This is a genomic window from Chryseobacterium piperi (assembly GCF_002285635.2).
Taxonomy (GTDB): Bacteria; Bacteroidota; Bacteroidia; order Flavobacteriales; family Weeksellaceae; genus Chryseobacterium; species Chryseobacterium piperi.
On sequence record NZ_CP023049.2, the window covers coordinates 4,094,669 to 4,152,339 of the forward strand.

46 protein-coding genes, 1 tRNA gene and 1 pseudogene (2 of these 48 running past the window's edge) are annotated in these 57,671 nt (G+C 35.5%); 20 read left to right on the forward strand and 28 right to left on the reverse strand.

Annotation, left to right across the window (positions count from 1 at the left end; all coding sequences use genetic code 11):
- Together CJF12_RS17875 and CJF12_RS17885 are read left to right on the forward strand one after the other, a co-directional pair.
- On the forward strand, nucleotides 1–855 hold the 3' portion of the coding sequence (locus CJF12_RS17875; protein WP_034687280.1) for an NUMOD4 domain-containing protein. 351 nt of this gene lie to the left of the window's left edge; 855 of the gene's 1,206 nt are visible here — the last part of the coding sequence; its start codon lies off the left edge, out of view; its stop codon occupies nucleotides 853–855.
- 781 nt (nucleotides 856–1,636) lie between these two features.
- On the forward strand, nucleotides 1,637–2,206 hold the full coding sequence (locus CJF12_RS17885; protein WP_034687285.1) for a GNAT family N-acetyltransferase: 570 nt from the start codon (nucleotides 1,637–1,639) through the stop codon (nucleotides 2,204–2,206).
- Between the two features lie 135 nt (nucleotides 2,207–2,341).
- Here CJF12_RS17885 and istB (CJF12_RS17890) read toward each other — a convergent pair whose 3' ends face one another.
- On the reverse strand, nucleotides 2,342–3,085 hold the full coding sequence (gene istB / locus CJF12_RS17890) for an IS21-like element helper ATPase IstB (protein ID WP_095591070.1): 744 nt from the start codon (nucleotides 3,083–3,085) through the stop codon (nucleotides 2,342–2,344).
- A gap of 41 nt (nucleotides 3,086–3,126) precedes the next feature.
- Complete coding sequence (istA, locus tag CJF12_RS17895) at nucleotides 3,127–4,785, reverse strand: IS21 family transposase (protein ID WP_228423513.1); 1,659 nt, start codon at nucleotides 4,783–4,785, stop codon at nucleotides 3,127–3,129.
- Between the two features lie 148 nt (nucleotides 4,786–4,933).
- On the opposite strand from istA (CJF12_RS17895), the gene istA (CJF12_RS17900) reads away from it, so the two are divergent.
- From istA (CJF12_RS17900) to CJF12_RS17910, 3 genes and pseudogenes are all read left to right on the forward strand, one after another.
- Nucleotides 4,934–6,493 (forward strand): IS21 family transposase, encoded by a 1,560-nt coding sequence (gene istA / locus CJF12_RS17900; RefSeq protein WP_034686118.1) that lies wholly within the window; start codon nucleotides 4,934–4,936, stop codon nucleotides 6,491–6,493.
- 59 nt (nucleotides 6,494–6,552) lie between these two features.
- Nucleotides 6,553–7,296 (forward strand): IS21-like element helper ATPase IstB, encoded by a 744-nt coding sequence (gene istB, locus CJF12_RS17905; RefSeq protein WP_034686117.1) that lies wholly within the window; start codon nucleotides 6,553–6,555, stop codon nucleotides 7,294–7,296.
- A 102-nt stretch (nucleotides 7,297–7,398) separates the two neighbouring features.
- Nucleotides 7,399–7,623: pseudogene (locus CJF12_RS17910) on the forward strand (site-specific integrase); the annotation flags it as partial.
- A 90-nt stretch (nucleotides 7,624–7,713) separates the two neighbouring features.
- On the opposite strand, the gene CJF12_RS17915 reads toward CJF12_RS17910, so the two are convergent.
- The 7 genes from CJF12_RS17915 to thrA all read right to left on the reverse strand — a co-directional run bounded on the left by CJF12_RS17915 (nucleotide 7,714) and on the right by thrA (nucleotide 14,854).
- Nucleotides 7,714–7,784: transfer RNA gene (locus CJF12_RS17915), tRNA-Cys, on the reverse strand.
- A gap of 50 nt (nucleotides 7,785–7,834) precedes the next feature.
- The gene (locus CJF12_RS17920; protein WP_084675671.1) at nucleotides 7,835–8,350 is read right to left on the reverse strand and encodes an RDD family protein; all 516 of its coding nucleotides are present in this window, start codon (nucleotides 8,348–8,350) and stop codon (nucleotides 7,835–7,837) included.
- A 27-nt stretch (nucleotides 8,351–8,377) separates the two neighbouring features.
- Nucleotides 8,378–9,748, reverse strand: coding sequence for a DUF4403 family protein (locus tag CJF12_RS17925; protein WP_034686114.1), 1,371 nt, complete (start codon nucleotides 9,746–9,748; stop codon nucleotides 8,378–8,380).
- A 25-nt stretch (nucleotides 9,749–9,773) separates the two neighbouring features.
- A complete protein-coding gene (folB, locus tag CJF12_RS17930) occupies nucleotides 9,774–10,142 on the reverse strand; it encodes a dihydroneopterin aldolase (RefSeq protein ID WP_034686113.1) in 369 nt (122 codons plus the stop codon).
- Complete coding sequence (thrC, locus tag CJF12_RS17935; RefSeq protein WP_034686112.1) at nucleotides 10,139–11,452, reverse strand: threonine synthase; 1,314 nt, start codon at nucleotides 11,450–11,452, stop codon at nucleotides 10,139–10,141. The genes folB and thrC overlap by 4 nt, the downstream gene beginning before the upstream one ends.
- A gap of 25 nt (nucleotides 11,453–11,477) precedes the next feature.
- Complete coding sequence (locus CJF12_RS17940) at nucleotides 11,478–12,398, reverse strand: homoserine kinase (protein ID WP_034686111.1); 921 nt, start codon at nucleotides 12,396–12,398, stop codon at nucleotides 11,478–11,480.
- An 11-nt stretch (nucleotides 12,399–12,409) separates the two neighbouring features.
- Nucleotides 12,410–14,854, reverse strand: coding sequence for a bifunctional aspartate kinase/homoserine dehydrogenase I (thrA, locus tag CJF12_RS17945; RefSeq protein WP_034686123.1), 2,445 nt, complete (start codon nucleotides 14,852–14,854; stop codon nucleotides 12,410–12,412).
- 381 nt (nucleotides 14,855–15,235) lie between these two features.
- Here thrA and CJF12_RS17955 point away from each other — a divergent pair, with 381 nt between their 5' ends.
- Both CJF12_RS17955 and CJF12_RS19990 read left to right on the forward strand, forming a co-directional pair.
- Nucleotides 15,236–15,421, forward strand: coding sequence for a bacteriocin-like protein (locus CJF12_RS17955; RefSeq protein WP_034686110.1), 186 nt, complete (start codon nucleotides 15,236–15,238; stop codon nucleotides 15,419–15,421).
- Nucleotides 15,422–15,435: 14 nt separating this feature from the next.
- Entirely contained in the window at nucleotides 15,436–15,609 is a 174-nt protein-coding gene (locus CJF12_RS19990) for a hypothetical protein (RefSeq protein ID WP_157759872.1), read from the forward strand.
- A 36-nt stretch (nucleotides 15,610–15,645) separates the two neighbouring features.
- On the opposite strand, the gene nadA is transcribed toward CJF12_RS19990, so the two are convergent.
- From nadA to CJF12_RS17970, 3 genes are all read right to left on the reverse strand, one after another.
- Nucleotides 15,646–16,665 carry a quinolinate synthase NadA gene (nadA, locus tag CJF12_RS17960; RefSeq protein ID WP_034686109.1) on the reverse strand — a complete coding sequence of 340 codons (1,020 nt, stop codon included), beginning with the start codon at nucleotides 16,663–16,665 and terminating at the stop codon, nucleotides 15,646–15,648.
- A gap of 119 nt (nucleotides 16,666–16,784) precedes the next feature.
- Nucleotides 16,785–17,348: a guanylate kinase gene (gmk, locus tag CJF12_RS17965; RefSeq protein WP_034686108.1), complete on the reverse strand. Its 564-nt coding sequence runs from the start codon at nucleotides 17,346–17,348 to the stop codon at nucleotides 16,785–16,787.
- A 94-nt stretch (nucleotides 17,349–17,442) separates the two neighbouring features.
- The gene (locus tag CJF12_RS17970; protein WP_034686107.1) at nucleotides 17,443–18,300 is read right to left on the reverse strand and encodes a YicC family protein; all 858 of its coding nucleotides are present in this window, start codon (nucleotides 18,298–18,300) and stop codon (nucleotides 17,443–17,445) included.
- A gap of 92 nt (nucleotides 18,301–18,392) precedes the next feature.
- On the opposite strand from CJF12_RS17970, the gene miaA reads away from it, so the two are divergent.
- Nucleotides 18,393–19,313 carry a tRNA (adenosine(37)-N6)-dimethylallyltransferase MiaA gene (miaA, locus tag CJF12_RS17975; RefSeq protein ID WP_034686105.1) on the forward strand — a complete coding sequence of 307 codons (921 nt, stop codon included), beginning with the start codon at nucleotides 18,393–18,395 and terminating at the stop codon, nucleotides 19,311–19,313.
- 93 nt (nucleotides 19,314–19,406) lie between these two features.
- Here miaA and CJF12_RS17980 read toward each other — a convergent pair whose 3' ends face one another.
- The 4 genes from CJF12_RS17980 to CJF12_RS17995 all read right to left on the reverse strand — a co-directional run bounded on the left by CJF12_RS17980 (nucleotide 19,407) and on the right by CJF12_RS17995 (nucleotide 26,156).
- Nucleotides 19,407–20,819, reverse strand: coding sequence for an efflux transporter outer membrane subunit (locus tag CJF12_RS17980; protein WP_034686104.1), 1,413 nt, complete (start codon nucleotides 20,817–20,819; stop codon nucleotides 19,407–19,409).
- A 24-nt stretch (nucleotides 20,820–20,843) separates the two neighbouring features.
- Nucleotides 20,844–24,026 (reverse strand): efflux RND transporter permease subunit, encoded by a 3,183-nt coding sequence (locus tag CJF12_RS17985; RefSeq protein WP_034686101.1) that lies wholly within the window; start codon nucleotides 24,024–24,026, stop codon nucleotides 20,844–20,846.
- A 38-nt stretch (nucleotides 24,027–24,064) separates the two neighbouring features.
- Nucleotides 24,065–25,225 (reverse strand): efflux RND transporter periplasmic adaptor subunit, encoded by a 1,161-nt coding sequence (locus CJF12_RS17990; RefSeq protein ID WP_034686100.1) that lies wholly within the window; start codon nucleotides 25,223–25,225, stop codon nucleotides 24,065–24,067.
- A 334-nt stretch (nucleotides 25,226–25,559) separates the two neighbouring features.
- The gene (locus CJF12_RS17995) at nucleotides 25,560–26,156 is read right to left on the reverse strand and encodes a TetR/AcrR family transcriptional regulator (protein WP_034686099.1); all 597 of its coding nucleotides are present in this window, start codon (nucleotides 26,154–26,156) and stop codon (nucleotides 25,560–25,562) included.
- 179 nt (nucleotides 26,157–26,335) lie between these two features.
- Between CJF12_RS17995 and CJF12_RS18000 the strand changes: the two genes are divergently transcribed.
- On the forward strand, nucleotides 26,336–26,890 hold the full coding sequence (locus tag CJF12_RS18000) for a thioredoxin family protein (protein WP_034686096.1): 555 nt from the start codon (nucleotides 26,336–26,338) through the stop codon (nucleotides 26,888–26,890).
- A 93-nt stretch (nucleotides 26,891–26,983) separates the two neighbouring features.
- On the opposite strand, the gene CJF12_RS18005 is transcribed toward CJF12_RS18000, so the two are convergent.
- On the reverse strand, nucleotides 26,984–27,883 hold the full coding sequence (locus tag CJF12_RS18005) for an AraC family transcriptional regulator (protein ID WP_034686095.1): 900 nt from the start codon (nucleotides 27,881–27,883) through the stop codon (nucleotides 26,984–26,986).
- A gap of 222 nt (nucleotides 27,884–28,105) precedes the next feature.
- Between CJF12_RS18005 and CJF12_RS18010 the strand changes: the two genes are divergently transcribed.
- The 3 genes from CJF12_RS18010 to CJF12_RS18020 are packed head-to-tail and all read left to right on the forward strand — an operon-like array spanning nucleotide 28,106 to nucleotide 33,275.
- Complete coding sequence (locus tag CJF12_RS18010; RefSeq protein WP_034686094.1) at nucleotides 28,106–29,335, forward strand: MFS transporter; 1,230 nt, start codon at nucleotides 28,106–28,108, stop codon at nucleotides 29,333–29,335.
- Nucleotides 29,336–30,814, forward strand: coding sequence for a trehalase family glycosidase (locus CJF12_RS18015; protein ID WP_034686093.1), 1,479 nt, complete (start codon nucleotides 29,336–29,338; stop codon nucleotides 30,812–30,814).
- Between the two features lie 16 nt (nucleotides 30,815–30,830).
- Entirely contained in the window at nucleotides 30,831–33,275 is a 2,445-nt protein-coding gene (locus tag CJF12_RS18020; protein ID WP_034686122.1) for a TonB-dependent receptor, read from the forward strand.
- Nucleotides 33,276–33,415: 140 nt separating this feature from the next.
- Here CJF12_RS18020 and CJF12_RS18025 read toward each other — a convergent pair whose 3' ends face one another.
- Nucleotides 33,416–34,054 carry an MBL fold metallo-hydrolase gene (locus tag CJF12_RS18025; protein WP_034686091.1) on the reverse strand — a complete coding sequence of 213 codons (639 nt, stop codon included), beginning with the start codon at nucleotides 34,052–34,054 and terminating at the stop codon, nucleotides 33,416–33,418.
- Nucleotides 34,055–34,125: 71 nt separating this feature from the next.
- Here CJF12_RS18025 and CJF12_RS18030 point away from each other — a divergent pair, with 71 nt between their 5' ends.
- The 3 genes from CJF12_RS18030 to CJF12_RS18040 all read left to right on the forward strand — a co-directional run bounded on the left by CJF12_RS18030 (nucleotide 34,126) and on the right by CJF12_RS18040 (nucleotide 40,032).
- Complete coding sequence (locus CJF12_RS18030; RefSeq protein WP_034686089.1) at nucleotides 34,126–35,337, forward strand: type IX secretion system plug protein; 1,212 nt, start codon at nucleotides 34,126–34,128, stop codon at nucleotides 35,335–35,337.
- 239 nt (nucleotides 35,338–35,576) lie between these two features.
- Nucleotides 35,577–37,526 (forward strand): M4 family metallopeptidase, encoded by a 1,950-nt coding sequence (locus CJF12_RS18035; protein ID WP_051887344.1) that lies wholly within the window; start codon nucleotides 35,577–35,579, stop codon nucleotides 37,524–37,526.
- A 547-nt stretch (nucleotides 37,527–38,073) separates the two neighbouring features.
- Nucleotides 38,074–40,032 carry a M4 family metallopeptidase gene (locus CJF12_RS18040; RefSeq protein ID WP_051887343.1) on the forward strand — a complete coding sequence of 653 codons (1,959 nt, stop codon included), beginning with the start codon at nucleotides 38,074–38,076 and terminating at the stop codon, nucleotides 40,030–40,032.
- Nucleotides 40,033–40,197: 165 nt separating this feature from the next.
- Here CJF12_RS18040 and hemH read toward each other — a convergent pair whose 3' ends face one another.
- Together hemH and CJF12_RS18050 are read right to left on the reverse strand one after the other, a co-directional pair.
- Entirely contained in the window at nucleotides 40,198–41,232 is a 1,035-nt protein-coding gene (gene hemH / locus CJF12_RS18045; RefSeq protein WP_034686086.1) for a ferrochelatase, read from the reverse strand.
- Between the two features lie 116 nt (nucleotides 41,233–41,348).
- Nucleotides 41,349–42,227 carry a NifU family protein gene (locus CJF12_RS18050; RefSeq protein WP_034686083.1) on the reverse strand — a complete coding sequence of 293 codons (879 nt, stop codon included), beginning with the start codon at nucleotides 42,225–42,227 and terminating at the stop codon, nucleotides 41,349–41,351.
- Nucleotides 42,228–42,380: 153 nt separating this feature from the next.
- Here CJF12_RS18050 and CJF12_RS18055 point away from each other — a divergent pair, with 153 nt between their 5' ends.
- Nucleotides 42,381–42,896 (forward strand): gamma carbonic anhydrase family protein, encoded by a 516-nt coding sequence (locus tag CJF12_RS18055; protein WP_034686082.1) that lies wholly within the window; start codon nucleotides 42,381–42,383, stop codon nucleotides 42,894–42,896.
- A 90-nt stretch (nucleotides 42,897–42,986) separates the two neighbouring features.
- Here the strand turns inward: CJF12_RS18055 and CJF12_RS18060 are convergent, their stop codons facing one another.
- A complete protein-coding gene (locus CJF12_RS18060; RefSeq protein WP_034686081.1) occupies nucleotides 42,987–43,433 on the reverse strand; it encodes a hypothetical protein in 447 nt (148 codons plus the stop codon).
- 81 nt (nucleotides 43,434–43,514) lie between these two features.
- Between CJF12_RS18060 and CJF12_RS18065 the strand changes: the two genes are divergently transcribed.
- Nucleotides 43,515–45,641 (forward strand): helix-turn-helix domain-containing protein, encoded by a 2,127-nt coding sequence (locus tag CJF12_RS18065; RefSeq protein ID WP_034686080.1) that lies wholly within the window; start codon nucleotides 43,515–43,517, stop codon nucleotides 45,639–45,641.
- A 39-nt stretch (nucleotides 45,642–45,680) separates the two neighbouring features.
- On the opposite strand, the gene CJF12_RS18070 is transcribed toward CJF12_RS18065, so the two are convergent.
- Nucleotides 45,681–46,520 carry a M12 family metallopeptidase gene (locus CJF12_RS18070; RefSeq protein ID WP_051887342.1) on the reverse strand — a complete coding sequence of 280 codons (840 nt, stop codon included), beginning with the start codon at nucleotides 46,518–46,520 and terminating at the stop codon, nucleotides 45,681–45,683.
- 295 nt (nucleotides 46,521–46,815) lie between these two features.
- Here CJF12_RS18070 and CJF12_RS18075 point away from each other — a divergent pair, with 295 nt between their 5' ends.
- Both CJF12_RS18075 and ribB read left to right on the forward strand, forming a co-directional pair.
- Nucleotides 46,816–47,820, forward strand: coding sequence for an LLM class flavin-dependent oxidoreductase (locus CJF12_RS18075; protein WP_034686079.1), 1,005 nt, complete (start codon nucleotides 46,816–46,818; stop codon nucleotides 47,818–47,820).
- 68 nt (nucleotides 47,821–47,888) lie between these two features.
- Nucleotides 47,889–49,010, forward strand: a complete 1,122-nt coding sequence (gene ribB / locus CJF12_RS18080; protein ID WP_034686077.1) for a 3,4-dihydroxy-2-butanone-4-phosphate synthase — start codon at nucleotides 47,889–47,891, stop codon at nucleotides 49,008–49,010.
- Between the two features lie 22 nt (nucleotides 49,011–49,032).
- On the opposite strand, the gene fmt is transcribed toward ribB, so the two are convergent.
- The 6 genes from fmt to folK form a co-directional block, all read right to left on the reverse strand.
- On the reverse strand, nucleotides 49,033–49,980 hold the full coding sequence (gene fmt / locus CJF12_RS18085) for a methionyl-tRNA formyltransferase (RefSeq protein ID WP_034686075.1): 948 nt from the start codon (nucleotides 49,978–49,980) through the stop codon (nucleotides 49,033–49,035).
- 127 nt (nucleotides 49,981–50,107) lie between these two features.
- Nucleotides 50,108–52,009: a RecQ family ATP-dependent DNA helicase gene (locus CJF12_RS18090; protein ID WP_034686073.1), complete on the reverse strand. Its 1,902-nt coding sequence runs from the start codon at nucleotides 52,007–52,009 to the stop codon at nucleotides 50,108–50,110.
- A 78-nt stretch (nucleotides 52,010–52,087) separates the two neighbouring features.
- Nucleotides 52,088–53,539 (reverse strand): OmpA family protein, encoded by a 1,452-nt coding sequence (locus CJF12_RS18095; RefSeq protein WP_095591203.1) that lies wholly within the window; start codon nucleotides 53,537–53,539, stop codon nucleotides 52,088–52,090.
- Between the two features lie 207 nt (nucleotides 53,540–53,746).
- A complete protein-coding gene (locus CJF12_RS18100; protein ID WP_095591204.1) occupies nucleotides 53,747–55,303 on the reverse strand; it encodes an OmpA family protein in 1,557 nt (518 codons plus the stop codon).
- Between the two features lie 78 nt (nucleotides 55,304–55,381).
- On the reverse strand, nucleotides 55,382–56,491 hold the full coding sequence (locus CJF12_RS18105) for a flagellar motor protein MotB (protein WP_034683814.1): 1,110 nt from the start codon (nucleotides 56,489–56,491) through the stop codon (nucleotides 55,382–55,384).
- Between the two features lie 17 nt (nucleotides 56,492–56,508).
- Nucleotides 56,509–56,928 (reverse strand): 2-amino-4-hydroxy-6-hydroxymethyldihydropteridine diphosphokinase, encoded by a 420-nt coding sequence (gene folK, locus CJF12_RS18110; protein ID WP_034683951.1) that lies wholly within the window; start codon nucleotides 56,926–56,928, stop codon nucleotides 56,509–56,511.
- A gap of 19 nt (nucleotides 56,929–56,947) precedes the next feature.
- On the opposite strand from folK, the gene sppA reads away from it, so the two are divergent.
- Nucleotides 56,948–57,671: the start of a signal peptide peptidase SppA gene (gene sppA, locus CJF12_RS18115; RefSeq protein ID WP_034683815.1), read on the forward strand. Its footprint extends 1,031 nt past the window's final position; only the first 724 of its 1,755 coding nucleotides appear in the window; it begins with the start codon at nucleotides 56,948–56,950; the stop codon falls past the right edge of the window.

A 57,671-nucleotide genomic window follows, 5' to 3' on the forward strand; every position in this document is an offset into this window, starting at 1 on the left:
GATCGTTCTTTTGTGATTTCATATAAAGATAATAACGTATTTAATAAACATAGTACTAATTTAAAGAAAATTTCAGTCAAAGAGAAACGCCTTAATACCTTTCGTAAGAATCGGGCAAAAAACGTACATGTCGATTACATGAAGCCAGTGAGTCAATATACTATAGGAGGAGATTTTATTGCTAGTTTTGAAAGTATATATGCTGCAGAGGAAAAATTGGGTATTGCTTGTGAAAGCATTATGGATGTTATAAATAAAAACATCTTAACCTCAGGGACATTTCGGTGGTTTTTGCAAGATAATCCTCCTAAAAAAGAGGAGTTTTATATGGTAAAAACTCCAGATACCTTAAATGGGGTACTTAATAAGTATCTGTGGGAGAAGCTTGGTAAACCCTTAATAGACAAAGACAACCCTCCTTCATGTTTTAATTTGTCAATTAAAGATCTTCCCGGAGAGCACTGGGTGTCAATTCCGATTCCCGGTTTTGAATCTCGATTTGTTTTATCTAATAAAGGTAGGGTGAAAAGATTAAGTGGTTGGATTTCAAAAGGAAAGGTTATGTTTTTACAGGAAAAAATTTTATCCCAAAAATTGATCATTAATAGTGAAAAAACGTACTCTCTATCCTGTACATTAAGTAATGAAGGGAAATATGTTCAGGTTGTAATGAGTAAGTTACTCTATTGTTGTTTTGTAGAAAAGTTTGATTTATCAGACAGAAATTTGATGGTCGTCAATGAAAGTAATCCTCAATGGGATATCGATATTTCAAAACTCTCACTATATACGGCTAATTATGTACTGAAGGGAAAATATAGAAATTCTAATAGCCTGGGTAAGGAGAATAATTAATTTAAAGAAATTCCCAGGACGCTTTCCTATTTGGCATACATGAGTATCGACAATTAACCTATCAATCCTCAACTTTTTGTTGGAGATTCAATTTTTAATAAAAATATGTCAATTAAAAATCTCAAAAAACGATAGAATGACTAAAAACAACATTTTTGCAATCAAATTCTGGAGTATATTCATTTTGATATACGCAATTATAACAAAATATACTTTTAATAATTTTGGAAAAGAGATGGCAGTTTATACTATATTAGGAATTGGAGCGATAATTTTTATACTCTTAATTTTTCTTACTCTTCTCCGAATTATTATGTTATTTCTTGATAAAAACCAGAATACTAAAGGGAGTAAATTTCTAATAAGGGTAGAGGAATCTTTTGAAATACTGACTTTTAGAAAATGAGAGAAACAGTAAATTTCAACAACTAATCTCAAAAAACGACAATATGGCAAAACAAAAATATATGCTTCAATTCAGATCTGATAGTTTAGATTATAGCATTATAAATTTCGCATGCCCTATTATGTCAAAGCACACCATATAAATACTGGGTAAATCTTCAAACTGACTGCCTCATAGAAATATATGGGTGATTTTCCTTCAATATTAAGAAAAGGAATAGGTTGAGGAAAATCTAAATAATTCAATTTTCACATGATAATATCAATTATTTTTCATACAACTATGGGTGTTGTTATATAAAAAATTAATTTAATAAAGTATCCTAAGATATTGTACATAATTATCAAAGATTGTTAAATTAGTGACTTTATTATTATGATTTGCGCGAAAAAAATACAAGAAAAAAAAATTATTGAAATTTTAGTAGATAGTTTTGAGAAGATCTATATTGATAACTCAATCAACTTTATAGTTGGATTTGATAAAGATCGTAAAAAGAAATTACAAGGATTATTTAAGTTCCAGTTTAGAATGGCTTTGATGTTCGGGAATGTCTTTATTAATGAAGATAATGATTCTGTTATACTTTTTTTACACTCAAAAAAATTTACTTTCAAAAGATTACTTTTAGAAATTGACCTAGCCTTAAACGTTATTGGCTTAACTAACATTTTTAAAGTGTTAAAAAGAGAAAGGGTATTAAAAAGTAATCATAACAGTACCAATTACATCCATCTTTGGTTGATGGGAACTAAGCCGTCTTCACAAGGTAAAGGTAAAGGAGGAAGACTGATTAGGGAGACTTTAGATTTTTATTCTGGGCATACCATAATTTTAGAAACTACAGCTCCTGAAAATGTTAAGTTTTATCAAAAAGTGGGCTTCCAGATTTTTGAAGAAAATAATGCTCTTAACTATCCACTTTATTTTATGAGACATGTTTAACACTGAGATTATTCGTACAACTTTTATATTGTAAATTCCAGTGATATTGACCACCTAATTCCTGATTAAATTGACCACTAAGAATGAAGTCAAAAAAGGTGTCTAAAAGATGGTTTAAAAATATAAAATAAATCTTTACTCTGAGCTGATTTTCTGATCAGCTTTTTTTCTTCTCATCGATTCTCCTTTAAGGTCTATTCTCAGGGAGTTGTGAACCATTCTGTCAAGTATTGCATCGGCTATTGTTTGTTCCGCAATGACTTCATGCCAGGCACTTACAGGCAGTTGCGAAGCAATAATAGTGGAACGTTTTCCGTGTCTGTCTTCTATAATCTCCATAAAATCCTGACGTTTAAGATTATCCAGGGATTGTAATCCAAAATCATCAAGGATAATAAGATCCTGCTTTTCTATTCGGTCTATCTCTTTAAGGTAAGATCCGTCTGCCTTAGCCATCTTAAGCTTTGAGAAGAGTTTGTTGATGCTGAAGTACATGACTTTATATCCCATTGTACAGGCTTTGTATCCAATGGTAGTTGCGATAAAACTTTTTCCAACTCCTGTACTGCCGGTAATAAGAATATTCTGTTTCTGTGATATAAAATCGCAGGAAGATAATCTTCCAATAGTATTCTTATCAATATTTCTGGAAGAAGAGGCCGTAATCTCTTCCATAAATGTCCTGTATCTGAACTTAGCTGTGGTAATCAATCTTTCTACCTTTCTGCTTTCCCTGTCGTCATACTCGGATTCAATCAAGTAGGCTATAAGTTCATCATTGGTATAGGAGATACTTCCTGTTTCCATTGTTGTGGAAAACGCCCTGTGCATCCCGTGGAGCTTTAAATGTTTCATTTTTTCTAATGTTGCCTGATTCATAGGTTTTGTATTAATGATTTAATTGTTAATGATTGTAGATGTTACTGATAGTATTTTCCGCCCCTTATGTTTTTGTGTTTAGGCAGTTTCTTTTCTTCAAAAAATGCATCGTCATCGGTTAGATTATCCAGCCCTCTTTCCAGAATACTTTTAATCATGGCAAGGCTGTATTTTTCATATCCCAACGCTCTTTTACAGGCATTGTCAAGTCTTATGTTGCCGATCTTTTTTGATAATGAAAGGATTCCCAGGCAGGTTTTATAGGACTGCTCAGGATGCTGTTTCTTTTCCAGGATTTTGATGATGTACTGCTCACAATATTCCCCGACAGACCTTCCCCAAGAGATAAACCGGGAGGGATTCCATTCAGTCATAAACTGATAAGATGAAGGCATATGTTCTTTTACAGTCGTATACTGATATTTAGCCAGGATTCTGTTATGGAATGCTATTCTGCGCTGGTCATAGTAAATCTCGACTGTATTTTTACTAAAAATAATGTTTACTTTTTTACCAATATAGCTGAACGGAACACTGTAATAATGCTGGTCTTTACTTAAATATACATGGCTGGTCTTATGAACGGTAGCACGTGCAGAATGCTTGAGCTGGTACATCATAGCTGGTAGTGGGGATAATGCATGTCTTTCAACCTCACGGAAAACATCAGCCCTGGAATACTTCTTTCTTTTCATGGGAGCTTCATTATATCCTTCCAGCAGGTTTTCTATAGCTTTGTTCAATGCTTCCAGGCTAAAGAAGTGATCTTTACGCAATGGAGCAAAAATGCGGGTATACACAATGCGTACCGCATTTTCAACCAAAGCCTTATCCTTGGGATGATAGGTACGCGTAGGAAGTATTGTAGTGCTATAGTGGGAAGCAAAATCCAGAAGAGAATCAGTGATGACAGGTTCGTACTTATGGCTCTTTTTTACGGCTGTACGCAGGTTATCGGTAACAATAGCTGCGGGAACTCCTCCATAATAATGCAGGGTTTTGGTAAGACTTCCAAGAAAATCTTCTTTCCCCTGGGTTCTTGTAGCTTCTACGAAGGTCATGCCACTGGCTCCAAGTATGGATACGAAGACCTCAACTTCCTGTTGTTCTCCTGTTTCTTTATTAATAATGTGAAGTTTTTTTCCTGTATAATCCACAAAAAGTTTATCCCCAGCCTTATGTTCAATATGCATGGAAGGGTTCACCTTTTTACACCATTCCCGGTAATGATGGCAAAAGCGGGAATATTGGTAGCCTGAAGGGTATTTATCTATGTATTCTTCCCATAGCAGATAACGGGTGACCCCAACACGTTTTAGTTCTTTGGATATGTAAGGAAACAACGATTCAAGTTGTTTTTTAATATTGTCCTTATCCCTTATATCGGTTGGCGGAGTCTCGAATAAATCATCTAAATCTTCATCACTCAGCTCTATCAGCTCGTCATATGTAAGCTGGTGTTCATGGAACAGGCTGATATACTTTTTAGCAGTATTGCGTGAGATACCCAGTTGTTTGCTTATCCGCAATTTACTTACCCCCTGGGTGTATAATCGTAATAATTGTTTAATGTTCAACATGTCTATTCTTTTGTTAGCCATTTGGTATTTTTTGGCTAAGTTATTCAAGACACGTTTTCTGACTTTTTTTTGGTGGTCAATTTGCTCAGGAATACCATGGTCAATTTGCTCAGGAATCAACTGATCATTTTCACAGGATTGAGATGGTCAATTTTGAAGGATTCTACACCATTCTATTCCTCCCAAATTGAGCAGCTGATTCCTGAGCAAACTGACCACCTGAAAATGCCAGAAACCGTGTCTTAATAACTTAGCCAGAAAAATACCAATGGCTAATAAAAAAATAGACATGTTGAACATCAAACAATTATTACGATTATATACCCAGGGAGTGAGTAAATTGCAATTGAGCAAGCAATTGGGTATATCACGCAATACAGCAAAGAAATACATTAGTTTATTCCATGAACATCAGCTTACTTACGAAGAACTTTTGGAGTTGAGCGATGAGGATTTAGACGATTTATTTGATGCTCCACCTACAGAGATAAGGGATAAAGACAATCTGCAAAAGCAACTTGAATCCTTGTTTCCTTACATTTCCAAGGAGCTCAAACGTGTAGGAGTAACCCGATACATTTTATGGGAGGAGTATATAGAGAAGTATCCCTCAGGTTATCAATACTCCCGTTTCTGCCATTATTACCAAGCATGGTGCAAAAAGGTAAATCCATCGATGCACATAGAACATAAAGCAGGCGATAAGCTGTTTGTGGATTATACAGGCAAAAAACTCCGTATCATAGATTCTTCTACAGGAGAGGAACACGAGGTTGAAGTTTTTGTAGGTATTCTGGGAGCCAGCGGCATGACTTTCGTTGAAGCTACAAAAACACAGGGGAAAGACGATTTTTTATCAAGCCTGACCAAAGCACTTCATTATTATGAAGGTGTTCCTGCTGCCATAGTAACGGATAATCTGCGTACAGCAGTAAAAAAGAGCCATAAATATGAGCCTGTGATAACAGATTCTTTGTTGGATTTTGCTTCTCATTACAGCACGACAATACTTCCTACCAGAGCTTATCATCCCAAAGACAAAGCCTTGGTGGAAAATGCTGTACGCATTGTTTATACCCGCATATTTGCGCCCTTACGTAAAGAGCACTTCTTTAGCCTGGAGGCTCTGAATAAAGCCATTGAAAATCTACTGGAAGGTTATAATGAAACACCTATGAAAAGGAAAAAATACTCTAGAGCAGATGTTTTTCGTGAGGTGGAAAAACCTGCACTATCTCCGCTTCCTTTGGTGATGTATCAGTTAAAGTATACTTCCCGTGCCACTGTCCATAAAACCAGCCATGTGTATTTAAGCAGGGACAAGCATTATTACAGTGTTCCCTTCAGCTACATCGGAAAAAAAGTAAACATCATTTACAGCAAAAACAGTGTGGAGATTTACTTTGACCAGCGCAGAATAGCTTTTCATAATAGAATCCATGCTAAATATCAGTACACAACAGTCAAGGAACACATGCCTTCTTCCTACCAGTTCATGACCGAGTGGAACCCTTCCAGATTTATCTCATGGGGAACATCCATAGGAGAATATTGTGAAAAGTACATTATTAAAATACTGGAGAAAAAGCAACATCCCGAGCAGTCCTATAAAACCTGTTTAGGCATATTGTCCCTATCAAAAAAGATTGGAAGCATAAGATTGGATAATGCCTGTAAAAGGGCTTTGGGATATGAAAAATACAGTCTTGCCATGATTAAAAGCATCCTGGAAAGAGGACTGGATAATCTTCAGGATGATGATGATTTTTTTGAAGAAAAGAAACTTCCCAAACATAAAAATATAAGAGGAGGAAAATACTATGAATAACCATTTATAGTCGGAAAAGCAAAATATAATAACAAATAATAATTTTAAATAATACACCTATGAATCAGGCTACTTTAGAAAAAATGAAAGATTTAAGGCTCCACGGAATGCACAGAGCTTTTAACACTACGATGGAAGCAGAAAGCATCTCCTACACCAATGACGAGCTTATCGCTTATTTAATCGAGGCTGAATATGATGACAGGGAAAGCAGAAAAGTTGAAAGATTAATTACCTCTGCCAAGTTCAGATACAGGGCTTTTATGGAAGAAATTACTGCCAGTACTTCCAGAAATATTGACAAGAATACCATCGGAAGATTATCCTCTTGTGATTTTATCTCCCAAAAACAGAATATCCTTATTACAGGAAGTACGGGAGTAGGAAAAAGTTTTATTGCTACAGCTATTGGCTACAAAGCCTGTACAATGGGATATAAAGTAATGTACTTCAGTATTAATAAACTGTTTTCCAGACTGAAAATGGCAAAAGCTGACGGTTCTTATCTCAAAGAAATTGACCGTATAGAAAAACAGGATCTCATTATCCTTGATGATTTTGGATTGCAATCGCTGGATAATCTTAAAAGGCAGGATTTTATGGAAATCATTGAAGACAGACACGGAAAGCGTTCTACGATCATTGCTTCTCAATTACCTGTAAGTGCATGGCATGAAGTAATTGCGGAACAGACAATTGCGGATGCCATACTGGATAGAATGGTTCACAACTCCCTGAGAGTAGACCTTAAAGGGGAATCTTTGAGAAGAAAAAAAGCTGATAATAAAATCGGTGCAGACTAAATAATAATTTTATATTTTTAACCCATCTTATAGATACCGTTTTTGACTTCATTCTTAGTGGTCAATTTTATCAGGAATTAGGTGGTCAGTTTATCCGGAATATACAATCGAGGTAATCAACGAATTGATGAAGTCTTTCCAAAGTATACTTTATTAGGAACTCATGCAGGTCGAAGAACATTCATTTGTAATGCATTATCTTTAGGTATTCCGGCACATGTGGTGATGAAGTGGACTGGCCATAGTGATTATAAGGCAATGAAACCTTATATTGACATTGCTGATGAAATCAAAGCTAGTGCTATGGATAAATTTAATGATCTCTAGTTGTATTTATAAAAATAAAAACAGGAACTTTTTTAATGTCCCTGTTTTAGTCCCTTATAATTGTAAGTCATTGATTTACAATACTGTTTGAGGTACCTAGCGGATTCGAACCGCTGTAGATGGTGTTGCAGACCACTGCCTAGCCACTCGGCCAAAGTACCATTTTTGAGGTGTGCAAATATAAAAATTTTTCTGACTTAAACAAAGTTTTTTATATAATTTCTTTTGTGCCCAAGCTGTTTATATCGCTTTTTAACTGTAATTCAGCTTCATAATTTTTCTTTACAATAACTCTGGTTTGGCTCCATGTATCATGCAGTCCGCTTTTATCTGCTAAAAATGATAATTGGTCAACAAATGGAATCCCTCTGATGATGTTTCTCAGGAGGTAATTGGTTATTGTAGGGGGGGTACCGTCAATCATAATAACTTTGGTTCCGGTAATCCATTTTCCTAAGCTTCTTCCCTTGCTTATAGTTTCGGTAAGGAACATGACCAGAAGATAGGCGGTAAGGGTAACCAGTCTGTCCAGTAAAGGGTGCATATTCTCCATTTCATAGCCTATTTCTTCTACCGAATTACCGGTAACAAGCGCATAAACAACACCGAGTGCCCCGAATGCAATAAGAATAAAGATGTAGCTGAATACAAGATCAATCAGGTAATTGGCCAGCCTCAGACCTTGTGAGGCTCTGTGTCTGTCCACTATTTGCAAATAATTTCTCATGGTTTTTAGTTTTTAGTTTCTTTTTATTTATATCCCATTGACCATTAGTTTTAAGGATGCATTGGTATCAATTACTGCCGTAATTCCCGAGCTGCCTAAAAGTATCTGACCGGGTCTCAGATTAAAAACCCTGCCATTCATTTTCAAACCTTTGTAATATTCTTTATTGAATGCATCTTCAATACTTTTTCTGGAAGTATCTACCAATTCCTGAGTTGGGATACCGTACTCTTCTTCTATCATTTTTACAATTTTTCCCTGGAAAAGCAGACTTGCTGTTTTCTGAAGAATATTCATTGTTTTCAGTTTGAATTTGGTATCAGACAATACAATCTTTTTCTTGATATCATCATATACGGGGATTCCTGAAATCAGGGCCGTTCCTTTGATATATCCTTCTGTCTGAGCTTCAATCATAATTCTGTTGGCAACGGCGTATACTCTGATGTCGGTGATTTTTACTTTCGAGTCTCTTACTTCGTACTCCTTTCCTAAAAACATTTTCCTGGCAATTGCTGAGGCCTCAGTAAAAGGAATATTTGCTGTAGTCTGAAGTGAAAACTGGTCTCCTAAGACCGGAGTGAAATTAAAACTTCCAGCGGTAGTGACTGGTAATGAAGCTGCGGGCTTACTTCCTGTAAAGGTTTCCGAATAAATGTCCATCCCGATATTGGTGTTGATCTGGTTGGCATAAAACTTTAATGGAGTGATGTTGACATTCACAGGGGTTATTTTTAGCCAGGTGTTGTATTCTTCAGAAATATTAAAAGGCTGTGAGAAAACATTCCAGGCCATTACGGCATATTGCTGAAAGTTTAATTGGGTAGCCATTTGCTGATCGATTGTTTTACAGAATTTTTCCTGCTGTTCTTTCAGGCTTTTTTCAACCAGAGCAGTAATGGGAATCTGTATTTTTCCATAATCTAAAACGGGTTTTGTTACCCATTTAAAGCCCATTGGCTGGGTATTGGTAATCATGGTCCAGTTATTCTTAAAGTTGACCGCCGTATTAAAATACATGACTGTTTCAAAGGTTGTATTCTGGTAGGTATAAACGCCCAGTGTACCTATTCCTTTTTCTGCCCATATTTTTAAAGGAACTTCAATGAGCAGGTTTTGATTGGTTCCCCCGACAAGTCTGATAGGACGGGTTTTCCAAACTTTTACCTTAAACTGATCATTATTGTTATCCGTATAAGAATCATCCTGATAAATCATGTCTTTTACAGAAGTATTTATCATATTGCTGATTTCCGATAATGGGATAGTCACCGGCATGGTAATGCTGGATTTTATCTTCGGAAAATTATAATCAGCCAGTTGGTTGTTAACAGTGGTTTGCCCAAAAATATTAATACATACAAGTAAAAATAACAGGCTGGTGAATTTCAAGTTCATAGTTTTCGAAATTGAAAATAATATTTTAGTTATTGGGTTTAAAACTTTTTTCCAGCTCAATGCTGGCACCTTTCATTTCTCCCTGCATAGGGGGCGATGTTTTGGTAATTTTTAATTTAATATAAGAAATTTCAGGAAAACTTTCATAAATCTTTGAAATGATTCTTCCCGCAACATGCTCCAGAAGTTGAGATTTAATTTTCATTTCCTTGTGGATAATGTCGTTAATATCTGCATAACTAATGGTGTCATTTAAATCATCAGATTCAGCAACTTTCCATAAGTCAATATGGAGTTCTGCATTTAAAAGATAGTAAGTACCAATGATGTTTTCTTCAGGTAAAACACCATGGTACGCATATATTTTTAGATCTTCCAAAAAGATTTTACTCATACATCTTGATTTTTATTAAGCAAAAATCGTTTTAATTCTTCAAAATTTGGATTAATTTCTACTGTTTTTTTCTCTTTACCCATTAAATCATTCAATTTTTCTGGAATTTTGATGGCTTCAGGAACTACTTTTTCTATTGATTCCGGGAATTTTACAGGATGTGCTGTTTCAAGGATGAAGCCTTTTTTATGTGGATTTTCTTTCAGATAATTTTCAAGAGAAGTATACGCAACAGCTCCATGCGGTTCAAGAACATACTGGTATTTTTCGTAAACAGTTGCAATAGTCTTTAAAGTTTCTTCATCATCTACCGTGGCTCCTGAAATTTTATTTTTGAGATCCTCAAACTGATGATGAAAGAGTTCTAAGATTCTTACAAAATTACTAGGATTTCCTACATCCATTGCATTGGAGAGAGTAGCGATCGTTTTTTTAGGGGCTAAAATCTGTGTTTCTAAATAATGAGGCACAACATTATTAAGGTTACAGGCCGCTATAAAATGATCTACCGGCAGACCTCTGAAGTAAGCGAGTATGCCGGCACAGATATTTCCGAAGTTTCCGCTGGGAACACAAATAACCGGATTCTCTTTTTCCAATTGCTGCCATTGTTTTAAAGCCAGAAGGTAATAAATCTGCTGAGGTAGCCATCTGGCAACATTAATGGAATTAGCAGAAGTAAGAAATAGACTGGCATTAATTTCTTCATCTGAAAAAGCTTGTTTTACCAGGTTTTGGCAATCGTCAAAGCTTCCGGAAATTTCTAATGCCGTAATATTTTCTCCTAATGCTGTTAACTGCTTTTCCTGAACAGCACTCACCCTGTTTTTGGGATATAGAATAACCACCTCAATTCCCTGAATTTTATAAAAACCATGAGCAACTGCACCTCCGGTATCTCCTGAAGTAGCTACTAACACAGTTACTTTTTTGTGTTCGTCTTTTAAAAAGTAAGATAGGCAGCGGCTCATGAATCTTGCTCCAATATCTTTGAAAGCAAGGGTAGGGCCGTGAAATAATTCGAGTACGTAAATACGATCGTTAATCTTTTTGAGAGGAATTTCAAATGAGATGGTTTCTGATGCAATTTTTCTAAGTTCTTCCTCGGGAATCTCATCTGAAACAAAATCTTTCATACACCGGAAAGCAATTTCTTCATTTGAAAACATATTTAGATTTTCTATAAAATCTTTTTCAAACTGAGGAATTTTTTCGGGGAAAAACAGGCCTTTTTCTTTACCCTGCCCTTTAATCGAAGCGGTTTTAAAACTAACCCGCTCTTTTGAATCTTTTAAATTATAATAGTTCATTGGTATTTTATTTATTAGTGGGTTACTATTCTATAACAGTAATCCCTGAAGGATTGATGTCAGAAACATAGACAAAGCTGGCTACATTGATTTCATCGTACACTGAGCTCATCATACGAGCAATATGTTCGGCAGTTTCCTTCCTTTCGGTGATCATGAAAATAGAAGGTCCGGATCCTGAGATACCACCTCCCAATGCTCCTAATTCCAAGCTTTTTGTTTTGATTTCGTGAAACTTTGGAATAAGAATACTTCGAACAGGCTCTATGATAACATCATTCAGGCTTCTTCCAATTAAGCTGAGGTCATTCTTTTCAATACCGGCAATCAGTCCTGCAATATTTCCCCATTGTGTTATAGCATCTTTAAGGCGAATATCTTTTTTAAGAATTTGCCTCGCATCTGACGTTTTTACTTCAACCTGAGGATGCACGGCTGCAATAAACAAATCCGGAGTATTCAAAGGTATAATGTCAATGGGATCTGAAGATTTCACCAAGGTAATCCCGCCGTAAATACAGGGCGCAATATTATCAGCATGTCGAACCCCGGAAGCTAATTCTTCTCCGAACATGGCAAAATGAACAACTTCTTCTTTGGATAGAATATTTCCTAATAAGATATTAGCAGCATAAGCTGCTCCGGCAGCACTTGCCGCACTGGAACCAAGACCGCTTCCGGGTTTTATATTTTTGTGAATAATAACCTCAAATCCATTCTTCAGATTCAGGTGCTCCTGCATTTTTAATAATACGACTCCTGCTACATTCTTTGAAGCCTCTTCAGGCAGGCCAAAGTGATCTGTATGCTTTATAATGATGTCAGGTGTTTCCAATAGTCTCAACTCCATCTCATCATAAGGGTTATTAATAGCCATTCCTAAAATATCAAAACCGCACACCAGATTGGCGACCGTTGCAGGAACTTTAATTTTTATATTTTTCATATTTATATTTTTTAAACGGAACGTACAATATCAGCGAAGACCCCACTTGCAGTTACTTCAGCACCTGCTCCGGCTCCTTTTACAACGAGAGGCTGCTCAGAGTATCTTAAAGTTTTGAAAATAACAATATTGTCTTTGCCATATAGATGGTACAAATCCTCATCAGGAGCAATATGCTGCAGACCTACTTTGGCCTTCCCATTTTCGAATTCGGCTACATATTTTAAGATTTTACCTTCCTTTTGTGCTTCATTCAATAAATCTTTGAAGTGGTCTTCATATTTTGTAAGCATTTTGTAAAAATTGTCTACATCTCCCTGCATACATTCTTCAGGAAGAAAGCTGATGTTTTCAATTTGTTCAAATTGCAGTGGGTATCCGGATTCTCGTGCCAGAATAAGGATTTTACGGGCTACATCTGTGCCAGCAAGATCCAGTCTAGGGTCCGGCTCGGTATAACCTTCTTTCTGGGCTTGTGCAACGACTTCAGAAAATAATTGATTCCCGTCATAATGATTGAAAACAAAATTGAGGGTACCACTGAGTACAGCTTGAATAGAGGTAATGGTATCTCCACTTCTTATCAGGTCGTTAATAGTTCCGATAATAGGTAATCCAGCACCGACATTTGTCTCAAAGAAAAACTTACAGTTATGGTTTTTGGCAAGTTGCTTTAATTTTTTATAACTCTCAAAATCAGAGGCTGCCGCAATTTTATTACATGCTACAATATTGATGCTTTTCTTTAACAGGTCTTCGTAGATAAGGGGTATTTCTGCGCTGGCGGTCAAATCAATAAACACTGAATTCCGGAGATTCCTTGCTGTAATTTCTTTACCTAATTGCTCAGGCGATGCCTCTTCTCCATTTTCGAGAAGGTGTGTATAATCTTTTTCTGAAATGCCTTTATCTGAAAATACCATCTTACGACTGTTGGATAATCCTGCAATTCTAAGATTAATAGACAGGTTTTCTCTCAGATATTCATTTTGAGCATAAATTTGCTGAATCAGTTTTTTCCCTACATTTCCTGTTCCGCATATAAAAAGATGTACTTGTTTTACTTCGGACTCAAAGAACTCTTCATGCAGAATATTCACTGCTTTTTTAGTGTCTTTTTCTGAAATGACAATGCTGATATTTTTTTCGGAAGAGCCCTGAGCTATTGCCCGGATATTAATACCGTTGTTTCCTAAGCAGCCGAACATTTTAGCACTTACTCCGCTTCTGCTCTTCATATTTTCCCCGACAATTGCTACGATGGAAAGCCCGTTTTCTACTTTTACAGGTTCTATTCTTTTCAGTTTCAGGTCATCTTCGAAAGCCTGGTTAATGGCATTTTCTGCATGGTACAATTCTTTCTCATTAATGGCAATAGTAATAGAATGCTCGGATGAACTCTGGGTAATGAGAATAACATTGATTTTTTCATGGCTTAAGCATTGAAAAAGTTTTGCTGAAATACCGGGAACCCCAACCATCCCACTGCCCTCTAAAGTGAGGAGGGCGATGTGGCTCATATTAGAAATACCTACAGCGACCTGTTCCTGATCAGAAGATTTTAAATTTTGTGTTACCAAAGTTCCGGGAGCTTCGTCCTCAAAAGTATTTTTGATCCAGAGGTCAATATTTTTGATCATGACAGGTTGAATAGTAGGAGGGTAGAGTACTTTTGCTCCGAAATGCGAAAGCTCCATCGCTTCCTGATAAGATATTTCAGGAATAGCTTTAGCATGGGATACGAGTCTTGGATCAGCGGTCATCATTCCGCTCACATCTGTCCATATCTGGATTTCCTCAGCGTCGACTGCTGAGGCGATAATAGATGCGGTATAATCTGAACCTCCTCTTCCTAAAGTAGTTGTATTGCCATTTTTATCACTGGCAATAAAGCCGGGAGCTATGATGATCTGACTTTTGTTTTTGTCAATATAATGTTTGATATTTTTTTCTGTAATTTCAAAATCTACTTTAGCATAGGTATAGTGGCTGTCTGTTCTGATGTGACTACAAGAGTCCATCCAGATAGCATCCAGGTTTTTGGATTCCAGTCGGGCAGCAATAATGTTTGAGGATAAAAACTCTCCGTAAGAAGTAATTTTATCTTTAATTCTTGGCGTGAATTCACCCAAAATAAAAATACCATTACAAATATCTTCAATGTCATTGAAGTGCTTTTTCACGAAGCTGAGCCAGGCGCTCTGTCCTGAAATAGGGATCAATTCTTTTACTGCTTCCAGATGTTTTTCTTCCAGGTTTTTAATCAGGTTTAGATAATGCTCATCATTATTGGCCGCTAATTCTGCTGCTTTAATTAAAGTATCTGTAACGCTATGAAATGCAGAGACTACGACGATAATTTGATGATCTGAAGATTGTTTTTTTATGATATTTTCTACTTGCAGGATACTTTGAGCATTTGCTACAGAAGTTCCTCCGAATTTTAAGACTTTCATCATTTATTTTTTTAGGTTTATGAATAATTGATTGAGTTACTCTTTAGAAAAAAGAGTACAGGTACCTGAAATAATATGTGAAAATCTACCCCGCTATGGGGTTGTAGTTGTAGAAATAGATGAAATCACAGAAGATGCTACCGGAATAGAAAACCCCGATAAAATATCTTTAAATATGTTCTGTATTAATTGCATCTTGAAGCAACAAATGTAGAAGTTATTTTGGAAAATAAAGTCATTTTTTGAATTTTAACACAATTTTTTTGAATTATAAATTAAAAATAACACCTTGAAATGCTTTATTGATAGTCATTGAAACAAGATTATACCCTTTCAAATTTTATGTTATATTTATGAATCAAACTAAAAAAATTAAATACTATGAAAAATTTAAAAAGATTAGACCGGGAAAATTTAAAATCGATTAACGGAGGAGCCACCTGTTTTGAAAACTGTCCTCCGGTTCCATACGGGCCAGGCTTTCCAAGATCGTGTGCTGCATTTGAGGCATTACCACAATGTTGTAAATCTAAAGTATTGGTAAGTATAGATTGCTTTCCTCAATAACTAAAATAAAAACCATGAAAAAATTATCAAGATCAAAACTGAAAGAAATTAAAGGAGCTATGAGCTGCGTAGGGTGTCCGGTTAATAATAGTTATGGAAATACACCAGAATATTCCAATACCTGCGAACAATATTATCTGTTATCGGAGAATTGTAAAAGATGTGTTGATGTAGCTTTCGATTGTTAATAAGTAAAAAAGCACTGTGAAAACAGTGCTTTTTATTTATTTTATACTTTTAGAAAGATCGAGCATAGCTTCAATCGGCTTCAAGGCCTTTAACCGAAGTTCTTCTTCGATAAGAATTTCCGGAAGCTCATATTTCATACACAGATACAATTTCTCCATCGTGTTACGCTTCATATAGAAACATTCGGAACAATTACAGCTTTCATCAAAAACCAAAGCTGGGATCAGTTCCTTGTGAGGAGCACGCTTTCTCATTTCATGAAGAATTCCCTCTTCTGTTGCAATAATGAATTTCTGACAGTCATCTTTTTCTACATAATTCAAAAGGGCAGAAGTAGATCCGATGAAATGGGCTAGTTTTAAAACCGCTTCTTCACTTTCAGGGTGAGCAATAAGTTTGGCATCCGGGTTATCCGCCAGTTGCTGTGCAATTCTTTCCATTGAAAATGCTTCATGAACGATACAACTTCCATCCCATAAAATCATATCACGACCTGTTTTCTTAGAAAGATATCTTCCCAGATTTTTATCTGGAGCGAAGATAATAGGTCTGTCTTTGGGTAATGCTTCGATCACCGTTTCTGCATTAGAACTTGTTACAATGATATCACTTTCTGCTTTTGTTTCAGCATTACAGTTGATATACGTTGCAATTAATGCATTCGGGTGCTCTTCCCGCATTTTTCTTAATCCTTCACCGCTGCAGCCATCTGCTAAAGAGCATCCTGCCATGGTGTCGGGAAGAACTACTTTTTTAGTTGGGTTTAGAATTTTTGCTGCTTCTGCCATAAAATGGACACCACAGAAAACAATCATATCGGCATTGGTGTCTTTTGCCTGCCTTGCCAGCTGCAAAGAATCTCCAAGGAAATCAGCTATATCCTGAATTTCTCCCGGTTGGTAATAATGTGCTAAGATAACAGCGTTTTTTTCTTCTTTAAGTTTGAGAATAGCTTTCACTAATTCTTCTCCTTGAGGAATCGCTATATCTTTTATATCTAAAAACCCCCTCACAGGGATTGCAGATTTAGCTCTTTCTAATGTTTCGGTACTCATATCAACCTCAATGTTTTAGAATTAGAAATTAGAAGTTAGAAATTAGAAATCGGAATTTGAAAGAGAGAACTTCTAAAATAGTTCTAAACTTCTGTTATCCGGCTTCCATCATCCAGCCTTTAACTCCCAATAAAATTTTTTATTAAACTTTCTATTTCTTTTTTTGCTTTATCTAAGTCGGTATTGATCACAATTTTGTCAAAATCGTGTGCATAGGACATTTCTTCTTCTGCCTTTTCTACACGGGTTTTTATCGTTTCCGGATCATCCGTATTTCTTGAGATCAATCTTCGTTCCAATTCTTCAATGGAAGGTGGTTCAATGAAAATAGACAGGGCTTTTTCTCCAAAATATTTTTTCAAAGAAATTCCTCCTTTTACATCAACATCAAAAATAACCACTTTCCCCTGATTCCAGATCTTTTCTACTTCTGATTTTAAAGTACCGTAATATTTATCAGTATATACCTCTTCATATTCTACAAAAGCCTCTTCAGCTATTTTCTGTCTGAATTCATCCGGTGTTAAAAAATGATAATCTACAGCATGCATTTCACTTCCCCTCGGCTGTCTTGTGGTACAGGAGATCGAAAATTTAAGTTCTGAAAATACTTCTAAAGAATGTTTTACTAATGTGGTTTTTCCGCTCCCCGATGGTGCTGAAAATATGATAACTTTTTCCATGGTTGATGGGTTTCGAGTTTCGGGTTTCGGGGTTTGGGTTTTGTCATTTGATTATATTCAAGACCTTGCCCCGCATCCCGGACCACGTAACTATCTATAATACATTTAACGTTTGCTCCTTAATCTTCTCCAAATCATCCTTCATCATTACTACAAGCTTCTGAATTTCAGCATGATTAGCTTTTGATCCCAATGTGTTGATTTCTCTTCCGATTTCCTGAGAAATAAAGCCTAGCTTTTTCCCGTTAAAATCTTCATTATCCATTACTTCTTTGTAGTATTTTAAATGCTGAGCAAGCCTTACCTTTTCTTCGGAAATATCCAGTTTTTCTGTAAAATAGGCCATTTCCTGATAGAAACGGGTTTCATCTACATTTTCGAATTCCTTTAAAGATTTTTGATAACGTTCTTTCACACTGTTGATTCTTACCTCTTCAAAAGGGATGACCTCAGATAAATACTGGTCTATATTCTGAATGTTTTTTTCCAGTTCCTGGTGTAACGTTTTTCCTTCAGCTTTTCTGAATTCTTCAAAACGGTCAACAGAAGTATTAACAATTTTGGCAAGGTTCTCCCATTCTCCCTCTGTCAGTTCGTCGGGTCTGGATGTAATGGCGTCAGGCAGCCTTACTGCCATTTTAAGGTATTCAAAATCAGGTCCGTCAGATGCAATATTACGTAGCTCATTGATATAAGAATCAATAAGGTTTCTGTTAATTTTTACATCATTGGTTTCTTCAAGATTTTCCACTGAAACGTAACAGTCTACTTTTCCACGGATAATTCTGTCGTTAAGAATTTTTCTGATTTCAAATTCTTTTTCCTTATAGCGTAACGGTATTTTGATATTTAAATCAAAGCTCTTGCTGTTCAGTGACTTAATATCTACGCTTATTTTTTTTCCTTCAAAAACATCTTCGGCTCTACCGAAGCCAGTCATTGATAAAATCATAGTTTTTTATTGTCTTACAAAGATAAACATTTAAATTAGCACGGTGAAATCTGTAAAGATTACATCTGACTGATAAAAATGGAAATGAACCGATGAAAAACTTAATTTCTGTAGTAGGACCCACTGGAATTGGAAAAACAAGATTGGCAATTGATTTGGCTAACCATTTCAAGACGGAAATTATTTCCTGTGATTCCCGTCAGTTTTTTAAGGAAATGAAAATAGGTACAGCTTCACCCTCAGAAGAAGAGCTGGCTGAAGCACCTCATCATTTTATCGGGAACCTTTCGGTTAAAGACTATTATTCTATAGGGCAGTACGAAGAAGATGCTTTAAAAAAACTTCATGAACTTTTTGAGAAATATGATACCGTTATCCTTGTGGGTGGGAGTATGATGTATGAAAAAGCGGTACTTGAAGGTCTTAATGATCTTCCGGAAGCGAATGAAGAAAACCAGAGAAAATTACAGGAGATGATGGATTCTGAGGGTATTGAAAAACTTCAGGAGATTTTAAGAGAACTGGATCCTGAATATTATTCAGTGGTAGATTTTCATAATCACAGGAGACTGTTAAGAGCAATTGATGTGATCTGGCAGACTCAAAAAAAATATTCTGAATTGATTGCAGTGTCACAGGATTCTAGAGACTTCAATGTCATCAGGATAGGAATTGAAGCACCAAGGGAGGAATTGTATGATAGAATCAACAGAAGAGTAGATATCATGGTGGAAAAAGGTCTGTTGGAAGAAGCAAAAGAGCTTGAGCCGTTTAAACATCTTACCGCCCTGAATACGGTAGGTTATGCCGAATTATTTAAATATTTTGATGGAATCTGGGATCTTGATTTTGCTATCAGTGAAATTAAAAAGAACAGCAGGCGATACGCCAAACGACAACTGACCTGGTATCGGAAAGCTGATGATATTCATTATCTACAGTTAGGTTATTCTCAACATGATTTTGATCATCTGATTGAATGGATTAGCGGGGAGTTTCAGAGTAAACTTTAGCCATTGAGCTATTATTAAGTTTTTTATCCTCCTTATGTTCTCACAAAAAAATGCGGCCCAAGTGGACCGCATTCAACAATATAATTTAATTTACTACTTCCAGCCGCCGCCGAGCGCTCTATAGAGATCGACGATGCTGCTTAACCTCTGTCTTTTTACGGAAGCAAGGTTCAATTCTGCCTGAAGAGAATTACCTTGAGCAGTAATGACCTCTAGGTAATTGACCATACCTCCTTTGTATAACATTTGGGCACTCTTGATGCCGCCTTTCAATGTATTAGCTTGCTTAGTCGCTTTTTCTTCCTGAGCTTTTAAACTTTCATTAGAAACTAAAGCATCGGAAACTTCTCCCATTGCATTTAAAACCGACTGGCGGAATGCCAATACATTTTTCTCTCTTTGAATTTTAGCAACATTTAAATCAGTTTTAAGCTGTCTCTTCTTAAAAAGAGGTTGTGTAATTCCTCCTAAAACGGATCCGAATAAGGAAGCCGGAATCTGGAACCAGTTGTCAAATCTGAAAGAGTTAAGCCCACCGTTTGCAGTGATTTTCAGAGAAGGATACATATTAGCTTGTGCAATACCAACCAAAGCGTTGGATTCCAATAAAACTAGTTCTTGCTGGCGTACATCAGGACGACGGCTTACCATTTTAGCCGGAAGTCCTACTGAAAGCTCTTGAGGTAATGAAGTATCAGACATTTCTATTGTTCTGCTTACTTTATTAGGTGCTTCACCTACAAGGATGCTTAATGCATTTTCCTGGATGGCAATATTTTGTTCCAACTGAGAAATCAAAAGTTCTGTTGATTCCTTCTGTGCCGTTGCTTGCTGAACACCCAAAGAAGTTGCATCACCACTTTGCCACATTTTTTCAGTAATAGATACTGTATTGGTGGTTAATTCTAAGTTAGATTTAGCAATAGTCAATTGCTTATCCAACATGAGTAGATTGTAATATCCCTGAGCGATGGCAGCAACCACTTGAGTTTGAATTGCTTTGGTTCCTTCGTACGTTTGCAGATATTGCATTCTGGCAACGTCTTTCTGATTTTTTATTTTCCCCCAGATATCGGCTTCCCAGGAAAGATTAAAAGCAGCATTATAGTCTTCCAGATAGCTGTTGAATCCAAATATCTTAAGACTTTGGCCTGTGAAACTGTTTTCAGAAGGCCTTGTAATCTGTCCTGCAACCGACAAATCAACTTCCGGGTATTGAAGGAACTTTGCCTGCTTTAGCTTTTCATTAGACGACTCCACTTGCTTTAAAGCAATTTGAAGGTCATAGTTATGGTTAATTCCTTTTTCAATCAACCCTTGTAAAGTGGTATCTTTGAAAAATTCTTTCCATTCAAGGTTTGCAACACTTGCTGTATCAGCAGTTGCCGTGAACCTGAATTCTTCCGGAAGTTGTAGATCCGGTTCCGTGTAAGCCACTTTTGACTTACACGAAACTGCGACCACAGCTAATATTAATGTTAGAAAAATATTCTTTATTATTTTCATTGTTTTTCTTTTAGATAGACTTTTTTAATGGCTTGCCGCTAAAGCCTGTTCTTGATCTTGTTTTTGAAGTCTTTTTTTCTTTCTGCTTGGCATTTTTTCATGCAGATATTGGAAAATCACATACATTACTGGAATGATAAAAATCCCAAATACTACTCCGGTGAACATCCCACCTACTGTACTGTAACCAATAGAGTGATTTCCTTTTGCAGCAGCTCCTTTTACCCAAAGTAGTGGAAGCATACCAATGATGAACGCAAATGAGGTCATCAAAATCGGTCTCAAACGTAATCTTGAAGCCTGAAGAGCTGATTCAATCAATGTTCTTCCTGCTTTTCTCCTCTGAACGGCAAATTCGACAATAAGAATGGCATTTTTTGCCAATAGCCCGACAAGCATGATCAGCCCGACCTGTACGTAAATATTATTGTCAATCCCTGCTAAGCCTGTGAAGGCAAATACTCCGAATATCCCTGTTGGAATAGTAAGAATAACTGCGAACGGAAGAATATAACTTTCATATTGTGCCGCTAATAAGAAATAAACGAATATGATACTTAGAAGAAAAATAAAGACGGTTTGATCTCCTGTTTTAATTTCTTCACGGGTAATTCCGGTCCATTCATAATTATATCCACGAGGAAGTGATTGCTTGGCTACTTCTTCAACCGCTTTAATGGCATCTCCTGTACTATATCCGGCTTTTGGGGTTCCGTTGATCGTTACCGCATTAAATAAGTTGTTTCGGGTTACGGTTTCAGGTCCGAATGTTCTTTTTAAAGTAACCAGTTCTTTTGCATGAACCATTCCTCCCTGATTATTTTTAACATAAATCCCATCAAGAGAGTTAATATCTTTACGGAAAGGGACTTCTGCCTGCGCCATTACCCTGTAATATTTTCCGAATCTGTTAAAGTCTGTCACGAAATTACTTCCAAAGTAAATTTGCATAGTCTGCATGAGTTCTTTAACGGAAACTCCTAACTGATTAGCTTTGTCTGCATCTACCTCGATCGTATACTGAGGGTTGTCTCCGGCAAAAGTGGTGAAGGCAAACTCAATTTCCTTACGTTTCATTAATTCACCAAGAAATGCCTGAGTTGTAGCTCCTAATTGTTCAAAAGAACCATTGGTTCTATCCTGCAACATGAATTCAAAACCACTCACGTTACCAAATCCCTGTACAGTCGGGAAGTTAAAGAAGAAGGTACTCGCATCTTTTACTGAAGCTACTTTTTCGGTTAATGCTGCTGCAAGTTCATCAGGATCTTTAATTGCTCCACGTTCATCATAATCTTTTAATTGCAGGAATCCAGCTGAATAAGGGGAAGCATTGGCATTACTGATGAAGTTTAATCCATCTGTTGTCCATAAGCTCTTGTTTGAAGTTTCTTTACCCAGAATTTTATCAATTTGCTCTGTTGCATTTTTAGTTCTTTCTAATGAACTTCCAGGAGGAGTGTTTACAGCATACATAATGAAACCTTGATCTTCAGTGGGAATAAACCCAGATGGTGCTGTTTTGATTAAAAAGATACTTGCCGCAATTAATAGGGCTAAACCTCCTACTGCGATCCACTTCTTTTTAATTAAAAACTTAATACTATAGATGTATTTTCTCGTCATATTATCGAAAGCAGTATTAAAAGCATTGAAGAATCTAGCTCCAAATCCTGTTTTCTTACCGTGCTCTCCATGTTCTCCCTGAGGATCGTTCAACAAAAGAGCACATAAAGCAGGGCTCAATGTCAATGCATTTACAGCCGAAATTAAAATAGCAATAACCAATGTAAAGGCAAACTGTCTGTAGAAAACTCCTGCAGGACCTTGCATAAATCCTACCGGAATAAATACAGCAGACATAACCAAAGTAATGGAAATAATGGCTCCCGAAATTTCACTCATTGAGGTTATGGTAGCTTTCTCTACCGGCATTCCTGTACGCTCCATCTTGGAGTGGACGGCTTCTACGACGACAATGGCGTCATCTACCACAATACCAATGGCGAGAACCAAGGCAAATAAAGTAAGCATATTGATGCTCATTCCAAATAACTGTAGGAAGAAAAAGGTACCGATAATGGCCACAGGAACTGCAATTGCCGGGATCAGTGTAGATCTGAAATCCTGAAGGAAAATATATACTACAATGAATACCAGGATAAATGCCACAACCAAAGTTTCCACTACCTGATCAATGGATGCATCCAAAAAGTCTTTGGAATTATATACAGTAATCGGTTTAATTCCTTTAGGAAGCGTAGTTGAGTATTCTTCGATCTGTTTTTCAATCTCAGTTAAAATTTCATTGGCATTAGAACCAGCCGATTGTAAAATAGCGAAACCTGCTACAGGTTTTCCTCCATCTAATCTATTGGTTCCTGTATACGTATAAGAACCGAATTCTACTCTGGCAACATCTTTTAACCTCAGGAATGATCCGTCATTATTGGCTTTGATGGGAATATTCTCATAATCAAGATCTTTATCGAGCTTTCCTTTGTATTTAAGGATATACTCATACGTTTCTTTACTTCCTTGCCCAAGACGTCCCGGAGCAGCCTCTAAATTCTGATCCTGAATAGCCTTCATTACTTCCTGCGGTGAAAGATTATTATCTGCTAATCGATCCGGCTTTAACCAGATACGCATAGAATAATCTTTTGATCCGAAAATTTGGGCTTCAGCAACCCCAGGGATACGCTGTAGCTGTGGGATTATATTAATTTTAAGGTAGTTTTGTAAGAAAAGTTCATCATATTGTTTAGGATCTTCACTATACAACCCTGTGAACATAATCATACTGTTCTGTACTTTCTGCGTCGAGATTCCGGCTTGAATAACTTCCTGCGGAAGTTGGCTCATTGCTTTGGATACACGGTTTTGAACGTTAACAGCTGCATTACTGGCATCTGAACCTTGTTTAAAATAGACCGTCAGCGTCATTGCTCCATCATTACTGGAGTTAGATGTCATATATGTCATATTTTCAACCCCGTTCACAGCTTCTTCAATAGGAACTGCAACAGAACGTGCAACCACTTCTGCATTGGCTCCCGGATAATTAGCCGTAACCTGAACAGTTGGTGGCGCAATATCTGGAAATAGGGTGATCGGAAGTTGGAAAACCGAAAGTATTCCCAATAATAAGAGTATTATGGAGATGACCGTGGAGAGCACTGGTCTTTCTATAAATTGTTTTAACATAAGAAGTTTATTTTTTAGTCTTCTGTATTCACAGAGATTTATTGCAATGGTTTTACTTTAAATAAGCTGTCAGAAGAAATGGCCTTCGGTTGTATTGTTACACCATCTTTTAAAGTACCCAGACCAGCGTATACGATTTTATCACCTGCAGCCAGGCCTTCTGAAATAAAGTAATAGCTTTCTGTTTTTCCGGAAATGGTGATTGGTTTGCTTGTTACTTTTTTATCTTTTCCAAGGACGTATACATACGTTTTATCCTGAACTTCAAAAGTAGATTCCTGCGGAATGGTGACCACATTGGTAAGCAGTTGAGGTACACGGACTCTTCCGGTATTTCCTGTTCTTAGCGTTCCGTGAACGTTAGGGAATATAGCTCTTACGGTAATCGATCCTGTGCTTCTGTCAAATTGTCCATCAATGATGCTCATTTTTCCTCTCTCAGGATAAATACTACCATCAGCAAGTACTAATTCTACCATGGGCATATTTCTCAATTTCTCTTCTAGCGTAGCTCCGGGATATTTATTTTGAAAAGCAATAAACTCCATTTCACTTAAGGAGAAATAGGCATATATTTCACTGATATCAGATAGTACAGTCAAAGGATTAGCATCTGTTCTTGAAATTGAGCTTCCTCTTTTATAAGGGATTCTACCAATATAACCACTTACTGGTGCTGTAACTGTGGTGAACCCTACATTAATTTTTGCATTTCCAACCGATGCTTTCGCTTGTGCTGCTGCTGCCACTGCAGCTGCATAGTTGGCTTTTGCCGTTTTCATCTGTACGTCAGAAACTACTTTAGCATCTACTAGTGGTTGTAGACGATCTACTTCTACTTTGGCTTTTTGAATATTAGCGTTGGCTGCTTGTAAATTTGCCTGCGCCATATTCACTTGTTCGCCATAAGCTCTTGAATCAATTTTAAATAATGGCTGCCCTGCTCTTACGTAAGCGCCCTCTTCCACATATATTTTATCTAAGTAACCATCTACTTGTGGTCTTATTTCTACATTGTTTTTTCCTTCCAATGAAGTTGGAAGCTCCTGATATGTTGTAGCGGGAGATGAAGTTACCGTGTAAACCGGTAATGCTGGAGCAGCAGGGGCCTGATTGCTTTCTGCGGCCTTACTGCAATTCTGTAAAAGGATAATACTTGATATAAGTACAATGATCCTAGTTTTTCCAGGTATTTTCATTAAAATTTATTTTTTTTAGTTAAGTGTTTTAGGTTGAATTATTGAACTATTGTTGTTATTTTTCCTAACGATGTTAATATTTGAGTTAAAAAAAATTAAAGAATTATTAATAGATTAAACGATTGTGTTCATGATTGTAATTTTTAATGTTGTTTTATATATAAAAGTGAGGTATGCTATGTTATTATTTCTAACAGTGTTAATGTTTTTGTGAAAAAAAAACAATTTTTTGTATTGCTTAGTTTAAATTTTAATATGTTTTTATAATATATGCAACTACTTAATAGGTGGTGTTATTTTTCCTAACGGTGTTAATATTTGGTTCAAAAAAAATTCATAAAGATTTAATGAAAGCCGAAACTGTTTCATCCAAAGTAGTTTTGTTCATGGTTTCAGGAATATCAGATTTACGCATCATCATAATAGATATTAAACCATGTACTGCAGAAAATAAAGCATTGGACATATGGCAGGCATTATCGAGATCAGAACCATTCTTTTTCATGATATCATAAGTACAATAATAAAGCATATCCGGGAAAGAAGAAAACTCTTCTTTCATCTGTCCTTTACCGGAGCATTGCATTCCCAGACCAAACATAAGCTGGTAATACTCTTTGTTCTTAAAAGCAAAATTCCAATAAGCATCTACAATAGCCATTATCTGTTCTTCTGAACTCTCGTGCTTCCTCTGAGCCTTTACAAGTTCTTTATGTAAAAGATTGAACCCATCAACAGAAATCTCAAATAAAATGGCTTCTTTATTTTCAAAATAATCATAAACAACAGGGGCACTGTATTCAATAGCATCTGCTATTTTTCGCATGGAAAGTGATCCCCAGCCGTCGGTTTTAGCCAAAGTAAAAGCCGCCTGCAAAATATTTGCTCGGATCGATGCCTTTTCTCTTTGACGACGTTCATGTAATCCCATAATTAAAAATGATATTTTATTTAGTTAGTATTTTTCCTAACAGTGTTTGCAAAAATACAACCTTTAGGTAATCGCTTCCAAATATTTTTTCAAATTTAACATTTAACGGAACTTTATATAAGCCGAATTGGGAAATCATAAAAGAAACTTTATCTTTGCAGATAAAGAAAATAAAGGATATGAATACTCCCTCAAATATGCTGGCATTAGGAACAAGAGCTCCGTTTTTTGAACTTCCTAATCCTTCAAAAAGTAATGAAATCCAGTCATTAGATGACTTGAAAGGAGAAAAAGGTACATTGGTCATCTTTATGTGTAACCATTGCCCATTTGTTCTTCATGTAATTGATAAAATTAATGAGCTGTATGAAGACTATAATGAAAGAGGAATAGAATTCATTGCCATTAGTGCTAATGATGTTGAAAAATATCCGGCAGATTCTCCGGAGAAAATGATCGAATTTCAGATTGAAAGAAATTTTGACTTTCCTTATTTATATGATGAAAGCCAGGCTATCGCTAAAGCTTATGATGCAGCATGTACGCCAGACTTTTATTTCTTCGATGAAAAAATGGATCTTGTGTATAGAGGACAGATGGATGATTCCAGACCTGGAAACCATAAAGATGTGACCGGAGAAGATTTGATCATTGCTTTTGAAAACCTTTTATTAGGAGAACCTCAGGAAGAAATTCAAAGACCAAGTATGGGCTGTAATATTAAATGGAAATAATAGATACTATTATATATAATAATCTAAATCTGCTCATCAATGGGCAGATTTTTTTATTTTAGTTCTCTCGCAGATAAAGAAGATATACAATCTTTAAAATGATTTCTGAATTACTTTTATACTTGTGTCTACACTCTCAATTTTATCATGTGTAGAGTTTTTAATAAATTCTGAAGGTGTTTTCCCTGTATATTTTTTAAACATTCTATTGAAATAGGTAACATTATTAAACCCACAACTATAGGAGCATTCGGAGATGCTTTTATCCTGAACCATTAATAAACAGGCTTTATTAATCCGGTACCGATTGACAAATTCGGTGAATGTAATTTGCGTTGCTTTTTTGAAAAAATTACAAAATGCAGGTAAAGTAAGGTTGGCCAGTTTAGCAACGTCTTCAATATTGATATCTTTATAATAATGATGCTCCACATACGTGAAGATATTTTCCAGACGGGTTTTGTTTTTTGAAATAATAGTATGGGGCATTATTTCCTTGTTTAGTAAGTCGTAATCTTTTCGGGTAGAAAGTTCAAAAAGGACTTCTAAGAGCAATAGGTATCTTTTGTAGCCTTCGGAATCCAGCATTTCTTTAAGTTTAGGAAGGAGGGCTTTTTTTGTCGCCATGCTGAAATGAATTCCATACTTAGAAATTTCCAGTAAGTTTTTAATAGACCTTGCTTCCAGTTCCTCTGGAGGAAACTGTAAAATTTCTTCCCGGAACTGGAGGACTATTTCTTCATGAGGATCTATTGAATTCAATCCAAACCCTGAATGAGGAATATTGGATCCAATCAATACCAGATCACCATTTGAATAATTGCTTTTATGATATCCCACATGCCTGGTTCCGCTCCCGGAAACAATGCATACCAGTTCTATTTCAGGATGATAATGATATTCCCATTTAAACTCAGAAATGGGAGAGGTATTGTGTAAGGTACGAAAAGAACTCTTCTCATCAGGGATGACTCTTTCAAAACTGACTTTCATTAAATTAATGGTATTTGAGCTATAAAAATAATAATTATATTAATATAGTTCAAATATTGATTTACTGTGTTAAATTAATGTTAAGTCAAATGCTTCTATCTTAGTCGCCGGGAAAACATTTAATGAAGCATTTTTGTAATTTACCATAGTAGATTATATCATCATAAAAGGCTTCTGTATGATTCTAAAAAGCTGATGTGATCAGTATATTAAAATAAGAGAATGAAAAACTTCAATATAAAGGCAATTCTATTTTTAAACTATTTCGTGTTTGCAATTCTATTGAATTCTGTAGGGACGGTTATCTTACAGGTTCAGCAGAATTTTGGAATTTCGAAATCATCAGCAAGTGTTTTGGAGGGTTTTAAAGATCTACCTATAGCAATTTGCTCTTTTATATTGGCGTCTTTTCTACCGAAAATAGGAATTAAAAACTCAATGCTGATTGCTCTTTTTCTGGTAAGTTGTATGTGTTTTGTGATGCCTTTTTCAAATGACTTCTGGTTTTTTAAGCTACTATTTGCTATTGTAGGTGTTTCGTTCGCATTAATCAAAATATCTGTATTTACTTCTATCGGACTGGTGACGAGTACTGATAAAGAACATTCCAGCTTTATGGGGTTTTTAGAAGGATTTTTTATGATTGGTGTTTTAGCGGGAAATGTACTTTTCAGCCTATTTATAGATGACCACAATCCTAAGTCCACTTACTGGCTGAATGTATATTGGGTATTGGGTGCCTTATCAGCATTATCATTTCTTTTTCTCTTCTTTTCTAAATTGAATGAAAACGAAGCTAAAAGTGAAGCAACTGATCTGGTAGGGGATATTAGAAACAGTATTAGTCTTTTTAGCTATAAAAAGGTGTTGTTCTTTTTATTGTGTGCATTTCTTTTTGTTTTGGTAGAGCAGAGCTTTCAAACCTGGACACCTACTTTCTATAAAGAAATTCTCAAAGTACCTACATCGATGAGTATTCAGGCGGGAGCTGTTTTGGCAGGTGCATTTGCATTGGGGCGGTTTTTGTCAGGATTTTTCTCTAAAAAATTTAGCTGGATCTATGTAGTTTCCTTTTGTGTAATTGGTTTTGCTATAAGCTTATTATTGGTATTGCCTCTTACGCATAATACGCAGATCGGTGAAGGAACAAGCTGGCTTAATGCGCCGCTTGTGGTTTACCTGTTTCCATTAATGGGTGGTTTACTGGCTCCGATTTATCCAAGTATCAATTCTGTTATTCTGGCTTCAATACCTAAATATTTGCATAGTGCAATGTCAGGGCTTATTGTAGTTTTCTCTGCCATCGGAGGAACGATTGGATCTGTTATTACAGGTTTTGTATTTCAGGAATTTAGCGGGCAAAGGGCTTTCTATCTTTCATTGATCCCTCTTGCATTGCTTATTATATCAGCTATTATCATGAATAAATTAAAAATAAACCCTAAAAAATAAATGAATACTCAGCTTTATATTAAGGATATTCAGACTCTTTTTGATGATGTTCAGAGATCTCAGATTTTTGAAGATCAAAAAATGATGACGGATGCAGTCCCTTTATTTTCTGTTTCAGAAATTAATAAGAAATATGAAAATGAAAAAGGATCGGGAGGTTTTGATCTGAAAACTTTTGTACTTGATCATTTTGATTTTTTAGGAGCTAAGATTTCTATTCAAAGAGAAGATCATTTACCTATACGTCAACATATAGAGAAACTATGGGATGAATTGACCCGCACTTCTTATCAGGCGAAAGGAACTCTTCTACAGCTTCCGAAACCTTATATCGTTCCCGGTGGACGCTTTAATGAGTTTTTCTATTGGGACAGTTATTTTATTATGCTTGGATTACAGGTATCAGGAAGAATAGAAATGATGGAAAACATTGTTGAAAATTGCTCTTACCTTATTCAAAATGTAGGATTTGTTCCTAATGCAAGCCGGACTCATTTTCTGAGCAGATCTCAACCACCTTATTTTTCTTTAATGCTTGACCTGCTTGTTGAGACTACTCAGAATGAAGGTCTCTATCTCCAATATCATGATACTTTAGAAAAAGAATATCAGTTCTGGACGGAAGGAGAAAATGAGCTTGATAATAATTCTCAAATAAAAAGAGTCGCTAAAACTGATAAGGGTGATATTTTAAACCGGTATTACGATGCAGAAAATCAACCGCGTCCGGAAAGCTATTTAATAGACCTTGAAGATAAAGAGGGAGCTTCGGGAGATGAATTTTACAGAAATATAAGAAGTGCCTGTGAGTCGGGTTGGGATTTTTCCAGCAGATGGTTTGCAGACGAAGAAACGATACAAACAATAGAAACACTGAATATTGCTGAGGTTGATGTTAATTGTCTTTTATGGCACTTGGAAAAAACATTAGCAAAATCTTCAGCGCTGCAGAACCTGACAGATAAAGAATATTATTTTACTGAAAGAGCAGAAAATAGAAGGCGGATAATCAATGCTTATTTCTGGGATGAAAATGCCAAAACGTATAAAGATTATCATCTAAAAAAGCACAAAAAGACAACGTCTGAACATATTGCTGCTCTTTATCCTTTATTCCTTGGATTGGCCAGTGAAGAACAGGCTAAAGCGGTCTCTGAAACACTAGCTGAAAAATTTCTTTATAAAGGAGGTCTTGTGACTACTACGAAACAATCGGGACAGCAGTGGGATCTTCCTAATGCCTGGGCTCCCTATCAGTGGCTTGGGTTTGTTTCAATGACTAACTATGGATTTGCAGAATTAGCAGATCAAATAAAAAATAACTGGTGCTCCAATGTCGAAAGGGTTTATAACAATACCGGTAAGCTCATGGAAAAATACAATGCATTAGATGATGAAACGATTGCCGGCGGAGGAGAGTACCCTAATCAGGATGGATTCGGTTGGACTAACGGAGTCTATTTAAAGCTAAAACAATAATTAAAACTATATGGGTATGAAAAAAAAATCACTCTTTTTAATTGCAGGTATTGCTACGCTTTATTTTAATAATGCGTATGCACAGGAAACTGTTCAGGATTCCACAAGAACGGCATCCATTGACCAGGTAGTTATTACAGGGAATTCCAATCCTAAAAAGAAAATAGAATCGAGTACAGCCATTTCTACTTTTACCGCAAAAGAAATCCAGAAACAAAATCCTATTAGTGCTGCTGCATTGCTTCAGAGAGTACCCGGATTTGCTGTTGAAACTTCAGGAGGTGAGGTAGGAAATAATCTTTTTGCAAGAGGGATTCCTTCTGCCGGAGCTTATGAATTTGTACAGGTGCAGGAAGATGGACTGCCGGTTTTTGAAGATGGAGCGTTGCAGTTTGCTAATGCCGATAATTTCTTCCGTGTAGATAATTCAGTTAGTAGATTAGAAGCGCTAAGAGGAGGTTCAGGATCTATTTATGCCAATAACTCTCCTGGAGGACTTATTAACTTTATCACGAAAGAAGGAGGTAATGATTTCAGAGGGACGGCTAAATTAGAAACAAGTACATATGGATTAATGCGTACTGATCTGAATGTAGGTGGTGCCTTGGTTAAGGATAAATTATTTTTTAATGTAGGCGGTTTTTACAGGACTGATGAGGGAATAAGAAAAACAGGCTTTAAAGCAAATAATGGAGGACAAATCAGAATGAACCTGAAATATGTCTTCGATAAGGGGTATGTGAAAGTGTACTATAAAAAACTGGACGACAGAAATACTTTTTTCCTTCCTATTCCTTTATTACAAAACGGGAACAAATTCAAAGAGTTTCCTGGCTTTGATGCCAATTATGGAACATATAGTTATAGAGCAATTGGGCAGCTTAACATCCCTCAGGCAGGAGGTGGATTTTTTAGAAGAAACCTGGAGGATGGTATTCATCCTAAAGTAGATGTTGTAGGTGCTGAATTTAAATATGATCTTGGAAATAACTTTACAGTCTTAAATAAAACGAGATATACCAATATCAATATGAACTATACCGGGATGTTTCCTGCGGGAGCACCTCAGCTAGCCAGCAATTTTGCTAATGCTAATGGTATCTCGGGAAATAATTATCAGTACTCTCTGGCTGGCAGCGGTGCGCTTGTAAACCCTCAGTATGTACAGAAGTTAGGTTTCTGGGCTATTGATAAGCAAATGGATAATTTTGTAAATGACATCCAGCTTAATTATAAATTTGATAAAGGGAGTGTGACGGCAGGATTCTATAAATCTAACTGGAAATCTCATCAATACTGGAACTGGAGTAATATTTTAACAACAGCAACCGATCGTCCTCAGCTGCTTAACTTAGTGGATACTTCCCTTAATCCGACAGATGTTGGTTATTCTAAAACATATAATGGTGTGACAGATATGTCATTCCTGATCAGGGATTCACAGATCCAGGGAAGTTTGAATGATCTTTATATGAATTTAGATTATAATATTACAGATGATTTAAGTTTTAATGGAGGAATCCGTTACAGCCGTGATTTTTATAAAGGATATGGGGTTAATACAACGACTGCGAACCTTAATAATTCAGGATTGACCACGGATGGAACTCATAGTTTTGCAACAACAACTGCTGATGATAATATGGCGGTTTTGGGTAACCGATATACGTATTGGTATTATGATATCAACAGGATGTCTTTTACTGTGGCTTCTAATTATAAAATTAATAAACAAAATGCAGTGTATGCCCGTTTCTCAAATGGATTCAGGTCACCTAATGAAGAGGCTTATTATAATAATATGAATAATTTAAGCCAGATCAAGCCTGTTCAGACCAATCAGCTGGAAATCGGATATAAGTATTACTCGCGTACTTTTGATATCGGAGTAATTCCTTTTTATTCTACATTAAAGAATCTTTCATTTACAGATGTGTACTCTGACGGAACTTCGGAAAATAAGTTTGCCAATACTTCCAATATCGGGGTAGAGCTGGAAGGATATGCAAGATTGTTCAATAATTTACTTGAGTTGACTTTCAACGGGACTTTCCAAAATCCGAAATATAAAGATTTTACTGGAAGAAATGCAGATGGAACTCCGTTTAATTATGACGGGAACCAGGTAAGAAGAATTCCTAAATTCTATTTCAATATTTCACCTGCATTTAATATCACGAAACAATGGAGAGCTTATGTTAGCTATAATTATTATGGAAAACGTTTCCAGGATGAAGCTAATAGTGATACCAATATTTTACCGTCATTCAGTGAAGTAGGAGCAGGGACTTCTTATCAATTGGGTAAAATACGTTTTGCTATCGATGGAACTAATATCTTTAATACCATTGGTATTACTGAAGGAGATCCAAGATCTCCGTTAACAGGTACGGGAGACATAAGGATGGCAAGACCAATTATGGGTGCTGCGGTGAGAGGATCTATTACATTAGATTTCTAAATTCTATTTCTTACTAATATAAAAAACCGTCAGATTTTTCTGACGGTTTTTATTTTATTGTTTTATAGGGAATTATAGAATGATAAAGGGGTATGATCTTACATTTCATATTCCTGCATTCCGAACTCTGAAAATGGTTTTTATCTGAAAAATGGATTGTATTGTTTCTCAAAACCAATACTGGTAGGATTTCCATGTCCTGAAAATATCTGGGTGTCACCATCCAGTACAAAAAGCTTGGTGTTGATTCCGTCGATTAACTGTTCATAATTACCTTTATATAGATCCGTTCTTCCGATACTGCCCTCAAACAGAACATCTCCTGAAATCATGAATTTTTGATTTTCATTGTGGTATACAACGCTGCCCGGAGAGTGGCCCGGGACATGATAAATTTTGAACTTGTCACCATCAAAATCCAGTTCATCGCCTTCGTTAATGTATTCAACATCCACTTGAACCGGGTCGATATTCATCCCGAATCTTACACCGCTCATTTGAAGCATATCCAAAACCTCCTGATCTTCTTTGTGAAGGATTACAGGAACTTTAAAGGTATCAAAAGCCCATTGTAAGCCTAATACGTGGTCAATATGGGCATGAGTAAGAAGTATTTTCGTGATTTTTAATTCATGTTTACTAATAAAATCACTGATCAGTTTGGTTTCCTGCTCGTTAATGTTTCCCGGATCGATGAGCCAGGCATTTTTATTCTCATTATAAACGATGTAGGTATTTTCACTCGCAAAGTTGAATACGAAACCTTGAATTTGAAGCATATTCCGAATATTTTTTTATCAAAAATACGATATTATAAAGAAAGTGATCATTTTTCTTTATCTTCGTCATAATGAAAACATTGCGAATATTTTTACTTTCTTTAGGCGGATTGGTTTTTGGGCAGAATATCCAAAGCATCCAGTTATTTAACCCTCAGACAAATGATGAAACGCCTGTAATCAACTTTAATCAGACATTGGTTCTAAGTTTTGATGATCTTACGAATTCCAGTGAGATTTACAGATATACCATTAAACATTATGACCGAAACTGGAATGATGATAATCTTTTCTTTACGGAAATTGCCAATGGAAGTCTCAATGCGCTTTTAGATAGGTTCGAGTATTCATTCAATACATTACAACCCTATACCCATTATAAACTGACGTTTCCTAATGAGAAAATACAGCCGAAGATTTCAGGTAACTTTGAGTTGATCGTGTATAAAGATTCTGCCGACAAGCCTCTTTTTAAAAGAAGATTTTATGTAGTGGAAGATAAAGCTACTTTGGCGGTTAATGTTTCCAGAATAGCAGATGCCAAAAATCCAAATATCAGGCAAAGGGTAGAAGTACAGGCTGTATCTGCAGGTGGTGACTTGTCATCTAATGTCAACTCTATGAGCTTGAATGTAATGCAGAATAATAATTCGAACGTTACAGTTAATAACCTAAGACCCAGTTCTACATTAGGAAATAAACTGCTTTTTCAGCAAATGAACCTGACGTTTCCCGGAAATAATGAATTTTACTACTTTGATAATAAGAATATGAATATGGCAGCAGATATGGTTCGTGCTACCGAAGTGAAAGATGGTGTGAACCAGACTTATCTTCATCCTGTCTGGGCATATCCTTTAAATTACCAATATCAGCCGGATGTAAACGGAGCTTATTATTTCAGGAGAAATGATATGGGCCTTGAAAGAAATGCAGAGAGGGAAGCAGATTATTCATGGGTGTATTTTTCTTTAGACTCGGATCCGGTGGATAAAGATATTTATGTATTGGGTGGCTTTAATAATTTTATTCCAAGTAAAGAAAATCAGATGCAGTATGATGCAGCCGCTAAAAAATATGTGGCTAGAATATTTCTTAAGCAAGGTTTCTATAATTATATTTTGGCAACAAAAGAAAGCAATGGCTCGCTCAATTTTGGTGAGATCAATGGAAATTTCTGGGAAACAGAAAATTTATATCAGGCATTTTTATACTATGCCCCTTTCGGAAGAAATTACGATGGCTTGATGGGTTACGGTGAATTTAGGACTCCTGTAAGATAATTTATATAAATATTTAATATTCAGGTAGATATTGTTTGTTAAAAATAGTATTTGCGTTTAAATTATTTTTACTTTAATCCTGGACGGATAAAATTATCTTTGAATAACAATAATTTTAATGATATTATTTTGATTTGCAATTAATAAAATAGTGTTTTTGTTATTTAATTCATAATATTATTTTGTTTTTATTAAGAAATATTTACTAATTTAGTCTCGTAACTAAATAATATATTTTTATGAAAACAAAATTTACTCTTGTATTAAGCATTAGTGCTTACCTATTTGCCTCCGGGCAAGAAACTCCAGCAAAACTTATTTCCGGTAAAAACGGACTTCATGCAGAATTGATTAGTTTTGATAAAAGCAGACCTGATTTCAAAGGAACTCCTGTTTTGTTTGACGAAGCATCCAAAAGATTTTCACAGGGTCAGGGTTTGAAGATTGGGGCCGAAAAAGACCAGCTAGGTTTTGAGACTCATAGATTTCAGCAAACAATCAATGGTATTCCTGTAGAATACGGGATGATGGCTGTACAAACTAAGGATGGGAAAATTGTAAGTGAAACAGGGAAGTGGGTTCTGAATGCGCCAGCTGCAATAGAGAAAAAAATAAGTATCTCGGAAAATATTGCTTTACAAAATGCAATGTCCTTTGTAGGGGCTGATTCTTATAAATGGCAGAATAGAGATGAAGAGGCTTTTATCAAGAAAGAGGCTAAAAACTCTCAAGCTACTTTTTTTCCAAAAGGAGAATTGGTGTATTATTCAGAGCCTACGGATGAGAAACTATCCAATTTAAAACTTGCCTATAAATTTGATATTTATGCTGAAAAACCACTAAGCCGGCAGTATGTATTTGTAGATGCTAAATCAGGTACGATTCTAGGTACTGAGCAACTGATCCATGAAGCTAACACTCCAGGGACAGCAGTTACTGCATATAGTGGAAACAGATCAATTGTTACGGATTCTTACGCAGGGCAATACAGATTAAGAGAAAGCGGAAGAAACGGAGGAACTTCAGTAGAAACCTATAATTTGAATAGAGGTGTAGTATATCAGCTGGCCACAGATTTCACAGATGCAGATAATTACTGGAATAACGTTAATATCAATAAAGATCAATATGCTACCGATGCCCATTGGGGAGCAGAAATGACATTAGATTATCTGTATACAAAATTTGGAAGAAGAAGCATTGATGACAATAACTTTGCGATAAAATCATATGTTCATTATGCGGTTAATTTTTTCAATGCATTCTGGGATGGACAAAGGATGACTTATGGAGATGGAGATAACTCTAATAACTTCCAGCCATTAACAGCCCTTGATGTTTGTGGTCATGAAATTACGCATGGTATGACAAGTAAAACGGCAAACCTTGCTTACCAGAGAGAGTCAGGAGCATTGAATGAAGGGTTCTCCGATATTTTTGGAAATACGGTAGAACGCTGGGCGAGACCTAATCAGGCTAACTGGACTCTGGGTGAAGATTTTGGTCGTGTGATTAGGAATATGGCTAATCCTAAAGATTATAATCAACCGGATACCTATATGGGGACATATTGGAAAGATGCTTCAACAACAGGATGTCAGGTTCCTAATCAGACAAACAATAATTGCGGAGTGCATACCAACTCAGGTGTTCTTAATTATTGGTATTATTTATTAGTGAGTGGTGGAACGGGAACTAATGATAAAGGGTTCTCCTATAATGTTTCAGGTATTGGATTTGATAAAGCTGCTGCAATTGCATACAGAACATTAACAACTTACCTTACGGCATCTTCTAATTATGCCAATGCAAGGACTTATTCACTTATTGCTGCTAAAGATCTGTATGGTGAAGGAAGTAATGAGATAAAACAGGTTACTAATGCCTGGGATGCTGTTGGTGTTGGAGGTGGAACATCTCCTGCTGGGAAAATGACTGATGCAGGTCTTTCAACATATACTATCAGTCCTAATCCTGCAAGAGATAAGTTCATGGTTTCATTTGAAGGAAAATCAGGATCTGGTGTTGTGGAAGTGATTAATGTTACCGGAAAAAGAGAACTTTCTGAAAAATTCAGAACACAAGACGGTGTAAACAAAATTGATGTTAAACTTCCGTCTAATATGCTTCCCGGAGTATATATGATTATGGTAAATGGTCAAAAAGCAGGAAGCCTAATTAAAAAGTAACGCTTTTTTAATATATTTATACTTTGAAAGGGTGCAAGTTTGTCTTGCACCCTTTCATTTTGTTATTAATGATACCTGAATATATAAAGTTTTCTTCTTGTGAAAAAAATAAAGAATATTAATAATTAGGGTGGATCGTGTTTAGAAACAGATATAGATAAATTTGTACATAAAAAATCGATAATAGATTTATAAAATTATTTATGATCGAAAAATAAAAATGGAGTAGTTATATAGTAAATTTTTTATCTTTTTATAAAAACATTGATTAATAAAAGAATTTTAAGGGATTTATGAAATTTTAAGTCTTTAAAATGCAATGCATTGCATATCGAAAAATTAATTCACGTAATAATGATTTTTAATTTAATTTATTCATTAAATTGATATAAAAGATTAAATAATGTTGAAATAATTTTCTTTTTTTGTAAATCGTCATTGTGTTTTATTAATTTATTTATAAAATCAATTGAATTTTATTCATTGATTTCGATTATTTAATGTGAAAAGTTTATACATTCGCTTTACCATTTGACAAAATATTTTTATGAAAACAAAATTTATCTTAGTGGCAAGTGTTGCCGCCTGCTCTTTCGTTTTTGGGCAAAACAAACCATCGAAATTAATTTCTGGTAAAAACGGATTACACGCAGAGTTTATTAGATTTGATAAAAGCGGACCTGCTTTTCAGGGAGCTCCGGTTTTATTTGATGAGGATTCCCAAAGGTTTATCCCGGGACAAGGCCGTAAGCTAGGTGTTGAAAAAGACGCACTGGGTTTTGAAACTCATCGATTTCAACAAACAGTTAATGATATTCCTGTAGAATATGGGATGATGGCTGTACAAACAAAAGGAGGAAAGGTGGTAGGAGAATCCGGAAAATGGATTCTTAAAGTTCCGGAAGGGATTGAGAAGAAAGTAAATATCTCTGAAAGTATAGCATTACAAAGTGCTCTATCATTCGTGGGAGCAGATTCGTACAAATGGCAAAATAGAGAAGAGGAAGACTTTATTAAAAAGGAACGTAATGATGCTAATGCAAGTTTTGCTCCTAAAGGGGAACTGACCTACTATTCAGATCCTACTGATGAAAAGCTTCGTAATTTAACACTAGCCTATAAATTTGATATTTATTCAGAAAAGCCATTAAGCAGACAATATGTTTTTGTAGATGCTAAAAATGGAAAAATTTTAGGATCAGATGCTATTATTCATGAAGTGAATGCTCCGGGTACTGCTACAACAGGGTATAGCGGAAACAGAAATATTATGGCAGATTCCTATAATGGAAGCTACAGATTAAGAGAATCCGGTAGAAATGGAGGAACCGCTGTAGAAACATATAACCTTAAAAAAGGGACCAACTACTCATCTGCTGTAGATTTTACCGATACGGATAATGTTTGGAATAATGTAAACGCGAATAAAGATCAATATGCTACCGATGCCCATTGGGGAGCTGAAATGACCTTAGATTATCTGTATACAAAATTTGGAAGAAAGAGTATCGATAACAACAATTTTGCTATAAAATCTTATGTTCATTATTCTACCAATTATTTCAATGCGTTTTGGGATGGTTCCAGAATGACATATGGTGATGGTAGCTCCAGTACGAACGGAGGATTGCCGCTAACTGCTATTGATGTTTGCGGACATGAGATCACTCACGGAATGACTTCTAAAACAGCGAACCTGGTCTATCAAAGAGAGCCGGGAGCGCTAAATGAAGGGTTTTCAGATGTTTTTGGAAACTCAATAGAGCTTTGGGCAAGACCAAACCAGGCCAATTGGAAACTGGGTGAAGATTTTAATTATCCAATCAGAGATATGTCTAATCCTAATGCTTACAGTCAACCTGATACTTACAAAGGAAAGTATTGGAAGGATGCTTCAACAACAGGTTGTGTTACTCCAGGGCAAAATACTAATGACTATTGCGGCGTTCATACAAATTCCGGAGTGTTGAACTTCTGGTATTATTTACTAGTAACCGGAGGTACGGGAACTAATGATAATGGTTTTGCTTATAATGTTTCCGCAATAGGACTGGATAAAGCAGGAGCAATTGCTTACAGAACATTAACGACTTATCTTACTTCATCTTCTACTTATGCTAATGCCAGAACGTATTCTCTTCAGGCTGCTGCGGACTTATACGGTTCAGGTAGTAATGAAGTAACACAAGTAACCAATGCATGGAATGCAGTAGGTGTAGGAGGTGGTACTTCTTCTGCAGGACTTATTGCTGATACACCGAATACTTCGCTATATACTATTAGCCCAAATCCTGCAACAGACAGATTTACGGTAACATTTGAAGGAAAAGCCGGAAAAGGAATCGTAGAATTGATAGGTTTAACCGGGAAAAAAGAAATTTCTGAAAGAGTTGAACTTACAGATGGTACTAATAAACTGAATTTACAGCTTCCATCTAGTATGCTTCCTGGAGTATATATCGTAACGGTGAATGGCCAAAAAGCCGGAAACCTGATTAAAAAATAATTTCTTTATTTTATTTATATTAATAATAAGGGTACAGGTGTTTTCTGTACCCTTTTTTATATGGTAGAATGAATAGATTAGTATATAAATCTTCGAGATATGAGATCATAAAAAAAATGACATCCGGTTTTCCAGATGTCATTTTTATTGTATTAATTATAAATTTTATACGAAATAAAATTCATTAAGTTTTTCTTCACATAGGGTTTTTACAACATCTATCCATCGGTCTTCATCATTCAAACATGGAATATAATGGAAGTTTTCTCCGCCACCGTGCATGAATTGCTCTTTCCCCTCTACAGAAATTTCTTCCAGAGTTTCTAAACAATCAGATACGAAAGCAGGGCAAACGACCGCTAAATTTTTAATTCCTTTTTTAGGAATGGTTTCTAAAGTTTCATCAGTATAAGGTTCAATCCATTTATCTTTTCCCAGTCTAGACTGAAACGAAACAATAGTTTTTTCTTTTGGTAGTCCCATCTTTGCAATGACGGACTCTGTGGTTTTATAACACTGGTGTCTGTAACAACGGGCATTATGAGCCTCAATCTTACTGTTAATACAATTGGCATCATCAATCTTACAGGTATTCGAAGGATCTGTTTTATAAATATGCCGTTCCGGAACACCATGATAAGAGAATTGTAAAGCATCAAAATTTTCAGGAAGTTTTTCCCGGATGCTATCTGCTAGACAATTAATGTAGATTTCTCTATCATAGAAAGGTTGAATGTAATTAATTTTTACCGTTGGGAATTTTTTCTTTCTTACTTCCTCTGCTTTTTCAATCACTGTTTCCGTTGTACTCATAGCATATTGAGGATACAGTGGGAAAAGAACAATGTCAGAAACTCCCTGATCAACTAATTTTTGAATACCTGCCTCAATACTTGGCTGCGCATAACGCATTCCGATTTCCACGGGAACGTCCACCAGTTTTTGTAATTTTTTCTGAATTTTTTCAGTGATTACGACCAAGGGAGAACCCTCATCTGTCCAAACTGTTTTATAAGCTTCAGCAGATTTTGCCGGTCTTGTATTAAGGATAATACCACGAACTAAAAGCGCTCTGAAAATCCAACGATAATCTATCACCTTTTCATCCATTAAAAACTCGTCGAGATATTCTTTTACATCCTTTACGTCTGTAGATTTTGGGGAGCCAAGATTTACCAGTAAAATTCCTTTTTTAGCCAATGTTTTTAATTTTAATTTAAAAAATAAAGTTTTCGAAATTCAGCATCAATTTTGATACCATATCCAAGCTATAGTACGGCAATGATGAATTACGATTTCTTTTTTCCGGATATAGATTATCCGTTAACTGCTTCTACTCTCTCTACCAAATCAGGAACAAATTGTTTTAAAATATTTTCTATTCCGTTTTTTAGAGTGGCTGTAGAACTAGGACATCCTGAACAAGCCCCTTGTAAAAGCATTTTTGCTGTTTTACTAGCTTCGTCATATTCCATCAATGAAATTTTTCCACCATCATTTTCTACCGCAGGAGCTACATATTCATTCAGGATATCTGAAATTTTCTGCTCATCATCCGTATAATCTCTGTTGATGATTTTCTCTACTGGATTTTCATGTTTTTGAGGTTCCATATTTGAAATTTCCCCTCCGTTCTGAAGATATTCAGCAATAAGACCACGTACGGCCATCATTACCTGATGCCATTCTACAGACTGATCTCTGGTTACGGCTACGAAATTATCTGAAATGAAAACTTCTTTTGCAAAATCAAACTCCTTGAAAATAGCTTGCGCTAAAGGAACTCCTTCTGCTTCATCTCTTGATTTTACTTCTACGAAACCTTCCAGTAATAATTTGTTAGAGACAAACTTCATTACGTTAGGATTAGGAGTCATTTCAGCATAGATCTGATACATTTCCTTTCTCTTTTGGAGATAAACTCTCGGATTGGCCAATAGCTCATCTTCGATTACATTTTTCAGACTTTCAGCGACATGCTCCCATTCTATAGTGTCCTGCTTGGCAACGGCTACAAAATTAGCTGTAATGAAAACTCTTTCCACAAAAGGATAGTTGAACAATTCCTGAGCAAGAGGAATTTCTGATATATCTGAACTTCTGTCCAACTCCAGAGACCCGGGAATCAAATTGTAATCAGCAACAAATTTCATCACTTTTGGGTTTTCTGTTGGCTCTATAAGTATCTTATGCATTTTTTCGTTAAATTTGAATTACAAAAATACGCAATTAGAAGTTAGAAGCTGGATGGAAGTAGTTAGATTTTTGCTATCGCTGTAATTTAAAAATTGTGATCGTACCATTTAATTTTTCCAATAAGCTCATTCTCAAAATATCAAATTAAAAATATGGCACTTATAAAAGAACTTTTAGGCAAAACACCACAGATCGGAGACAATACATTTTTAGCAGAAACAGCAACCATCATCGGAGATGTAACTATGGGTAAAGAATGCAGTGTATGGTACAATGCGGTGATTCGTGGTGATGTTAACTATATTAAAATGGGAGATAAGGTCAATGTACAGGATAATGTCATGCTTCATTGTACTTATGAAAGATTCCCATTAGTAATCGGGAATAATGTTTCAATCGGTCATAATGCTATTGTCCATGGATGTACCGTTCAGGATAATGTATTAATAGGAATGGGAGCCATTGTTATGGATGATTGCGTGGTTGAAGAAAATTCTATTATCGGTGCAGGTTCGGTTGTTACACAAGGAACTCATATTAAATCCGGAGAAGTCTGGGGCGGGGTACCTGCCAGAAAAATTAAAGACATTTCTGCCCAGCTATTGGAAGGAGAGGTAAACAGGATTGCAGATAATTACGTGAAATATTCTTCGTGGTATAAAGATTAAATTCAAAAAATAAAAAAGCTCCGTCTTACAGACAGAGCTTTTTTTGTGAATCCTTAGTGATAAACTCCTGGTGAGTTTAGGGTGTTGTATTTATTTTGTTGCATATACAAGCTCTGCTTTACCATTGCTGCATTTGATCTTTTGTGGTTCTTCTATGACGGAGCAGTCTGAGGTGATACCATATTTCGTATTGAACTCTGATTCTTTTTTATTATAATCCTCAATTTCCGGTAAAATCTCAGCTTCCAGTTTTTTTGGATAGGCGATGTAGGATTTTGGACCGCCACAAGCTTTTGAACCTAGAGGAGCAGCCATCCAGTCATCAGCGTTGGTACACTTCTCTTTATTAATTTCTGATACTATAATCGCTTTTATTTTTTCCAGCTGAACTTCGTCGTATTTTTTGCTGTTTTCATCAACCGGTCTTTCAGCAATATCTTTTGGTAGATTGTCTGTAACATTCTTTGTTCCGCAGGAAGCTAAAGTTAGTGTTAGGCAAAGTGTTATCACTGAAATTTGGATATGTGCTTTTCTCATATTAGTTTTTTCTGAGAAAACGCAGTCAAAAGTTATGCCATTAGGATAAATTCAAATTGATTTTCCGTAATTTTGACGACGATGAACAATCATTTTTTTGACATAATAGAACATACCAACAGAAGCGTTTTTCTTACAGGAAAAGCCGGAACAGGTAAAACAACTTTTCTTAACGAGTTTGTAAAAAAAACACGGAAAAAGCATATTGTAGTAGCACCTACGGGAATTGCTGCCATTAACGCCGGAGGGGTCACCATTCACTCGATGTTTGGATTGCCTCTAAGAACTTTTTTACCTACTACAGACCGTATCGATGGAAGTTTGGCAAATAATATTGCTGACCTGATGCCTCATTTCAAATACCGAAAAGATAAGTTGAAGCTTTTAAGAGAAGTGGAAGTTATTATTATCGATGAGGTTTCTATGTTAAGAGCGGATGTCCTGGATATGATGGATTTTTCCTTACGTTTTATCCGAAGGAATAATCAGCGGTTCGGGGGAGTTCAGATGCTGTTGATTGGTGATTTGTATCAGCTTCCTCCCGTAGTAAGAGATGAACATGTATTGAAGATGTTCTATCAGTCACCTTTCTTTTTTGATAGTCATGCAATAAAGGAAATTCCATTGATTACGATTGAACTGACAAAGGTTTATCGTCAATCTGATCAGGATTTTTTAGAGATCTTAAATGCGATTCGTGATGGAGATGTGGCCAATATAGATTTTGAACATCTTAATGAAAGATATGATCCCGATTTTGAAACCGGTCACGATTCCTATGTGTATTTATGTTCGCATAATAAAATGGCTGATGAAATCAATCAGGAGAAATTGGCTAAAATAAAAGTAACTCCCAATACTTATGAAGCCAAACTTTTTGGAGAATTTAAGGAGAATCAGTTTCCCAATGAACAGTTTTTGGAACTGAAAATTGGTGCTCAGGTTATGTTTATCCGAAATGATATTTCTCCGGAAAAGAAATATTTTAATGGGAAGCTGGGAGAGATTTCAGCTTTGGATGAAAATGAAATTCGTGTAGTTTTAGAAGGTAGTGAAAGGGAAATTGTCGTTAAGAGAGAAGTTTGGGAACAGAAAAAATATTTTTTAGATACAGATAAAAATATTAAAGAAGAAGTTTTGGGAAGCTTTGAGCAGTTTCCTATCAAGCTGGCTTGGGCAGTAACAATTCATAAAAGTCAGGGACTGACTTTTGATAAGGTGATCATTGATGCTGGGAAGAGTTTTACAGCAGGTCAGGTATATGTCGCCTTGTCCCGTTGCAGAACCTTAGAAGGGATTGTTCTTAAATCCAAAATCACACCTGAAGTCATCTTTAAAGATAATAGGATTTTACAATTTCAGGGAGATACTTTTGCCAATGATAGAGTAGAAAACATATTAAATAAGGAAAAATACGATTATAGTATCAGAAAAGTGCTTCGAACACTGGATAGTCTTTGGCTCCTGCATGAAGTGGAAGAGTGGAATAAGCTCTCAATTGCTACTAAGAGTATTGACCACGTAAAAGCCAATCAGCTTTACCTTCAACTCAAACATGAAATTGTTCAACTGGGAAAAGTCTTTACCAAACTAGAGCGTATTTTATTCCAGAAAATCAACCTTTTCATCGATAAAGAAGAAGAGTGGTCGGAAATTGAAAGCAAGACCAAAGGAGCTGTAAATTTCTTTTTTGTTGCAATCCGGGATAAAGTTTTTAATCCTCTGAAAGATTTCTATGCTGAAATCAAAGGAGCGAAAGGGCTAAAGCAGTATAATGAGGAATTAAAAAACTGGCTTGAAGATGTTGAAGAATATTTAAATAATTTAAAAGAAGCTCATTTATTGGAAACAAAGCTTCTGGATGAGGCCAACAATAAAGAAATTAATTTAAAAATTGCAAAAGTCCCTTCCCAGGTTCTTACTTTTCAATTATTTGAACAAGGAAAAACGATCGGTGAAATTTCTTTAGAAAGAGGTTTGGTTAAGGAAACGGTGATCGGTCATTTGGCGAAATTTGCAGAACAGGGATTACTGGATATTTCAAGGGTAATCACTTCAGATAAGATCAAAGCTTTTGAAACAGAATTTTATAACAATTCACATGAGACACTTACAGAATGGAAAAGTGCATTGCCAAATGATTTTGAATTTAATGAGATTAGGATTCTTTTAAATCATTATAATTATAAAAAAGGAAAGAATTCATAGGAATTCTTTCCTTTTTTGAGGACTTAGATTGCTTTCCAGTTAATTAGGATACATTGTGTTGATGGTTTGAATATCAACATTAGTAAAGCCATTTCTTACATAGTTAAAATTACTGCCATCAGCTCTCGTAATAGTTGGCTGCCCGTTTCGTGAATAGGAAGTTGACCAATACATCATTACCGAATTAATATCAAAAGGCCCGATATCATTTCCTGAATTATATTTTTCGAAATTAGAGCTTTGTCCATTTTGGATATTAGCCCATATGATGCGAACGTATTGATCCCTGTCCTTGCGGGTGTGTTCATGATAAATACCCACGGTATGTCCCATTTCATGAATGACTGTCCCTACTGAAACATATTGATCCAGAGAGATGGTTTGTACTCCCCCCTGATAACCTATATGAGCCCATCCATCTGATCCTGACTGACTTCCGAAAATGAATTGTACATAATTACTCTGATTAGTACGGGCAACCCATTTGGCATTGGTTTTAGAGTTATACTGATTAATGGCATTAATAATTTTATCCCTATTGATAGACCCCATATTACTGGCAATAGTATAGTAAATCGTTTTATTAGGCCATCTTGAGAAGCTTGCGCCTCCTTTTTCTTGTGAATTATCATTTAACTGTTTATCAGAAAGAACAATATCTCCTTGAAAAAAGTTCATTCCATCCTTTCTGATATAGGTAATAGATTGACCATTTAATTGACCTTTTTTAATTTCTTCTTTTGAGGAAGACGGATTGGTACTGGTATCCAGGTCGTCATTACTTTTATCACAAGAATATAAAGTTGCTGCAATTAAGCTCAGGCAAATCATCTTTTTTGTCATTGCCTTTGAGTAGAAAAAAATTGATTTTGTTTTCATAGTAGTATTTTTAAAGGTTTGTTATATGATGTGGATTTTTTTTAATGTTTTGATTTATTGACAAATACGAATTTAATAATTAATTCTCTAATAAATGAATTATTGATGTAAAAAAATAATAAATTGATTATATACATATCGGTCATTCTCAATACCCGGTTTTAGATGTCATGGAGATGAGAAACCTCTTAATAGTTTTTTTTCACTGCATCAATCAGCTTTATCAATTTTAAAAAATTGGTAAAGCAATTTTTATATTCTAAATTTGTTGGTCTTTTGACCTAAAACTTAAAATATGAAAAAATTTGAATTGTCTGTTCTGGATCTTGCACCAATAAAGCAAGGAGTGAGCATTCATGATAGCTTTCAGGACAGTTTATCTTTAGCTAATCATACTGAAAACCTGGATTATAAAAGATTTTGGCTTGCTGAGCACCACAATATGGAAAGTGTTGGAAGTTCTGCAACTTCGGTTCTTATTGGTTTTATAGCTAATGGAACGAAAAAAATAAGAGTAGGATCGGGTGGTGTTATGCTTCCTAATCATAGCTCTCTGATTATTGCTGAACAATTCGGAACATTAGAATCTCTTTTTCCTGATAGAATAGATTTAGGATTGGGGAGAGCTCCGGGAACTGATGGTCCCACTTCTCAAGCTTTGGGAAGGAACCCTGCTACTATTAATCAGCAATTTCCAAGACAGATTTTGGAGCTTCAAAAGTATTTTTCCAAGGAGAACTCTACATCGCTGGTTCGCGCTATTCCGGGAGAAGGTCTGGATATTCCTTTGTATATTTTGGGTTCAAGTACTGATAGTGCTTGGCTTGCTGCAGAACTAGGGCTTCCTTATGCTTTTGCCGGGCATTTTGCTCCTGCACAAATGGAGATGGCTTTTAAAATCTATAGAGAAAACTTCCAACCTTCTAAACAACTGGATAAGCCTTATATTCTTGCCGGTATTAATGGAATAGCAGCAGAAACATCAGAAGAAGCACATCAACTTTCAACCACCTTATTTCAGGCATTTGTTAATCTGATCAGAAATGATAGAAAACCTTTTGCACCACCTGTTGCCGATATGGATGAAGTGTGGTCTCCAATGGAAAAAGCAGCAGTAATGCAAATGTTGGAATACAGTTTTATAGGAGGCCCATCAGAAATTGAAGAACAGCTAAAAAACTTCCAGGAAAAATTTAATGTAGATGAATTAATCATTAACACTTACATTTTCGATCATCAAAAAAGGCTTGATTCTTACAGTGTCTTCAGAAAAGCTGCTGACTCTTTATTTAAAGCGTAATAAACCATTTATATTAATTGGAAGATGCTCATTTTTATAAGTATCTTTGCATCAAATTTAAAGTAAAAATGTCTGATATTAAATTAAATACTATTCCTGAGGCAATTGAAGACCTTAAAAATGGTAAAATAATCATAGTAGTAGATGATGAAAACAGAGAAAATGAAGGAGATTTTCTATGTGCTGCAGAACTTACAACACCTGAACTAATTAATTTTATGGCAGTTCACGGAAGAGGGCTTATTTGTATGCCACTTCCTGAAAAAAGATGTGATGAGCTTGGGTTGGATATCATGGTAACAAGAACCAGTGATCCGAAAGAAACAGCTTTTACAGTATCTGTTGACCTTTTAGGAAACGGAACTTCTACAGGTATTTCTGCAGGAGATAGAGCTAAAACAATCCTCGCTTTGATGGATGAGAAGTCAAAACCTACAGATTTCATGAGACCGGGGCATATTTTCCCGCTTCGTGCTAAAAAAGGAGGGGTACTTAAAAGAGCAGGACACACAGAAGCTGCTATTGATCTTACGCATTTAGCAGGATTGAAAGAAGGTGGAGTAATTTGTGAGATCATGAATGAAGATGGTACAATGTCACGTTTACCTGATTTATATGCTTTTGCTCAAAAGCATGATATGAAAATTATTTCTATTGAAGATCTAATCCATTATCAGCTTAAAAAAGGAAATCTTGTTGACAGAATCGAAGAGAGAAAAGTTAAGACTTATTATGGAGAATATGACTTCTATGCTTTCAGAGAGACATCTAATGAGCAAATTCATTTTGTACTGACAAAAGGAACATGGACAGTAGATGAGCCTGTATTGGTAAGAGTTCAGTCTTCTGATTCTTATTTTGATGTATTAACAAGATTAAACAATGGAGAAAAACCTTTATTGGAAAAAGTAACCAGTATGATCAATGAAGAAGGAAAAGGAGTGATAATCTTCATTAATAATGTTTCAAATTCTGAAAATACTTTAAAGAAATTACAACAGTTCCTTGATTATCAGGACGGGCAGCAACAGCACCCAACTTTAGCCTATAATTACAGAGATTATGGGATTGGAACACAGATCCTTAAAAATCTGGGGATTAATAAATTTAAAGTACTCACCCAGAACCCTGGCGTGAAGCCTCAGGTTGGAGGATATGATGTAGAAGTTACCGAAATGGTTCAATTATAAATAAAGAAAATGGCTTGAGTAATCAAGCCATTTTTATTTCATCGAAATTTCTGAATCCGTTCAGAAAATCTTTAACAGTCATTCTCTTTTTACCTTCCAGCTGAAGTTCCAAAGGTTCATAAGTTCCATCTGATGTGTAAATCTTAAAACTATTTTTTGATATCTCCAGAGTTCCGATAGTTTTATTATGCTCTGATATTTCAAATCTCCCATTGAATATCTTTAATCCTTTTTCTTCTTCTCCTATCTTTAAAGTAGTAAAAGCAGCAGGATAAGGAGACATTCCTAGGATAAACTGATGGATTGATTTTGATGGAGCATCCCAGTTAATTTTAGTATCTTCTTTAAAGATCTTATAGGCATTTTTAGGATGTTCAACTTGGGGTTGGGGTCTTTCTTCTATTGTATTTTCAGCAAGCCCGTCTAATGTCGTTACAATAAGTTTTGAGCCAATTTCCATAAGCCTGTCATGAAGGCTTCCTGCATTTTCATTCGGTAATATTTCCAACTCTTCCTGAAGAAGAATATTCCCTTCGTCTATTTTTTCATTAATAAAAAATGTAGTGACTCCTGTCGTTTTTTCGCCATTAATTACTGCATAATTAATAGGGGCAGCACCCCTATAATCAGGAAGCAGGGAGGCGTGAAGATTGAATGTTCCTATTTTAGGCATTTCAAAAAGAACTTTAGGCATCATTCTGAATGCAACCACTACAAATACGTCTGCATTAAGACTTCTAATTTGTTCTAAAAATTCGGTATTCCTTAGTTTTTCGGGTTGAAAGACGGGAAGGTTATTTTCTTCTGCAAATATCTTTACCGGGGATTGATGAATTTTCTGCCCGCGTCCGCTTGCTTTATCTGCAACAGTTACAACACCTACAACTTCATGATGTGATTGATGAATGGCTTCTAATGCAGTTTTTGCAAACTCAGGAGTGCCTAAAAAAACGACTTTCAATGATTTCATAATGCAAAGATAAGAGGTCTGTTGATAATTGAAAAATTAAAAGATTTAAAAATTAAAATATAAGTTTTTAGATTCTTTATTGTTTTCTCTATATTCTTCTCTCCATTATTAATGCAATGTAGTACAATTAAGCCAATGTATATGTTCTGAAATTGAGCATTTTTACCTTTCCTGAATCTAAAAGAAAAATAAGATTCTCTAATATATTTTCTTTTGAATGATAGTTCAGTTGCACTGAAAGCTCCTCAATGGTAGATGGCTTTTTGGCAAGCAAAGTGATCAGGTGTGTCGAAATATTTTTCCCAAACATGGTCTGTTTATTTTTTTCACAGATAGAACAGTGTCCACAATTTTTTGAGTTCTTTTCGCCAAAATAAGAGAGAATAAGCTTCATTTTACAATAGTCATTATTTTCTACATAAAATTTCATTTCCTCCCATTTCTGAATTTTATTTCTTTGTATGTGTTCAAAGAGTTTCCAATAAGATGAATTGATAACCCGTTCATCTCTTGGCTTTAAAAATTTGATGCTTGACAAAGCTCCATCTACATATTCAAGATATCTTTTTTGTTGAAGCTCCTTAAGGCGCTCTTTTATCAAATGAATGCTGATTCCGATTTTATTACTTACGTTTTGTTCGCTGAACATCACTTTATGTGTTGTAATACCGGAAATAGTACGAAGTAATTGCTCAATGAAATAACCATCTTTTTTGGGTAGCTGGTCTATTTCATCAGCTTGCATTAGTAATTCTAGGGAAGAAAGGCTTTTATTATCATTATAGTATATGATCTCCTGGTTATGAAGGAAATTCAATACATTCTTAATTTTGGCAATGGATAATTTTGTAAAATTTTGAATCCCATTGATGTTAAGCTGGAATACCTTTTCCGGGAGTTCATATTCAGCTACCTGAAAAATAGAGTAGAGGTATGTGATTATTTTCAGGAACTCTGATTTGTTCGGGATTTGATTTTTCAGGATTTGTTCAAAGTTGATAATTTCCTGTTTATTCCATAGTAAATAAGCAAAGCTATCTTGTCCATCTCTTCCGGCTCTTCCGATTTCCTGATAATAATTTTCCAATGATGGAGCTGGGGAATAATGCAGGACAAAGCGAACATTATCTTTGTCAATTCCCATCCCGAAAGCATTGGTTGAAATTAATACATAATTATTACTGGTATTCCAAAGATTTTGCTTCGCATTTTTTTCTTTTGTGGTCAGACCGGCGTGGAAGTAATCTACATTTTTTAACTGGTTTTTATGTAGAAATTCGGTAAGTAGCTCGGCTTCTTTCCTGGTTCGTACATAGATAATACCTGAGCTATGATTATATTTTAAAATGTCAAAAACACGTTGAAATTTGTCTGAAACCTCTTCAGTGAAAATCCGGATATTTTCTCTTTTAAAACTCTTTTGAAAAATTTTTGGATTTTTAAGTTCCAGTTTAATTTTAATTTCTTCCAAAACTTTAGGAGTGGCAGTTGCTGTTAAAGCTAAGCATGGGATTTCAGGGTTGTTTTTTCTGAACTCCTTTATATTTTGATAGCTGGGACGGAAATCCTGTCCCCATTCTGAAATACAATGGGCCTCATCTACAGCGATAAAGGAAAGCTGTATCTCTTCGATATTCTGAAGGAATTGTTTATTGGTAATTCTTTCCGGTGATATGTATAATAATTTGGTCAGACCATCCTTACACCTGTTGTAGATTACTTCTGCATCATAGTCGTCCAGTTCTGAAGACAAGTATTCAGCTTCGATCCCTCTGAACTTAAGCTGATTTACCTGGTCCTTCATTAGAGCCAGAAGAGGGGAGATAACAAGGCATACTCCTTCTCTGAATAATGCAGGTAGTTGATAGCACAAAGATTTTCCTGCTCCTGTAGGAAGTAAAACAAGGGTATCTTTTTCGTTAATAATAGAATTGATAACTTCTTCCTGTGAATCTCTGAAACTATCATAACCCCAAAAATGTTTGAGGGTTTTATATTTTAACTGGTCAAAATCGTTGGAAGAAATCATGGTATAAAAATAAGGAAAGTATCATAACAAAAAAAGTCACGCAATGCGTGACTTTTATATAATTGAATAAATAGTTTATTATTTAGCCTCGAAATAAACTCTTCTGTTCGCTCTGTTTTTCCATTCAGGACATTTAGTAGCAGGCTCACATTCAGGGTATTTAAGGTCTTTTTCACCTCTACCTACAGCGTTTAATTTCCCGTTTTGAACACCATTTTTAATTAGGTAATTCTTAACGTTATTTGCTCTTCTTTGAGATAATTTTTGGTTATAAGCATCAGTTCCTCTTGTATCAGTAGCTCCGATTACGTTATAAGAACCATTAGATGAGTTGATATAATTAACCGCGTTGTTAAGGATAGGAGTGTTTGAAGGTAAGATTCTGTCAGAATTTAAATCAAATTCAATTCCTTCCAAAGTTCTTTCTTCTTCTTTTACCGGTCCTGTAGTTGACGTAGGACAACCATTGTTTTCAACAGGTCCAGGAACTGTAACACACTTATCGTAAAGGTCGATTACACCATCAAGGTCAGTATCAAGAGCAACACCAGCACCATCCACTCTTGCACCAGCAGGAGTATCAAGTTGTCTGTCCCAATCGTCACAAACTCCATCATTATCAGCATCTCCTTTTTTACAAACTTCGATATCTTGATTTTTGTTAGCTAAAACATCTAGTTTATAATAGATTTCCTGTAATGGGTCATGCCACATTAAGTGAGATTCATGTTTTCCTAATTTTAGAGTAACCCCTAAAGTAGCATTGAAGAAGTTATCAGATGTATTTTCCTCACGTTGGTTGATTTCGCTGTATTTAGCACCTCCACCATCAAACTGATCATCACCAGTAACTACATACATTACTCTACCTTCGATATCAAGTCTTCTGTTCACTTTAAACTTAAGACCTGTACCTACCTGTCCGAATAATGAGTTGAATTTAAAAGGTTTAACTTCTGTCATTAATCTTTGACGATTAGAACCATCTTTTAGATAAGCTCTGTATGCCAAGGTACCTACACCAGCGTAACCATGAAGTGCCCATCTGTATGTAGAGTGATTATCAACTCTTCTTAATAAATTAGAGAAGTTAATATCCCCTAAAATTGAAATCGCATCATACTGAGTTCTTGCAGCTAATCTCTGGCTCACAGCTAAATCAGTAGGAGCGGAATCTTTTGTACTGAAGAATCCTTGTCTTGTTTCTCCTCTGTCATATTGTAATTTAAGACCAAAAGCATGAGTAATTGCTTTATCAATACTTACATAAGCAGAGTATCCAAAAAGATTTTTACCATTACCATTTTTAATAGATGTTAAATCTGCTGATTGCATCAATGGTACCCCGGCACCAACTGAAATAGCCCAATCATTAAATCTTTTAGATTTCTGTGTAAAAGGCGAAACGTTAGCAGAACCAGAGGAAAATGTGTTAGGATATTCTCCGTTTGAAACTGCCGTTGAGTCTTGAGCAAAAGAAGCTGTTGGTACAGCTAATGCTAATGCTACGATAGCTAAACTTAATTTCATAGTGTATTTTTTTATTTAGTTAATTAAATGATTTCTATGTTTTTACTACACAAATTTCTTTTTGTCTATTTCTGGATAATGATAAATATCAATACTTTACAGTTATTTTTGATAATTGAGTAAAATTACTAAAAATATTTCATTTTGTAAAGATATAAATAAAGAAGCCGAAAAGATTTTTTTCGGTTTCTTTACTTAGATTGAAAATTATCTTTTCTTTTTCTTAGCAGGCGTCTTTTTAGAAGATTTCTTTTTAGGAGATTTCTGTGAAGAAATATCGTTATAATCTTTCTTTTTTATAGAGTCCCACTCTTTATTATCTTCTATAAAGCGAACTGTAACTTTTCTATCAGCTAATCTTTCTGCATCGGATGCGGAAGCTGGAATTGTTGCTTCTGCAGAACCTACACCTCTTGATTTTAGTGAATTTTGAGAAACACCTCTAACTTCTAAAGCAGAAACTACAGCAGCAGCTCTTTCTCTAGAAAGCTTTAAATTATAGGCTGCGTTTCCTTTAATATCTGTGTGTCCGGTTAGTAAATAGTTACCTTCACTTTCTTTGATAATTTTAGCAGCTTGATCTAACTTTTCATTAGACTCTGGTCTAATAGTAGCTTTATTAAAATTGAAGTATACATTTTTAAGTTCTTTTTCTACTTCTTTAGCTGTTTCGTGATTGTTTTTCTTTACCGGACAACCATTATTTTCAACAGGTCCAGGTACTGTAACACACTTATCGTAAAGGTCGATTACACCATCAAGGTCAGTATCAAGAGCAACACCAGCACCATCCACTCTTGCACCAGCAGGAGTATCAAGTTGTCTGTCCCAATCGTCACAAACTCCATCATTATCAGCATCTCCTTTTTTACAAACTTCGATATCTTGGTTTTTGTTGGCTAAAACATCTAGTTTATAATAAACTTCCTGTAATGGGTCATGCCACATTAAGTGAGATTCATGTTTTCCTAATTTTAGAGTAACCCCTAAAGTAGCATTGAAGAAGTTATCAGATGTATTTTCTTCACGTTGGTTGATTGCACTGTATTTAGCACCTCCACCATCAAACTGATCATCACCAGTAACTACATACATTACTCTACCTTCGATATCAAGACTTCTGTTCACTTTAAACTTAAGACCTGTACCTACCTGTCCGAATAATGAGTTGAATTTAAAAGGTTTAACTTCTGTCATTAATCTTTGACGATTAGAACCATCTTTTAGATAAGCTCTGTATGCCAAGGTACCTACACCAGCGTAACCATGAAGTGCCCATCTGTATGTAGAGTGATTATCAACTCTTCTTAATAAATTAGAGAAGTTAATATCCCCTAAAATTGAAATCGCATCATACTGAGTTCTTGCAGCTAATCTCTGGCTCACAGCTAAATCAGCAGGAGCGGAATCTTTTGTACTGAAGAATCCTTGTCTTGTTTCTCCTCTGTCATATTGTAATTTAAGACCAAAAGCATGAGTAATTGCTTTATCAATACTTACATAAGCAGAGTATCCAAAAAGATTTTTACCATTACCATTTTTAATAGATGTTAAATCTGCTGATTGCATCAATGGTACCCCGGCACCAACTGAAATAGCCCAATCATTAAATCTTTTAGATTTCTGTGTAAAAGGCGAAACATTGGCAGAACCAGAAGAAAACGTATTAGGATATTCTCCGTTTGAAACTGCTGTTGAATCTTGTGCAAAAGAAGCTGTTGGTACAGCTAATGCTAATGCTACAATTGCTAAATTTAATTTCATTGTGTTTTTAAATTATATTTTCAGTTAGTTATTTTAAACTAACATATTATTAATCGATTAATTAAGTGTGTATACTGTTTATTTGGTTGGACAACCATTATTTTCAACAGGTCCAGGAACCGTAACACATTTATCGTATAAGTCGATAACTCCATCAAGGTCCATGTCTAAAGCGACACCAGCACCATCTACTCTTGCACCAGCAGGAGTATTAAGCTCTCTGTCCCAATCGTCACAAACACCATCGTTGTCATTATCTCCTTTTTCACAAACTACAAAATCAGTAGCTGCGTTTTCAAGAACATTTGTTCTATAATAAGCTTCTTGTAAAGGATCATGCCATGCTAAGTGAGAAGGATGTTTTCCTAATTTAAAGGATAGACCTAAGTTCACTGTCCACATATTATCAGATCTTGACTTATTGATCATGTTGTATTTGGGATTGTTTGATGCTGGGTTATAATCAGCAGGATCTGCATTACCTCCACCATCAAACTCGTCATCTCCACTTAAGATGTACATTGTTCTTGCTTCAATATCGATAAGTTTTGAAACCTTATATTTTACTCCAAATCCGAATTGATAGAAAATGGAATTAATATCAAAGTCTTGCTCGATAAATAAAGGTACTCTTCTTGGATTGTTACTCCATCTGAATTGGTCATTGTCGTGTAAAGATGTGTTATACCCCATTACTCCAATACCAGCATAACCGTGGAAAGCCCATCTGTAAGGAGAGTGATTGTCTACTCTTCTCAATAAGTTAGAAAAGTTTACATCTCCCATCAAAGCCAATTGGTTGTATTTGGTATTTGCTTCTCCAACCCCGGCAACAGCGCCTGCTGCACCTGGTAGCTTAGCTTTTTGATTAGTTTCTCCTCTTTGATAGATTAAACTAATTCCAAAAACATGGGAAATTTGTTTGTCCAAACTGATATATGCATTATATCCCCAGTTAACCTTTCCATCATAAAATGATGTAAGATCAGCATGTGGCATAAATGCAGCACCACCTCCGATTGAAATAGACCAATCGTTAAATCTTCTTGCCTTATTGTCAAAAGGCTGAACATTTGCGGAACCCGAGGAGAATGTATTAGGGTACTTGTCCGACGAATTTACTTTAATACTGTCCTGAGCGTAAGTCGCAATAGGCAGTGCGGCCAATAATAATAAACCTAATTTCATACAATATGTTTTATGTTTTATTTGATAAAATCTTCTAATAATATCTTCGAAAATTCCCTTTCAAAAAGGTGTTTTTTATGAGGGATTTCCAGTCTTTCTGATATAAATTTTAACTCATCATATTTAACAATATCTATATCTATTACTCGATCATGATATCCTCCAGACATTTTAGAATCATTAATTCTCCCCATTTCGAATTCAATACTTTTAACTAAATCAAGCAGTTGAATAGGCGAAAGATGTGTGTATATTATTGCTGCAATATTACAAAAAATATTAGAACTAACAAATTCTACGGGCTCAGATGTTAAAAAAATACTAAATTTTAACATTTCCATACCAGCCTCTTTCATTTTTGCAATTGCCGTTTCTATATTTTTTTTTTGATCTCCAAGGTTACTTCCTAGTAACAAAACTACCTTATGCTGCGACATATTAAAAAATGATTGATATATGAAAAGTTTTTTTAAAAATGTTTTAGCAAATATAGTGGCAATTGTCATACTATGTGCTGTATTTTTCTTCTTTTTTATCATAATGCTGGTATTTAGTTCTATGAGTAGTGATAAATCTGTCGTTGTGAAAAAAAATTCGGTTTTAACGATTAATTTAAAAACAATGATAATTGATAGCCCAACTGAAGAACAGGTTGGATTATTTAATATCAGTAACCAGAATAAAAGTATCCTTATATATGATGCAGTAGAAGCTATACAAAAAGCTAAGACTGATGACAATATTAAAGGTATAAGTATTGAGGCAGATGATTTAAATGCAGGGATTACCCAGATTGATGACTTACGAAATGCCATAAATGATTTTAAAAAGAGTGGTAAATTTGTGTATGCATACGGTAATGATGCTTCACAGGCCTCTTATTATTTAGGATCTGTAGCTGATCAGTATTTCCTTAATCCTTCTGGTGGGATTGAATTAAAAGGATTAGCTACCGAAGTAGCTTTCTTTAAAGAGTTTGCTGAAAAATATGGAATTGGAATTGAAGTGATCCGTCACGGTAAATTTAAGTCTGCGGTAGAGCCTTTCATAAGAAATGATATCTCTCCTGAAAATAAAGAGCAATTAAGTATGCTTCTTAATGATATCTGGAAGAATACATCTACAAGAATTGCCACTTCACGAAAAATTGATACAGCTCAATTTAAAACTATTGTTGATA

What these genes read in the sequence shown, in the direction of transcription:
- CJF12_RS17885 (WP_034687285.1), top strand. Translation starts at nt 1,637, where the DNA reads ATGATTTGCGCGAAAAAAATACAAGAAAAAAAAATTATTGAAATTTTA.
- istB (WP_095591070.1), bottom strand. Translation starts at nt 3,085, where the DNA reads ATGAATCAGGCAACATTAGAAAAAATGAAACATTTAAAGCTCCACGGG.
- istA (WP_034686118.1), top strand. Translation starts at nt 4,934, where the DNA reads ATGGCTAATAAAAAAATAGACATGTTGAACATCAAACAATTATTACGA.
- istB (WP_034686117.1), top strand. Translation starts at nt 6,553, where the DNA reads ATGAATCAGGCTACTTTAGAAAAAATGAAAGATTTAAGGCTCCACGGA.
- CJF12_RS17920 (WP_084675671.1), bottom strand. Translation starts at nt 8,350, where the DNA reads ATGAGAAATTATTTGCAAATAGTGGACAGACACAGAGCCTCACAAGGT.
- CJF12_RS17925 (WP_034686114.1), bottom strand. Translation starts at nt 9,748, where the DNA reads ATGAACTTGAAATTCACCAGCCTGTTATTTTTACTTGTATGTATTAAT.
- folB (WP_034686113.1), bottom strand. Translation starts at nt 10,142, where the DNA reads ATGAGTAAAATCTTTTTGGAAGATCTAAAAATATATGCGTACCATGGT.
- thrC (WP_034686112.1), bottom strand. Translation starts at nt 11,452, where the DNA reads ATGAACTATTATAATTTAAAAGATTCAAAAGAGCGGGTTAGTTTTAAA.
- CJF12_RS17940 (WP_034686111.1), bottom strand. Translation starts at nt 12,398, where the DNA reads ATGAAAAATATAAAAATTAAAGTTCCTGCAACGGTCGCCAATCTGGTG.
- thrA (WP_034686123.1), bottom strand. Translation starts at nt 14,854, where the DNA reads ATGAAAGTCTTAAAATTCGGAGGAACTTCTGTAGCAAATGCTCAAAGT.
- CJF12_RS17955 (WP_034686110.1), top strand. Translation starts at nt 15,236, where the DNA reads ATGAAAAATTTAAAAAGATTAGACCGGGAAAATTTAAAATCGATTAAC.
- CJF12_RS19990 (WP_157759872.1), top strand. Translation starts at nt 15,436, where the DNA reads ATGAAAAAATTATCAAGATCAAAACTGAAAGAAATTAAAGGAGCTATG.
- nadA (WP_034686109.1), bottom strand. Translation starts at nt 16,665, where the DNA reads ATGAGTACCGAAACATTAGAAAGAGCTAAATCTGCAATCCCTGTGAGG.
- gmk (WP_034686108.1), bottom strand. Translation starts at nt 17,348, where the DNA reads ATGGAAAAAGTTATCATATTTTCAGCACCATCGGGGAGCGGAAAAACC.
- CJF12_RS17970 (WP_034686107.1), bottom strand. Translation starts at nt 18,300, where the DNA reads ATGATTTTATCAATGACTGGCTTCGGTAGAGCCGAAGATGTTTTTGAA.
- miaA (WP_034686105.1), top strand. Translation starts at nt 18,393, where the DNA reads ATGAAAAACTTAATTTCTGTAGTAGGACCCACTGGAATTGGAAAAACA.
- CJF12_RS17980 (WP_034686104.1), bottom strand. Translation starts at nt 20,819, where the DNA reads ATGAAAATAATAAAGAATATTTTTCTAACATTAATATTAGCTGTGGTC.
- CJF12_RS17985 (WP_034686101.1), bottom strand. Translation starts at nt 24,026, where the DNA reads ATGTTAAAACAATTTATAGAAAGACCAGTGCTCTCCACGGTCATCTCC.
- CJF12_RS17990 (WP_034686100.1), bottom strand. Translation starts at nt 25,225, where the DNA reads ATGAAAATACCTGGAAAAACTAGGATCATTGTACTTATATCAAGTATT.
- CJF12_RS17995 (WP_034686099.1), bottom strand. Translation starts at nt 26,156, where the DNA reads ATGGGATTACATGAACGTCGTCAAAGAGAAAAGGCATCGATCCGAGCA.
- CJF12_RS18000 (WP_034686096.1), top strand. Translation starts at nt 26,336, where the DNA reads ATGAATACTCCCTCAAATATGCTGGCATTAGGAACAAGAGCTCCGTTT.
- CJF12_RS18005 (WP_034686095.1), bottom strand. Translation starts at nt 27,883, where the DNA reads ATGAAAGTCAGTTTTGAAAGAGTCATCCCTGATGAGAAGAGTTCTTTT.
- CJF12_RS18010 (WP_034686094.1), top strand. Translation starts at nt 28,106, where the DNA reads ATGAAAAACTTCAATATAAAGGCAATTCTATTTTTAAACTATTTCGTG.
- CJF12_RS18015 (WP_034686093.1), top strand. Translation starts at nt 29,336, where the DNA reads ATGAATACTCAGCTTTATATTAAGGATATTCAGACTCTTTTTGATGAT.
- CJF12_RS18020 (WP_034686122.1), top strand. Translation starts at nt 30,831, where the DNA reads ATGAAAAAAAAATCACTCTTTTTAATTGCAGGTATTGCTACGCTTTAT.
- CJF12_RS18025 (WP_034686091.1), bottom strand. Translation starts at nt 34,054, where the DNA reads ATGCTTCAAATTCAAGGTTTCGTATTCAACTTTGCGAGTGAAAATACC.
- CJF12_RS18030 (WP_034686089.1), top strand. Translation starts at nt 34,126, where the DNA reads ATGAAAACATTGCGAATATTTTTACTTTCTTTAGGCGGATTGGTTTTT.
- CJF12_RS18035 (WP_051887344.1), top strand. Translation starts at nt 35,577, where the DNA reads ATGAAAACAAAATTTACTCTTGTATTAAGCATTAGTGCTTACCTATTT.
- CJF12_RS18040 (WP_051887343.1), top strand. Translation starts at nt 38,074, where the DNA reads ATGAAAACAAAATTTATCTTAGTGGCAAGTGTTGCCGCCTGCTCTTTC.
- CJF12_RS18050 (WP_034686083.1), bottom strand. Translation starts at nt 42,227, where the DNA reads ATGCATAAGATACTTATAGAGCCAACAGAAAACCCAAAAGTGATGAAA.
- CJF12_RS18055 (WP_034686082.1), top strand. Translation starts at nt 42,381, where the DNA reads ATGGCACTTATAAAAGAACTTTTAGGCAAAACACCACAGATCGGAGAC.
- CJF12_RS18060 (WP_034686081.1), bottom strand. Translation starts at nt 43,433, where the DNA reads ATGAGAAAAGCACATATCCAAATTTCAGTGATAACACTTTGCCTAACA.
- CJF12_RS18065 (WP_034686080.1), top strand. Translation starts at nt 43,515, where the DNA reads ATGAACAATCATTTTTTTGACATAATAGAACATACCAACAGAAGCGTT.
- CJF12_RS18070 (WP_051887342.1), bottom strand. Translation starts at nt 46,520, where the DNA reads ATGAAAACAAAATCAATTTTTTTCTACTCAAAGGCAATGACAAAAAAG.
- CJF12_RS18075 (WP_034686079.1), top strand. Translation starts at nt 46,816, where the DNA reads ATGAAAAAATTTGAATTGTCTGTTCTGGATCTTGCACCAATAAAGCAA.
- ribB (WP_034686077.1), top strand. Translation starts at nt 47,889, where the DNA reads ATGTCTGATATTAAATTAAATACTATTCCTGAGGCAATTGAAGACCTT.
- fmt (WP_034686075.1), bottom strand. Translation starts at nt 49,980, where the DNA reads ATGAAATCATTGAAAGTCGTTTTTTTAGGCACTCCTGAGTTTGCAAAA.
- CJF12_RS18090 (WP_034686073.1), bottom strand. Translation starts at nt 52,009, where the DNA reads ATGATTTCTTCCAACGATTTTGACCAGTTAAAATATAAAACCCTCAAA.
- CJF12_RS18095 (WP_095591203.1), bottom strand. Translation starts at nt 53,539, where the DNA reads ATGAAATTAAGTTTAGCTATCGTAGCATTAGCATTAGCTGTACCAACA.
- CJF12_RS18100 (WP_095591204.1), bottom strand. Translation starts at nt 55,303, where the DNA reads ATGAAATTAAATTTAGCAATTGTAGCATTAGCATTAGCTGTACCAACA.
- CJF12_RS18105 (WP_034683814.1), bottom strand. Translation starts at nt 56,491, where the DNA reads ATGAAATTAGGTTTATTATTATTGGCCGCACTGCCTATTGCGACTTAC.
- folK (WP_034683951.1), bottom strand. Translation starts at nt 56,928, where the DNA reads ATGTCGCAGCATAAGGTAGTTTTGTTACTAGGAAGTAACCTTGGAGAT.